At 54.5% G+C, this 57,671-nt stretch carries 50 protein-coding genes (2 of these 50 cut by a window edge); 17 read left to right on the top strand and 33 right to left on the bottom strand.

What is annotated here, in order from left to right:
* The 3 genes from CHU32_RS20545 to CHU32_RS20535 form a co-directional block, all read right to left on the bottom strand.
* Positions 1–38, bottom strand: the beginning of a protein-coding gene (locus tag CHU32_RS20545; RefSeq protein ID WP_103677729.1) for a DnaT-like ssDNA-binding domain-containing protein. Its footprint begins 715 nt before the window's first position; 38 of the gene's 753 nt are visible here — the first part of the coding sequence; it begins with the start codon at positions 36–38; the stop codon falls past the left edge of the window.
* A gap of 15 nt (positions 39–53) precedes the next feature.
* Entirely contained in the window at positions 54–254 is a 201-nt protein-coding gene (locus tag CHU32_RS20540) for a hypothetical protein (protein WP_103677728.1), read from the bottom strand.
* Positions 255–394: 140 nt separating this feature from the next.
* Complete coding sequence (locus tag CHU32_RS20535; RefSeq protein ID WP_103677727.1) at positions 395–625, bottom strand: hypothetical protein; 231 nt, start codon at positions 623–625, stop codon at positions 395–397.
* A gap of 154 nt (positions 626–779) precedes the next feature.
* On the opposite strand from CHU32_RS20535, the gene CHU32_RS20530 reads away from it, so the two are divergent.
* The 11 genes from CHU32_RS20530 (at position 780) to CHU32_RS20485 (ending at position 6,843) form a co-directional block, all read left to right on the top strand.
* A complete protein-coding gene (locus tag CHU32_RS20530) occupies positions 780–1,364 on the top strand; it encodes a helix-turn-helix domain-containing protein (RefSeq protein ID WP_103677726.1) in 585 nt (194 codons plus the stop codon).
* A 152-nt stretch (positions 1,365–1,516) separates the two neighbouring features.
* Complete coding sequence (locus tag CHU32_RS28300; RefSeq protein WP_176691692.1) at positions 1,517–1,666, top strand: hypothetical protein; 150 nt, start codon at positions 1,517–1,519, stop codon at positions 1,664–1,666.
* A gap of 154 nt (positions 1,667–1,820) precedes the next feature.
* Entirely contained in the window at positions 1,821–2,780 is a 960-nt protein-coding gene (locus tag CHU32_RS20525; RefSeq protein ID WP_103677725.1) for a hypothetical protein, read from the top strand.
* Between the two features lie 7 nt (positions 2,781–2,787).
* On the top strand, positions 2,788–3,090 hold the full coding sequence (locus tag CHU32_RS20520) for a hypothetical protein (protein ID WP_103677724.1): 303 nt from the start codon (positions 2,788–2,790) through the stop codon (positions 3,088–3,090).
* Positions 3,087–3,908: a PD-(D/E)XK nuclease-like domain-containing protein gene (locus CHU32_RS20515; RefSeq protein WP_103677723.1), complete on the top strand. Its 822-nt coding sequence runs from the start codon at positions 3,087–3,089 to the stop codon at positions 3,906–3,908. The genes CHU32_RS20520 and CHU32_RS20515 overlap by 4 nt, the downstream gene beginning before the upstream one ends.
* Complete coding sequence (locus CHU32_RS20510) at positions 3,905–4,786, top strand: RecT family recombinase (protein WP_103677722.1); 882 nt, start codon at positions 3,905–3,907, stop codon at positions 4,784–4,786. The genes CHU32_RS20515 and CHU32_RS20510 overlap by 4 nt, the downstream gene beginning before the upstream one ends.
* A 47-nt stretch (positions 4,787–4,833) precedes the next feature.
* Positions 4,834–5,082, top strand: coding sequence for a helix-turn-helix transcriptional regulator (locus tag CHU32_RS20505; protein WP_103677721.1), 249 nt, complete (start codon positions 4,834–4,836; stop codon positions 5,080–5,082).
* 109 nt (positions 5,083–5,191) lie between these two features.
* Entirely contained in the window at positions 5,192–5,491 is a 300-nt protein-coding gene (locus CHU32_RS20500; RefSeq protein WP_103677720.1) for a PerC family transcriptional regulator, read from the top strand.
* Positions 5,484–5,642 carry a DUF1317 family protein gene (locus CHU32_RS20495; RefSeq protein WP_103677719.1) on the top strand — a complete coding sequence of 53 codons (159 nt, stop codon included), beginning with the start codon at positions 5,484–5,486 and terminating at the stop codon, positions 5,640–5,642. The genes CHU32_RS20500 and CHU32_RS20495 overlap by 8 nt, the downstream gene beginning before the upstream one ends.
* Positions 5,639–6,250 carry a hypothetical protein gene (locus tag CHU32_RS20490; protein WP_103677718.1) on the top strand — a complete coding sequence of 204 codons (612 nt, stop codon included), beginning with the start codon at positions 5,639–5,641 and terminating at the stop codon, positions 6,248–6,250. Before CHU32_RS20495 ends, CHU32_RS20490 begins: the two co-directional genes overlap by 4 nt.
* Positions 6,247–6,843 (top strand): MT-A70 family methyltransferase, encoded by a 597-nt coding sequence (locus CHU32_RS20485; RefSeq protein WP_103677717.1) that lies wholly within the window; start codon positions 6,247–6,249, stop codon positions 6,841–6,843. Before CHU32_RS20490 ends, CHU32_RS20485 begins: the two co-directional genes overlap by 4 nt.
* Before the next feature lie 177 nt (positions 6,844–7,020).
* On the opposite strand, the gene CHU32_RS20480 is transcribed toward CHU32_RS20485, so the two are convergent.
* From CHU32_RS20480 to guaB, 3 genes are all read right to left on the bottom strand, one after another.
* Positions 7,021–8,271 carry a tyrosine-type recombinase/integrase gene (locus CHU32_RS20480; RefSeq protein ID WP_103677736.1) on the bottom strand — a complete coding sequence of 417 codons (1,251 nt, stop codon included), beginning with the start codon at positions 8,269–8,271 and terminating at the stop codon, positions 7,021–7,023.
* Positions 8,272–8,463: 192 nt separating this feature from the next.
* Positions 8,464–10,041 (bottom strand): glutamine-hydrolyzing GMP synthase, encoded by a 1,578-nt coding sequence (gene guaA / locus CHU32_RS20475; protein ID WP_103677716.1) that lies wholly within the window; start codon positions 10,039–10,041, stop codon positions 8,464–8,466.
* A 68-nt stretch (positions 10,042–10,109) separates the two neighbouring features.
* A complete protein-coding gene (guaB, locus tag CHU32_RS20470; protein ID WP_103677715.1) occupies positions 10,110–11,576 on the bottom strand; it encodes an IMP dehydrogenase in 1,467 nt (488 codons plus the stop codon).
* A 159-nt stretch (positions 11,577–11,735) separates the two neighbouring features.
* Here guaB and xseA point away from each other — a divergent pair, with 159 nt between their 5' ends.
* Positions 11,736–13,100 carry an exodeoxyribonuclease VII large subunit gene (gene xseA, locus CHU32_RS20465; RefSeq protein ID WP_103677714.1) on the top strand — a complete coding sequence of 455 codons (1,365 nt, stop codon included), beginning with the start codon at positions 11,736–11,738 and terminating at the stop codon, positions 13,098–13,100.
* A gap of 89 nt (positions 13,101–13,189) precedes the next feature.
* On the opposite strand, the gene CHU32_RS20460 is transcribed toward xseA, so the two are convergent.
* From CHU32_RS20460 to CHU32_RS20375, 18 genes are all read right to left on the bottom strand, one after another.
* A complete protein-coding gene (locus CHU32_RS20460; protein ID WP_103677713.1) occupies positions 13,190–19,696 on the bottom strand; it encodes an adhesion domain-containing protein in 6,507 nt (2,168 codons plus the stop codon).
* A gap of 112 nt (positions 19,697–19,808) precedes the next feature.
* Positions 19,809–20,807, bottom strand: a complete 999-nt coding sequence (locus CHU32_RS20455; RefSeq protein WP_103750923.1) for a SinI family autotransporter-associated protein — start codon at positions 20,805–20,807, stop codon at positions 19,809–19,811.
* Between the two features lie 57 nt (positions 20,808–20,864).
* Positions 20,865–23,051 carry an intimin-like inverse autotransporter SinH gene (sinH, locus tag CHU32_RS20450; RefSeq protein ID WP_103677711.1) on the bottom strand — a complete coding sequence of 729 codons (2,187 nt, stop codon included), beginning with the start codon at positions 23,049–23,051 and terminating at the stop codon, positions 20,865–20,867.
* Positions 23,052–23,293: 242 nt separating this feature from the next.
* Positions 23,294–23,509: a zinc ribbon domain-containing protein gene (locus CHU32_RS20445; protein WP_103677710.1), complete on the bottom strand. Its 216-nt coding sequence runs from the start codon at positions 23,507–23,509 to the stop codon at positions 23,294–23,296.
* A gap of 60 nt (positions 23,510–23,569) precedes the next feature.
* Entirely contained in the window at positions 23,570–25,048 is a 1,479-nt protein-coding gene (der, locus tag CHU32_RS20440) for a ribosome biogenesis GTPase Der (protein WP_103677709.1), read from the bottom strand.
* 117 nt (positions 25,049–25,165) lie between these two features.
* Positions 25,166–26,344: an outer membrane protein assembly factor BamB gene (gene bamB / locus CHU32_RS20435; RefSeq protein ID WP_103677708.1), complete on the bottom strand. Its 1,179-nt coding sequence runs from the start codon at positions 26,342–26,344 to the stop codon at positions 25,166–25,168.
* A gap of 10 nt (positions 26,345–26,354) precedes the next feature.
* Complete coding sequence (locus tag CHU32_RS20430; RefSeq protein ID WP_103677707.1) at positions 26,355–26,975, bottom strand: YfgM family protein; 621 nt, start codon at positions 26,973–26,975, stop codon at positions 26,355–26,357.
* A 13-nt stretch (positions 26,976–26,988) separates the two neighbouring features.
* Positions 26,989–28,278 (bottom strand): histidine--tRNA ligase, encoded by a 1,290-nt coding sequence (gene hisS / locus CHU32_RS20425; protein WP_103677706.1) that lies wholly within the window; start codon positions 28,276–28,278, stop codon positions 26,989–26,991.
* A 108-nt stretch (positions 28,279–28,386) separates the two neighbouring features.
* The gene (gene ispG, locus CHU32_RS20420) at positions 28,387–29,505 is read right to left on the bottom strand and encodes a flavodoxin-dependent (E)-4-hydroxy-3-methylbut-2-enyl-diphosphate synthase (RefSeq protein WP_103677705.1); all 1,119 of its coding nucleotides are present in this window, start codon (positions 29,503–29,505) and stop codon (positions 28,387–28,389) included.
* A 26-nt stretch (positions 29,506–29,531) separates the two neighbouring features.
* On the bottom strand, positions 29,532–30,542 hold the full coding sequence (rodZ, locus tag CHU32_RS20415) for a cytoskeleton protein RodZ (RefSeq protein ID WP_103677704.1): 1,011 nt from the start codon (positions 30,540–30,542) through the stop codon (positions 29,532–29,534).
* Between the two features lie 278 nt (positions 30,543–30,820).
* On the bottom strand, positions 30,821–31,987 hold the full coding sequence (gene rlmN / locus CHU32_RS20410) for a dual-specificity RNA methyltransferase RlmN (RefSeq protein ID WP_103677703.1): 1,167 nt from the start codon (positions 31,985–31,987) through the stop codon (positions 30,821–30,823).
* A 152-nt stretch (positions 31,988–32,139) separates the two neighbouring features.
* Complete coding sequence (ndk, locus tag CHU32_RS20405; RefSeq protein ID WP_103677702.1) at positions 32,140–32,571, bottom strand: nucleoside-diphosphate kinase; 432 nt, start codon at positions 32,569–32,571, stop codon at positions 32,140–32,142.
* Between the two features lie 122 nt (positions 32,572–32,693).
* Positions 32,694–33,572: a 4Fe-4S dicluster domain-containing protein gene (locus CHU32_RS20400; RefSeq protein ID WP_133159274.1), complete on the bottom strand. Its 879-nt coding sequence runs from the start codon at positions 33,570–33,572 to the stop codon at positions 32,694–32,696.
* 2 nt (positions 33,573–33,574) lie between these two features.
* Positions 33,575–34,375: a dimethyl sulfoxide reductase anchor subunit family protein gene (locus CHU32_RS20395; RefSeq protein WP_103677701.1), complete on the bottom strand. Its 801-nt coding sequence runs from the start codon at positions 34,373–34,375 to the stop codon at positions 33,575–33,577.
* The gene (locus CHU32_RS20390; RefSeq protein ID WP_103677700.1) at positions 34,368–34,997 is read right to left on the bottom strand and encodes a DMSO/selenate family reductase complex B subunit; all 630 of its coding nucleotides are present in this window, start codon (positions 34,995–34,997) and stop codon (positions 34,368–34,370) included. Before CHU32_RS20390 ends, CHU32_RS20395 begins: the two co-directional genes overlap by 8 nt.
* On the bottom strand, positions 34,994–37,375 hold the full coding sequence (locus CHU32_RS20385; RefSeq protein ID WP_103677699.1) for a DMSO/selenate family reductase complex A subunit: 2,382 nt from the start codon (positions 37,373–37,375) through the stop codon (positions 34,994–34,996). The genes CHU32_RS20390 and CHU32_RS20385 overlap by 4 nt, the downstream gene beginning before the upstream one ends.
* A gap of 203 nt (positions 37,376–37,578) precedes the next feature.
* On the bottom strand, positions 37,579–39,903 hold the full coding sequence (pbpC, locus tag CHU32_RS20380; RefSeq protein WP_103677698.1) for a peptidoglycan glycosyltransferase PbpC: 2,325 nt from the start codon (positions 39,901–39,903) through the stop codon (positions 37,579–37,581).
* 1 nt (position 39,904) lies between these two features.
* A complete protein-coding gene (locus CHU32_RS20375; RefSeq protein ID WP_103677697.1) occupies positions 39,905–44,866 on the bottom strand; it encodes an alpha-2-macroglobulin family protein in 4,962 nt (1,653 codons plus the stop codon).
* A gap of 277 nt (positions 44,867–45,143) precedes the next feature.
* Between CHU32_RS20375 and CHU32_RS20370 the strand changes: the two genes are divergently transcribed.
* The 5 genes from CHU32_RS20370 (at position 45,144) to CHU32_RS20350 (ending at position 50,509) form a co-directional block, all read left to right on the top strand.
* Positions 45,144–46,688 carry a PTS transporter subunit EIIC gene (locus CHU32_RS20370; RefSeq protein ID WP_103677696.1) on the top strand — a complete coding sequence of 515 codons (1,545 nt, stop codon included), beginning with the start codon at positions 45,144–45,146 and terminating at the stop codon, positions 46,686–46,688.
* Between the two features lie 11 nt (positions 46,689–46,699).
* Positions 46,700–48,064, top strand: coding sequence for a 6-phospho-alpha-glucosidase (locus CHU32_RS20365; protein ID WP_103677695.1), 1,365 nt, complete (start codon positions 46,700–46,702; stop codon positions 48,062–48,064).
* Positions 48,065–48,140: 76 nt separating this feature from the next.
* Positions 48,141–48,986 carry a 3-mercaptopyruvate sulfurtransferase gene (gene sseA / locus CHU32_RS20360; protein WP_103677694.1) on the top strand — a complete coding sequence of 282 codons (846 nt, stop codon included), beginning with the start codon at positions 48,141–48,143 and terminating at the stop codon, positions 48,984–48,986.
* On the top strand, positions 48,986–49,759 hold the full coding sequence (locus CHU32_RS20355; RefSeq protein ID WP_103677693.1) for a MurR/RpiR family transcriptional regulator: 774 nt from the start codon (positions 48,986–48,988) through the stop codon (positions 49,757–49,759). The genes sseA and CHU32_RS20355 overlap by 1 nt, the downstream gene beginning before the upstream one ends.
* 87 nt (positions 49,760–49,846) lie before the next feature.
* A complete protein-coding gene (locus CHU32_RS20350; RefSeq protein WP_425444903.1) occupies positions 49,847–50,509 on the top strand; it encodes a DUF5066 family protein in 663 nt (220 codons plus the stop codon).
* A 521-nt stretch (positions 50,510–51,030) separates the two neighbouring features.
* On the opposite strand, the gene sseB is transcribed toward CHU32_RS20350, so the two are convergent.
* The 9 genes from sseB to iscS all read right to left on the bottom strand — a co-directional run.
* Complete coding sequence (gene sseB / locus CHU32_RS20345; RefSeq protein WP_103677692.1) at positions 51,031–51,807, bottom strand: enhanced serine sensitivity protein SseB; 777 nt, start codon at positions 51,805–51,807, stop codon at positions 51,031–51,033.
* Between the two features lie 110 nt (positions 51,808–51,917).
* Positions 51,918–53,207 carry an aminopeptidase PepB gene (pepB, locus tag CHU32_RS20340; RefSeq protein WP_103677691.1) on the bottom strand — a complete coding sequence of 430 codons (1,290 nt, stop codon included), beginning with the start codon at positions 53,205–53,207 and terminating at the stop codon, positions 51,918–51,920.
* Positions 53,208–53,269: 62 nt separating this feature from the next.
* Positions 53,270–53,470 carry a Fe-S cluster assembly protein IscX gene (iscX, locus tag CHU32_RS20335; RefSeq protein WP_103677690.1) on the bottom strand — a complete coding sequence of 67 codons (201 nt, stop codon included), beginning with the start codon at positions 53,468–53,470 and terminating at the stop codon, positions 53,270–53,272.
* Position 53,471: 1 nt separating this feature from the next.
* On the bottom strand, positions 53,472–53,807 hold the full coding sequence (fdx, locus tag CHU32_RS20330) for an ISC system 2Fe-2S type ferredoxin (RefSeq protein ID WP_103677689.1): 336 nt from the start codon (positions 53,805–53,807) through the stop codon (positions 53,472–53,474).
* 1 nt (position 53,808) lies between these two features.
* Positions 53,809–55,659, bottom strand: coding sequence for a Fe-S protein assembly chaperone HscA (gene hscA, locus CHU32_RS20325; protein WP_103677688.1), 1,851 nt, complete (start codon positions 55,657–55,659; stop codon positions 53,809–53,811).
* 14 nt (positions 55,660–55,673) lie between these two features.
* On the bottom strand, positions 55,674–56,189 hold the full coding sequence (hscB, locus tag CHU32_RS20320) for a co-chaperone HscB (protein ID WP_103677687.1): 516 nt from the start codon (positions 56,187–56,189) through the stop codon (positions 55,674–55,676).
* A 76-nt stretch (positions 56,190–56,265) separates the two neighbouring features.
* On the bottom strand, positions 56,266–56,589 hold the full coding sequence (gene iscA / locus CHU32_RS20315) for an iron-sulfur cluster assembly protein IscA (RefSeq protein WP_103677686.1): 324 nt from the start codon (positions 56,587–56,589) through the stop codon (positions 56,266–56,268).
* A gap of 11 nt (positions 56,590–56,600) precedes the next feature.
* A complete protein-coding gene (gene iscU / locus CHU32_RS20310; protein WP_103677685.1) occupies positions 56,601–56,987 on the bottom strand; it encodes a Fe-S cluster assembly scaffold IscU in 387 nt (128 codons plus the stop codon).
* A 27-nt stretch (positions 56,988–57,014) separates the two neighbouring features.
* Positions 57,015–57,671, bottom strand: the 3' portion of a protein-coding gene (gene iscS / locus CHU32_RS20305; protein WP_103677684.1) for a cysteine desulfurase. The gene runs 558 nt beyond the window's last position; 657 of the gene's 1,215 nt are visible here — the last part of the coding sequence; its start codon lies beyond the right edge, outside the window — the gene reads right to left on this strand; the stop codon is at positions 57,015–57,017.

Raw genomic sequence — 57,671 nt, 5'->3', positions numbered from 1 at the left:
TTTGTCTTCCAGGCCCACTCTGTCGCGTGTCTGCTCATGATTAATACCTGCTGTTAGCTGGACTGTTGCAGGCTGGCTTCGGCCATAAGCTGCTTAATCTCCGCCTTAATGCGACGGTTCGTTTCCATAGTACATTCGACGCAGTGGCCGTTATAAACCCAGCGCTCGCTGTCGTGTCCGCGTTTACATGGCTTTCCGGTGTAGTAGCGCTTAAGGCCAGCTTTAGCTGCACTTATGCGTGTGATGATTTCCATTATCAGTCCTACGTATTCAGGTTTAGGTTACGATTATTTTCAACCAGTAGAGAAAAAGGATCAACCATATATGGATAAAAATTACCTGAGAGGTAGCAATAGATATGAAAAGACCGCCAGGCGGCGGTCAGATGGGGAGATTATCGGTAAAAGAAGGTGGCGATTTCTGACTTTGTTCTGACCCACTGACGAATACGGCACGCTCTGAAAAGCCCTTCCATCAGGCGCTTGCCGGGGATTTTACGCCGTCCAATCAGGTGAGTTCGGATATAATGGCTTGTCGTTCCTGCGTCTTCAGCGAAGGATTCCCGCTCCGCCGGTGGAAGGTCAAGCCAGTGCTTTTTGAAATCAAAAGGTACGATATCGGTCATAACTATTGCCTGATATTTATTTCAGATAACAAATATTCACCGATAAGGTAACAAAAATCAAGGATTGTTACCTGAGAGGTGCATTTACCCGAGAGGTAACATCGGTTCTAATTGAGAACACAAATGATTCATATATGAGAAATTTTTACAGACAATGAAGAGTATCCACGAAATCCGGCGGCAAAATTTAAACGACCTCATCGATCGTGATTTCGACGGTGTGCAGACTCGCCTTGCGGAAAGAATGGATACACAGGCCAACCTGGTTAACCGCTGGGCTCTCGGAAAAAAAATAATCGGTGACCAGGTGTCCCGAAAAATAGAAGTCGCCTCAAACAAGCCACGCAACTGGCTGGACATCGACCATACTCTGCATCACGTTGATTTCGATCCGGATGTCCCCAGCGACATCGGAAAACTTGCAGCTGCAAATCTCGAAAGCTGGATGAAAGATAGCCGACACCTTTCATCGCAGGGAAAACTGCATAATGTCTCCGGGATATCCCAGGCCACCATAAACCGGATGCTGAAAAACGAAGTCAGTGTGTCCATCTCCACCCTGGAGACAATCGCCGCTGCGTTCGGGCGCCGGGGCTATGAGTTGCTTATCCATCCTCACGACCCGGCCACCATAAATTACGACCGTTCCCGCTATGCATCGTTACCTGCCAGCGAAAAAGATAAGATCGAAAGCTATATAAATTTTGTCATCTCGCAGAACGGAAAGAATCAGCAATAAACCCCATATAAACAATAACAAAGCCGCCATTGAGCGGCTTTTTTTATGCCTTAATAGTTACCCCACAGGTAATTATCTTTAATCATATCTATTGACATCAAACCACATACGGATGATTATTACCTCAACGGTAACAAGCCGAGGTAAACATTATGCGGTGGGAAAAAATCGACGAGTGGTACTGCGTCACCATCTGCGGGCTGATGAGCTGGAAGTTCAGGGATCTCCGCGAGGGAATCCGCTGGGCGCTGGTAATGAAAGAAGCCCGTGACTTTGAAGCAACGTGGGCGGCGCAGAAATGAATGTGATGTTCAGAGGTAAGCACTACACGGTCAGCAAGCTGGCGAGCGGGTACGGATGGCGGTTCGTATCAGTCAATAACAAGCGTGACGGTTTCACCATGAATCACTCGCAAATGGTGAATGCAGGTTTCGCGGACATTATCAGGGTGAAGGTATGAGCGAATTATCAGTTATCGAAATCAGTGAAGAGCAGGCACCAGCGCTTTACCGCGCCAACGGCCTGGATTCTTTTCTCGAGCAGATCCGCAAGCAGGTGAATGAAGTTCCGGATCTGACCACCGCAAAGGGACGCGCACGTATTGCCTCTCTGTCAGCACAGGTTTCACGCAGCAAAACTGCGATCGAGAAACCGGGCCGCGATTACCTTCGCCGCCTCAAAGAATCCGTAAAACCTGCGGAAGCTGAAATTAAACGTTTCGTTGATGCCTGTGACGCTTTGCGTGATGAAGTTCGCCGTCCGCTCACTGAATGGGAAGCCGAACAGGAGCGCCTTAAGGCTGAAGAAGCGATGAACGCTATGCACACCGAAGCCGTGGAAATGAACGAAAAGTTCGATCAGGAGTGTGCAGCTAAGTTCGAAGCTGATCACGAATTGGCCCTGCTAATGAACAAGGATTTTGACCGTGACGCCGCAGAGGCAAAGGCGGAAGCCGAAAGAAAGAAAATTGAGTATGAGGAAGAACTCAAGCGTCTTCCAGCGGCAGCCGCTTTAAGAGATGCCGAAGAGCGGGCACGACGTGAGCGCGAAGAGGCCGCGCACCGTGAGTCAGTTTTAAAGGCCCAGGCAGAGCAAGCTGAGCGTGACCGTATTGAAGCGGAAGAACGCTCAGCGCGTGAAAAAAAAGAAGCGGCAGAAAAGGCAGAACATGAAAAGCAGGAGGCAATTGAAGCCGAGCGTCGCCGCAATGAAGAAGCAGAAGCAGCCCGCCAGCAGGAAGCAAAACGCGTGGCTGATGAAGATGCTCTCCGGGCCGCCGATATCGAGCACCGTCGGGCCATTAACGCGTCAGCGGTATCTGCACTTATCGATCAGGGCATACCTACCGACTGGGCGAAAGCATGCGTCATCGCTATCGCTCGCGGCAAAGTTCCGGCCACAGAAATCAAGTACTGAGGTGATCATGAAAATCCAGCAGCAGATGAAACTGAAGAAACTGATGGGCTGTTTTGAGCGTGATTACCAGTTGTCTGAGCAACTTTACACGCGGCACGTTGAGCTGATCGACGCCGCCGGCAAGTCCGGCATGGAATCGTCCTTTGAACGTTCATTACTGAGCGCCGGTGTTCGCCCTGAAATTCTGGCTACAGCCATGGAAAGCGCTGAGTTTGAAGAAACGATGACCGCCATGGTCAGCGCTCTTACCGGCATCATCGGGCGCTGGGATATGGCCGACAGGCTGGACAGCGAAAGGAATGCAGCATGAAACCAGGAATTTATTTCGACATCAGCAACGCTGACTACCACGCCGGTGACGGCGTGAGTAAGTCGCAGCTGGATATGCTGGCGAAAACGCCAGCACTCCTGAAGTGGGTGAAAGACGCTCCGGAAGACGAAGACAAAAAGTCTGCGCTGAATATGGGATCGGCGCTTCACTGCCTTCTTCTTGAGCCTGAAGAGTTCGACAAGCGTTTTATCGTCGCACCCGAGTTTAACCGACGCACTACCGCGGGAAAGCAGGATGAAGCCGCTTTCCTGAAAGATGTAACTGGCATGGGTATGACTGTTATGTCATCTGAAGAAGGCCGAAATCTTCAGCTGATGAGATCCAGTGCCATGGCGCACCCTGCGGCGCGCTGGATGCTGGAGCAGGAAGGCTATTGCGAAGCATCGCACTACTGGATTGATCCGGAAACAGGAGAGTTGTGCCGAATCCGACCTGACAAACGCCTGAAGCAGCATCCGGTGATCGTCGACGTGAAGAAGGTGTCCGACATGGAACGATTCTCGCGCCACATCGAAGAATTTCGTTACCACGTTCAGGACGCGATGTACCGCGAAGGTGCCCAGCAGACGACAGGAGAGCCGCACGGATTTTTCTTCCTGGCTGTCAGCGAGTCGATTGATTGTGGCCGCTACCCGGTCCGCGTGTTTGAGCTGGATGCTCAGGACATCGACACCGGTCACGCGCTGTTTCGTCGCGACCTTAACACATTCCATAACTGCCGCGTCCAGGACGACTGGGGCGGAGTAGAGATCATCAAACGCCCTGAATGGGCACGCAAACAGGATATGTACTTATGAGCAACGATATCACCATTAATGCACAGCCCGGCGTAACCGTTGGTACTGCGGCGGCAATATTCAGCCCTGAAGGTCTCAATCAACTTGTGCGTTTTGCCGACCTGATGTCACAAAGCAAAGCGACCGTCCCGGCTCACCTTGCAGGCAAACCATCAGACTGTCTGGCTGTAACGATGCAGGCGGCGCAGTGGGGCATGAATCCTTTTGCAGTGGCTCAGAAGACGCATGTGGTTAACGGCGCACTGGGCTACGAGGCTCAACTGGTCAATGCAGTTGTGTCGTCGTCAAACCTGCTTGAGACACGTCTTAATTATCAGTGGGACGGCGACTGGTCGAAAGTCAGCGGCAAAGACGATAAATCATCGTCACTTACCGTCACCGTGTGGGCAACGCTTAAAGGTGAAAGCCAACCAAGATCATTAACCATCAGCATGGCGCAGGCAGGTGTGCGCAACTCACCGCTTTGGGGGCAGGATCCGAAGCAACAACTGGCCTACCTGTGCGTTAAACGCTGGGCACGACTTCACGCCCCTGATGTTCTTCTCGGTGTCTATACACCCGACGAACTGGAAGAAACGCGCCCACGCGTTGAGCGTGACATCACCCCGGAAACTCACAGCGCATCAGGTATGAATAGCCTGATCAACGCCAAATCAGAACCGCAAAAAACAGAACGCCAGCAGCCGAAAGATGAACGCGGCCCGGCTGAAATCCTGTCGGCGTTTTCCGAAGCTGCAATGGGCGCTGCGTCAGTTGAGGAGCTGGACAAGGCGTACAAATACACCGGAAAAAAACTGGCGAATGAACCGGAAATGCTGGAAGCCGCAACCGAAGTTTACAACATCCGCCGTCAGGAACTCGAAGACGTCCCGATGTAAACACCACCGTGGCGCAGTACGCGCCACACCTGAACAAGAGAGGATTTATGAAAGGTGCATTTGGCAAAAAAGAACTGCTGGCGGTGGTGCCTCTGTCGTGGAGCACTATCGATCGCATGGAGCGTAACGGTGAATTCCCGCAGCGCTTCTGGATCACCGACCGCCGCTGCGCGTGGAACTCCGAAGAGGTCGAGCGCTGGCTCGATGAACGCCAGGCCCGCAGCCCGGTGGAGTACGCCGGAAAAAAGCCGCCAGTTGATCAGCGTGTTTACCGCCCGGTCAGTAATGCAGCATGACGGCGCTGATCAGGCACTGGGTGAAATGGTCAGGATGGTACTGGTTCCTGACCGCAGTCGCCGCCTGGCTGTGGTTGCTGGCGGTAATTTTAATTGAGGGCTGGATAGGATGAAGCGCCTTACGAAACTCCAGAAGTATCACCTCGACTATGTTTCGCAGCGGCAGGTATCAAAGCATGTTGCCGTTACACCGGCGGCGGTAGAGATCGAAAAGCGAGCCATTGCACGGGAACAGATAGGCCATTTCCGTATTGCGGCCGCGCTGTGGCTTAAATGCATGGATGTTGCCGCCGGTGAAGTTGAGCGCGCCCGAATCGCGGTGCGCCGGGATCAGTGCATCGGCAGAAGTAATCACCTGCGTCGCGGAGAATACAGCGGGATCGGATGCCGTGGGGTGGTTTATGAATAGCCCCTACGACAAAATCCGCGTCGGCAGCGTGACGCTTAACTATTCATTCCCTTTGCGCGGATGGGTCACCCCATCCGGAAAGGTTATCCGCAATCCTCTGACGGCGCAGCGCGTCGCTGAAGAGCTTAACAGCAAGAAGGTGGCGTCATGAAAAATGAAGCAGAAAAAATCGTGATGATGGATAGCGATGAAGCTGCCAGCATCCAAACAATAACTGGCTGGGTTGACCGTGGCGGGCGTTTTTGGGGTGATGATGAGAGCATGGCGCGTTGGTGTGGGGCTACTCATCGTAAATGCAAAAACAAGCCAGACGAGCACCCCATTCATAGCACTCATGGCTACTGCGAAGAATGCCACCGTGAAAGCCGTCAGGCTAAATTCTCAAAAATGGATCGCGCTGTCTGGACAGGTGAGCCATTAGTCATCTTCGACGGCGACACATATTTTTTTGATATTGATTCACTGGCTGATTATTGCTGGGAAAATTCAGTCTTACCAAGCGAACTGAAGCTGATGATCTGCGAGCCTAACTATCCTCCATATTTCGACGTGGAGCAGCATTGCGAAGAAATTATTCCTGATGGCGGTGATTGCTACTCTCTTTCCCAGGCGGTGCTAGATGCTGCCGACGCACTTAACAAGGCGATCAAAGAAAGCGAACCCGTATCGTGGGGCCAGAGCAACCTTGTGGCGATTGTATCTGACGATATTCTGGACGATGAGCAGAAGGAAGAAATCATGGAGGGGCGTAAAGCATGACCGGAAAATACACCCTTATCTATTCTGACCCTCCCTGGTCTTATCGCGACAAAGCCGCCGACGGCGAGCGCGGGGCCGGGTTCAAATATCCGGTGATGGGCGTGCAGGATATCTGCCGCCTGCCGGTGTGGGATCTGGCCGCAGAAAACTGCCTGCTGGCTATGTGGTGGGTGCCGACGCAGCCGTTAGAGGCGCTGAAGGTTGTCGAGGCGTGGGGCTTCCGCCTGATGACTATGAAGGGTTTCACCTGGAATAAGTGCGGTAGCCGTCAGGCCGATAAGCTGGTTATGGGTATGGGTCACATGACCAGAGCCAATAGCGAAGACTGCCTCTTTGCGGTGCGCGGGAAGTTACCTGAGCGCATGGACGCGGGGATCATTCAGTCGTTCACCGCGCCGAGGCTGGAGCATTCACGCAAGCCGAATATCGTGCGAGAAAAACTGGTGCAGTTGCTGGGCGACGTTCCGAGAATCGAGTTATTCGCCAGGCAATCATCCCACGGTTTCGATGTGTGGGGGAATCAGTGCGAATCACCGGCGGTGCAGTTGCTTCCCGGCTGCGCTGTTCCCGTTGAAAAGGTTGCAGCAGCATGACCCGCGCGGACATTGAACGCTACGAACGGGAGAGTGTGCAACGGGCGCTGGCCAATCACCGTAGCCAGAATGATCATGATGTCGTCCAGCGCATACTTAATGGCATAGCCAGAAGACGTAATCATGCATCAGCCAGAACGCGCGAACAAGTCAGAAACAAATAGCCGCGCCCGGCGGCTATTTACCCTCCATCCACTTCTCAAACCTCGACGGAGAGAACGGCACAAGATCGTTGTGCTCCCCGGTAATCCAGGCATCAACCATATCGGCCCACTGCTGTAACATATAGGCGCGCTGTCTGGAATACTCCGCTTTGTTGTACACGGCACGGACGCCCTTCTGCTCATGCGCCTGCGCTTTCTCTATCCAGTCGGAGGGGTAATCTGCCTCATGCAGCAGCGTGCTTGCCGTGCGCCGCAGATCGTGCACAGTGAATCCCTGAATTTTCTCGCTATCTTTGTTTATGTCCTCCACCGTCCTGTTTATCAGGGAGTTAAGAGCGGCGTTAGATAATGGCTTCCGGAAGTTATAGCGACCAGGTACCAGGTATTCACTGCCACCAGCGCACATCTGCAATCCCACCAGCAGATCCTGCGCCTGCTTCGGCAGGTATATCACATGCGCGCGCCCAGCCTTCATCCGGTCAGCGGGGATCGTCCATGTCCACTTCTTGAAATCGATCTCTCCCCATGTTGCTGAGATAAATTCGTTTTTGCGCACCAGCGTCAGCAGCACCAGTTTAATAGCCATCTTCATAGCTCCCATCGCACCGACGTCTTCCAGCGCGCGGAAGAATATGCCGATCTCCTCAGGAGAAAGCGTTCGCTCTCGCGGTTTGAACATGGCAATGGAAGAAGGCTTGATGTCGGCAGCCGGATTAAACAGCCCATGCCCGCGGTCATTGGCGTGCCGGTATACGCTACTGATTATCTCCCTGACCTGAATTGCGGTCGCCCTGCCGCCACGTTCAACAATACGATCACAAAGGTCGCGCACCACTCTGGTGGTTATCTCAGTCATCATTTTGTTGCCAAGTGCAGGCAGAATGTCCCGGTCTATAACCGCCTGCTTCATGGCGCGGGTACTTTCTGCCAGCGTAACTCGTTTCATGTATGCGTCGGTATATACCGCAAATGTTTCTGCGCCGGCGAGCTGTTTTATACCGTCACGCTTCGCCGCAGCTGGCGACTGGCCTGACTTCAGCAGCTTTTTAGCGGCAATAAGTTCTTCTCGCGCTTCCGCCAGGCTGATACCGTCACGCCCGTACTGACCAATCACCAGCGTTTCCCGGCGTCCATTTATGCGGTAGTCGTAGCGGAACGAGACACTGCCTGAGGTGAGCACGGCAACATACAGCCCGTCTCGATCAGTTACTTTGTATAGTTTGCCCTGAGGTTTGATATTTTTTAGTTTCGTATCGGTAAGCACATTACACCCGTGGAACATCGGTAATTTTCACGGTACGACAATATACCTTTAAGGTAATACCGTCACGCATACCGACAGAAAATATGGTGTAAGGTGAATAGATGTGAGTAGGTATAAACAAAAACCCTCCGTAAAAACAGAGGGTTAATGTTGATTTTGAATAGTTATGATTTGCTATAATCTAGCCGTAAATCATTCCCACTCAATGGTTGCAGGCGGTTTACCGCTGATGTCATAGACCACGCGCGAGATGCCGTTCACTTCATTGATAATCCGGTTGGAAACGCGGCCCAGAAAATCATACGGCAGATGTGCCCAGTGCGCGGTCATGAAGTCGATGGTTTCGACCGCACGCAGTGAGACAACCCAGTCGTACTTACGGCCATCGCCCATCACACCAACAGAGCGCACCGGCAGGAATACGGTAAACGCCTGGCTGACTTTGTTATACAGATCCGCTTTGTGCAGTTCTTCGATGAAGATAGCATCTGCCCGACGCAGCAGGTCGCAGTACTCTTTCTTCACTTCGCCCAGCACGCGAACGCCGAGGCCCGGCCCCGGGAACGGATGACGGTACAGCATGTCATACGGCAGACCCAGCTCCAGGCCAATTTTGCGCACTTCATCTTTGAACAGTTCACGCAGCGGTTCCACCAGCCCCATTTTCATCTCTTTCGGCAGGCCGCCCACGTTGTGGTGAGATTTGATGACGTGTGCTTTACCGGTGGCGGAAGCCGCAGACTCGATAACGTCAGGGTAGATAGTTCCCTGCGCCAGCCACTTCACGTCTTCCAGCTTCAGCGCTTCTTCGTCGAACACTTCCACGAAGACGCGGCCGATGATTTTGCGTTTGGCTTCCGGATCGTTCTCGCCCGCCAGCGCGTCGAGGAAACGCTTCTCACCTTCAACGTGAACGATGTTCAGGCCGAAATGGTCACCGAACATGTCCATCACCTGCTGCGCTTCATTCAGACGCAGCAAACCGTTGTCGACGAACACACAGGTCAGGTTTTTGCCAATCGCGCGGTGCAACAGCATCGCAGTAACGGAGGAGTCTACGCCGCCGGACAGGCCGAGGATGACGTTATCGTCGCCAACTTGCTGACGAATACGCTCTACCGCATCATCAATGATTTTAGCCGGCGTCCACAGCGCTTCACACTGGCAGATGTCGATGACAAAACGCTCCAGCATGCGCATACCCTGGCGGGTGTGGGTCACTTCCGGGTGAAACTGCACGCCGTAGAAGCGTTTTTCTTCGTTAGCCATAATGGCAAACGGACAGGTTTCGGTGCTGGCGACGGTCACAAAATCAGACGGGATCGCAGTCACTTTGTCGCCGTGGCTCATCCACACGTCCAGCAGCGGTTTGCCATCTGCGGTCAGGGAATCTTCGATACCGCGAACCAGCGCGCTGTCAGTCAGCACTTCTACCTGCGCATAGCCAAACTCGCGTTCACTTGAGCCTTCAACGTGACCACCGAGTTGCATCGCCATGGTCTGCATTCCGTAGCAAACGCCAAATACCGGCACACCCGCGTCGAACACGTACTGCGGCGCGCGCGGGCTGTTGTCTTCAGTGGTGCTTTCCGGGCCGCCGGAGAGAATAATTCCGCTGGGATTGAAGTCGCGGATTTGTGCTTCTGTGACATCCCACGCCCACAGCTCACAATAAACGCCCAGTTCACGCACGCGACGTGCGACCAGTTGAGTGTACTGCGAACCAAAATCCAGAATGAGAATGCGATGTTTATGAATGTTTTCCGTCATTGACGCTAATTCCGAGGCAAATGAAACAGGATAAATAAATCGCCCGACATCAAGTCGGGCGAAGAAAATCAGGAGCCCATACGATAGTTCGGGGATTCCTTGGTGATCGTCACGTCATGCACGTGGCTTTCCTGAATGCCCGCACCGCTGATACGTACGAATTCTGCTTTAGTACGCAGCAGGTCGATAGTACCACAGCCAGTCAGACCCATACAGGAACGCAGGCCGCCCATCTGCTGATGAATGATCTCTTTCAGGCGGCCTTTATAGGCAACGCGGCCCTCAATACCTTCCGGCACGAGTTTGTCAGCGGCGTTGTCAGTCTGGAAATAGCGGTCGGAAGAGCCTTTTGACATTGCACCGAGCGAGCCCATGCCACGATAGGATTTGTAGGAGCGCCCCTGATACAGTTCGATCTCACCCGGCGATTCTTCCGTCCCTGCCAGCATTGACCCCACCATAACCGCGCTTGCACCTGCCGCAATGGCTTTGGCAATATCGCCCGAGAAACGGATACCACCATCGGCGATCACCGGAATGCCCAGACCTTCCAGCGCTTCAACCGCGTCAGAGACGGCGGTGATTTGCGGCACGCCCACACCCGTCACAATGCGCGTAGTACAAATGGAGCCAGGACCAATACCGACTTTAACCGCGCTGCAACCGGCTTGCGCCAGTGCACGAGCGCCTGCGCCGGTCGCCACGTTACCGCCGATGATCTGCAGGTCCGGGTATTTAGCGCGGGTTTCACGAATACGCTGCAGCACCCCCTCAGAGTGACCGTGAGAGGAGTCAATCAGCAGTACGTCAACGCCAGCGGCAACCAGTGCATCAACGCGCTCTTCATTGCCCGCACCCGCGCCAACCGCAGCGCCTACGCGCAGACGGCCTTGCTCATCTTTACAGGCATTCGGTTTACGTTCTGCTTTCTGGAAATCTTTAACCGTGATCATGCCGAGCAGATGAAAGCTCTCGTCAACCACCAATGCTTTTTCGACGCGTTTTTCATGCATTTTAGCGAAAACCACTTCACGCGCCTCGCCTTCACGTACCGTTACCAGACGTTCTTTCGGCGTCATATAGACACTGACCGGCTGGCTTAAATCGGTGACAAAACGCACGTCGCGACCGGTAATAATACCCACCAGTTCATTGTCTTCGGTGACCACCGGATAGCCTGCAAAACCGTTAAGCTCGGTCAGTTCTTTCACTTCACGCAGCGTGGTGGTTGGCAGGACAGTTTGCGGGTCGGTAACAACGCCGGATTCGTGTTTCTTCACGCGACGCACTTCTTCCGCCTGACGCTCGATGGACATATTTTTATGGATAAAGCCAATGCCACCTTCCTGCGCCAGCGCAATTGCCAGCCGTGCTTCGGTAACAGTGTCCATCGCCGCAGACAGCATAGGAATGTTCAGGCGAATGGTTTTCGTCAACTGGGTGCTGAGATCGGCAGTATTCGGTAAGACAGTAGAGTGAGCGGGAACGAGGAGGACGTCGTCAAACGTCAGGGCTTCTTTAGCGATACGTAGCATGGGCAATATCTCTGACCTGGGTGGTTAAATATTGCCGTGGCATTATACAGAGCGTAACCGATTGCTTCTACATTTTTTTGCGAAAAATGCTTGCGATCCCGGGCAGGCGGGTTACTATCGATTGAATAACCTGCTGATTTAAAATTTGATCTCGCTCACATGTTATCCTCTCAGACCACCTCAATTTTTACCGTAAGCCGCCTGAATCAGACGGTTCGTTTGCTGCTTGAGCAGGAAATGGGGCAAGTATGGATCAGCGGTGAAATCTCGAATTTCACTCAGCCGTCCTCGGGTCACTGGTATTTTACGCTCAAAGATGACACCGCCCAGGTACGCTGCGCAATGTTTCGCAACAGCAACCGCCGGGTGACGTTCCGCCCACAACACGGGCAGCAGGTACTGGTACGCGCCAACATTACGCTGTACGAACCGCGCGGTGATTACCAGATAATTGTTGAGAGTATGCAGCCTGCGGGTGAAGGGCTGTTACAGCAGAAGTATGAACAGCTAAAAGCAAAGCTTCAGGCAGAAGGACTGTTCGATCAGCAATTTAAACAGCCGCTCCCCTCACCGGCCCACTGCGTTGGGGTCATTACCTCGAAAACCGGGGCGGCGCTGCACGATATTCTCCACGTACTGAAGCGCCGTGACCCGTCGCTGCCGGTGGTTATCTACCCGACGGCGGTACAGGGCGACGATGCGCCGGGGCAGATTGTGCGCGCCATTGAACTGGCGAATGCGCGTAAGGAGTGCGACGTATTAATCGTCGGGCGCGGCGGCGGCTCGCTGGAAGATTTGTGGAGTTTTAATGATGAACGCGTCGCGCGGGCGATTTTTGCCAGCACGATCCCGGTGGTTAGCGCCGTCGGCCATGAAACCGACGTCACTATTGCTGATTTTGTCGGCGACCTGCGGGCACCTACGCCGTCGGCGGCGGCAGAAATTGTCAGCCGCAATCAGCTTGAACTGCTGCGTCAAATTCAGCATGGTCAGCAGCGTCTGGAGATGGCGATGGACTACTATCTCGCCAACCGTACTCGTCGGTTTACCCAGCTTCATCATCGCCTGCAACAGCAGCATCCGCAGCTGCGTCTGGCCCGTCAGCAGACCGTGCTGGAGCGACTGCGCCAGCGCATGAGTTTTGCGCTGGAAAACCAGATGAAACAAGCTAATCACCGCCAGCAGCGCATGCTACAGCGTCTGAACCAGCAAAATCCGCAGCCACGCATCCACCGGGCGCAAACCCACCTTCAGCAACTGGAATATCGCTTAGCCGGGCTGATGCGCGCGCGCCTGAGCGCCACACGCGAACGTTTTGGCAACGCCGCCACGCATCTGGACGCGGTCAGCCCGCTCGCCACGCTGGCGCGAGGATATAGCGTCACCAGCGCGCCGGACGGCAAAGTGCTGAAGAAGGTGAAGCAGGTTAAAACCGGCGAGACCCTTACCACCCGCCTGAACGACGGGTGGATTGAGAGCGAAGTGAAAGCCATTACGCCAGTCAGGAAAACGCGCTCGCGGTAAGCCGATTACTACGCACACAGCCTTTCCACAATGTCCAGCCGCAATGCCTCCTTCGAGCCGGATAAGCCCTCTTATCCGGCCCTTCCCCCTCAGCGCAAACACGCCTGCCGGTAGAGCGCCGTTTGCGAACTGGCGGTGTGTTTCGTGCCATCAAGCAGATAAATTGCCTGCGCGAAATGCGTAGCGGGATCGGGATCTGACGCTAACCAGTACGCACTCACGCCCGAATTCCCTTCTTTAACAGGCCAGCCATAGTTCGTGAATAACCCGCCGTCTTTTTTATCGTCATCGTCGTACAGGTCTTGCAGCGCGCTGTACGTCGGCTGTTTTTCGCCATCGCATCCGCTCGCCCCAGGCATCAAGAGTTGCTCCTGATTGACGGATGACCAAAGCTCATTGACCATCGGATAGCCAGTGTTATTATTGCCCGACACTTCTGCCGCCAGCAGCGGGCGGCGGAAAACGATGCCGCCGCTGGTGGTTACCGTTTCAGCCATATGGCCCCACATACTGGCTTTGTCGGTGTCCGGGCTGGTCAGGACAGTATAGATAACATCCACCTCACCGCCCTCAAACGTTGTTTTATCGGCCGGCGAAGCCTGTAGCTTCGTTTTCAGGCCAGTGCTCCCATCCTGATTAACGGTATAGTGAACCTGACCATCAGCCCCCGTTATACCCCACCAGAAAGACTTCATCACCCAGGATAATGACACGCCCTCCGATTGCACCACCATGCCACTTTGGCTGGAGAGGGTATTCTCCCTGTTGTCTCTCTGCGTCGATGTATAACGATACAGTTGCACAACGGTACCCGGTAATGGCGTACCGGCGTCGTCGGTTACGGTCGCCGTCACTGCGATGGACTCCTTGACTTTCGCCCTCGCAGCATCATATTGCGCATCCCAGTGATCATCAGCAGCCTGCCTCACGACCAGCGACCGGGGCGTTGCCAGACAAAGTTGCATTGTGGTGACGAGGGTGTTGGTCGTTCTGGGTTGAATGGTGCCGTCTTCCAGGTTGACGTACTGATAGTAAGTAGAGGTGCTACTAACGACAGGCTTGCCATCGGGTATCGTGAGATCGCCCGCTGCCCATACAAAATTCAGCGGCAGGCCAAAAGCGGTGGCAATCTCGCCACCTGGATAATCGTTATACAACGTTTTTAACTGACTGGCCGTCGGCATCCCTAAAGCATCGCATGGCGAGTTATCTTCTTTAACACGGGAATACCTATCCCACGTATACCACTCCTCGTTAACGACGCTTCGCCCTGTGGTATTCGAGGTTGAGCTCAGTTCACTACGCAGTAGCGGGCGCTTAAACACCACACCATCGCTATTGGTGAAGGTTTCCGGCATATGGCCCCACATCTTGGCCTTTGGCGTGTCCGGGCTGGTGATGACCGTAAAGATCGCGGTTTTACTGTCTTTGACTGACGGGCTTCGGCCGTCCATCACCTTAGCGTTAATGACCGTACTGAGCCCTGCGCTGGCATCCTGAGAAACCGTGAAGGTGAGCATCCCCTGGTCGTCCGTGTAGACATTCACAGAGTCAGCTGTCGTTGCCATCACGAAGGTGGGCTGTGCAGATGGCGAGAAGTTGCTTAGCGTAATATCGTCGCTATCAGCAACAGAGCTTGAGGGGGTATACGAACCACCGGTGCGCCTCATTGACGGATCGCGGCTTAGTTTAACCAGCACATTTTTCATCGGCTGGCCGGCGGTATCTTTCACCTGTACGGTGGCGGCGATGGTTTCGCCTTTCTTCACCTTCGCGATGCCGGTGGCTTCATCCTGGCCGGTCAACGTCAGCGTCAGGCTGCCCGCCGCAATGCGCGGTTTAGTCAGGCAAAGCTGTACATAAAGTTCAGCTGAACTCGTTGCACTCTTCCAGTAGTTGTTTTTTATATTGACGTACTGCCAGGAGAAGCTGCTGCCCGATAACATTTTATCCCCCGCCCACCAGCTAGCTGAGGTGGGCCAACCGAGATCGGGCACGATAGCTTGATTTGGATGAGCGTCATACAGCGACTCAAGATCTGCTCTCGCCGGCATTTGTAGCGTTGGGCAGGCACCGGCATCGGCGTCAAGGCCGCTACGTTTCAGCCTGTACCAGTTTTCATTTGATTCGCTATACAGGGGAGTATTCTCACTCTGCGCCGAAGCCAGTTCAGTGTAAAGCAGCGGGCGCTTAAACACTGTGCCGTTGTTGGCGGTGGCGGTTTCCGGCATATGGCCCCACATCCTGGCCTTGTCGCTGTCCGGGCTGGTGATCACGGTGAAAATGGCCTCCAGCGGTTCGGAAGCAAGCGTCTCCTGACCCACCATCGTTGCCTTCAGCGTGGTTTTGATACCGGGACTATCTGGCTCGCCCAGGGTTAACGTCTGCGTACCGTCAGCCCCCGTCGAGCTGACAACCTGCGCATTGGCGTAAGTCCCCAGCTCGATTGGCGATGTCTGGCCCGCCGACGCCACGTACATCATTTTCGCTCCCCCCCATGACGATGACGGGTAGCTTTCGTCGCGCGCCGTATCGGAAACGCGCGTCAGTGCAAACCCGGTGTAGGGCATCGGTGCGCCTGCGGCATCCCTGAGGGTGACCACCACCTTCGCTGCCTCGTCGCGTTTCACCTTCACCGTCTGCCCGCCGATATCAGCGGCCTGGAGGGTGATCAGCGCCCCCAGCGGTGCCGCTGACGAGGCGCAGACCTGATACTGCATGTTGTTTGCACTGCCATTCGACGCCGTGCTCAGCCCGCCATCGTCCAGATCGACGATATACAGGCTGTTTGCAGTCGGGGCGACAGCTGGCGGGAGGGAACCTGTCCAGTAAGAGCGGTTTACCGGCCAGCCATGAACGTCTTTGATCATTCGGCCTGGATATGCGTCATACAGCGAGGTCAGATCGTCCCTGGACGGATAATACCCTTGCGCGCAGTTATTCGGGTTCTGTTTAGGTGCATGCGGGCCATAAAACCTCGCCCAGATTTCGTTATCTTCCGTGGTCGAAGAGGTATTCTCCTTTTGACTCAGCTCATCCAGCAGCCGCGGCCGCTGGATGACCCGGCCATTCCCGGCGGTCAGCGATTCCGTCATGTGGCCCCACATGTTAGCGACGCTGACATCCGGGCTGGTGGCCACGGTAAAGATGGTGTCAATCGAGGCGGATGGAATGGTGGCGTTATGGTAGATTGCCGCAATAATCGCCGTGCGGGTGCCGAGGGCGTCCGGGCGGGTGACGTTGATAATTTTGCTGCCGTCGCTTCCCGTAATGTCGCCGATTTGGCTCGCCGTATCGTTTAGCGATTCGCCGTCAATGATCACCGGCGAGGTTATCGCATCGCCAGAGCCTGCCTGGAACTCTTCATTCTGGCGGTTATAGCCATTGCCGCGGCTCAGCACGAAAGGCGCGGAGGGCAGCGGGTTACCGGCGGCGTCTTTCACCGTGACTTTTAGCTGTAGCGTGTCGCCCTTTTTCACCTTCACCGCATGTACGCCGCCGTTGTCATACCATAGCGAGGTGTCTACCGGCTCAATGGTGATGGAGGCGGCGGCCGGGTTGTCGCGGTCAAGGCAACTGACGTAATCGGAACCATCCTCCCCGGCGGAACCGGTTTTTTCTTCACCGCTGCCCAGGTTGATCTGCTTCCAGTTGTTGGCGTTGGCGAAACTGGATGACCAGTAGGCTTTGGCCACGGGCCAGCCTTGCGCGCTGTTAATCGCGCCGCCGCTGTAAGCGCCGTAGAGCGCTTGCAGTTGATCGATACGCGGCAGACGGTTAGCCGCGCAGCCGCCCGCGCCGGGGTTACCGTCCGCATCAGCTTGCAAAACGCGCACCCAGATTTCGTTAGCTTCTTTATAGGTTCGGTCGTGGGCGCCAACTTCCTCGGCCAGTTTCGGGCGTTCAAAGGTCATGCCATCGACGGTGAGCGTGTCCGGCATATGGCCCCACATTTTGGCTTTCGGCGAGTCCGGGCTGGTGGGGACGGTAAAGGTGACGCTGCGATTTGCAGGCGTAGAGACCATCGAGTTTTGCGGGGCCACATCGAACAGGGTTTTTAGCCCAACGCCCCGCGGCTGGGTTATCATCACTTCCGCGTTGCCGTTGGCGTCCGTAATGCCTTCATACGTAAGCGTGGTATTAATGCCATACTCTGCGCCGTCAATGGTCAGCACACCACCCGACGGGTCGTCAAAACCGGTACTGCCGCCGTCACGATTGATAATGTTGGTGATCTTCACGGTAAAGCGCACGCCAGGAAGCGGAACGTCAGTGATAATATTGGTCGACTTGACGTTCATTTTGATTTTCTCACCCACTTTCGCCACCGCGCCCAGTATGGTGGGGTCATCAAAAAAGTAGGCGTCAATGTGAGAGACCACCTCATTGGCGGAACAGCTCAGGTAGTTGGGTTCGCTGGTGAAGCTGCCGTCCGCGCCGGTTTCCAGGTTAACGTTTTTCGTTTGTGCGTCGATGACATCCGCCGTCAGGTAGCTGTGGCTGCCGGTCGGCCAGCCTTTTTCGGTTTCCATCGTGTTGCCGGAATGGGTGCTGTAGAGCGCGTTCAGCGACAGCTGCGACGGCACCTGCCCGGTGCCGCACTGGGCAAGCCCGGCGTCCAGCGAGTTGAAGGTGGCCCAGGTTTCGCGGTTTTCAATGGTTGAGCCGGTTTCACTGCTGGCCTCTGACGCCAGCATCGGGCGTTTAAATAGCTGCCCCGCCGCCATAACGCTGCCGTCCATATGCCCCCACATGCGGGCGCCTTCTACATCCGGCTGCGGGCTGGTGGGCACGGTAAACACCACGTTGGCGGTCGCCTCTACGTCGCTGGCGACCACGCGCAGCGGGGTTAACACGCCCGCGCCGTCCGGTTGCTTGAGGGTGATCACCATGCGGCCATTTTCCCCGGTGACGCCCGTATAGTGGCCGGGTACGCCTGCGCCCGCTAAGTTCGCAGAGACCACGTTATCGCGCCAGGCAAAGGCGGAATTTTCTGCATAAGCCTCGGAACGGGTCTGCCCCTGGTGGTTCTTCTCTTCATCCATATACAGGTCGAACGCGTAAAAAGGCAGGCGTTCGCCGGTGACGCTGTCGGTGAGGATAATGGTCATCGTGATCTCTTCGCCTACCTGCGCAATCGCCGCATTGTGGGCCTCATCCATTCCCGACAGAACGAGTTGTATCGCAGGCGTGACCACGGGCATGGCTTTATCAACGCAGCTGACAATCACGTTTTCATTATCACGTATGCTGACAATGTTATCGTCACGCATGTTGTAGCCAAAATGATAAAACGGCGCTGGCGCTACCGTAGACGAGCGGTAGTAACCGGTACCGGACACCGGCCAGCCGATGGTGGGCACCAGGTCGCCACGGGCGGTTTTTAGCGCTTTAAGCTGGTTGACATCCGGCATAATATCGCAGTAGCTGTCTGCGCTGTCCCACTGAAAGCGCGCCCAGGTTTCGTTATTGGAGTTGATCGACCCTTCTGAATCCGGCGCTTCCGCTTTTAATGCCGGGCGAGTAAAGGTGTAGGTTTCGCCAGAAATCTCTGCCGTTGAGGTTTCCGCCATATGGCCCCACATGTTGGCTTCCGGCACGTCCGGGCTGGTCAGGGTGGTAAAAATAACCGGGATTTCCGCTTTCAGCGCAGGGAAGTTGGCTGAGCTAACCTGAAACACGGTTTTAACGCCTGGCCCCTGATCCTGAGTGACGGTAACCGTCGCTTCGCCGCGTCCATCGCTGGTGCCGTGGAATTCCGTCGTCGTGGTGGTCAGCTCGGTATCGCCAACGTGTACCGGTTTGCTGTTGTTCACCGCGCCCTGACGGTTTTGCGCGTCTTTGCGGGTGATGATAAACGGAGAGTTAGGAAACGCATTCCCGTCGCAGCCGCGGGTGACGATATGCAGCGTAATCGGCTCGCCCGCTTTGACCTTGACCGCGCCGAGCGTTTCATCAAAATTATCGGCGGTGACGGCGATGGGATCGCCCACCGCCGGGGCGATATTAATGGCGATTTTTTGCTCCAGCAGCGGCACGGGATTGGTGCTGGGTACGCCGGTGGCGGTAAGCAGGTAGAGCGCGGGCGGGGTCTCTTGCGCCTCGGTGTCAACCTGCGACCAGACAACGAGCTGACGCCCGGCCATATTCTGCGCGCAGAAGGTCTGGTTAGGCACTGGCTGCGGGTTGAGCGGCTCGTCCGGCGTGGCGGCGTCGGCCCAGATCAAACTGGCAGAGGGTTCACCACCTTCCCAGCGAAACGGCGGGACGGCCAGAGCATCACCTTCGATATCAGCCGGGTTAATCGGCTGCATCGCGGCTGGGGTGTCGTCGGCGCTGAAATCACGCGGCATTGCGCTAAATTGCACGGTATATGGCGCGTTAGCGAGGTCTAACCGCGTGCTGCCCTGATAAACGGGGACTGCCGCGCCGTCGGCGGTGGGAGGGGTGCCGTTGATGATGCCGGTTGTTGATTCCGGTTCCTGCCAGGTGCCACTTTCAAGCGCGGCCTGTACGGGCGCGGCAAGGCTCCCGAACATCAGCAACAATGTCAGTAAAAAGCAAAAAATGTTGTTGATCTGCCAGTTCCTGTTCATGAACGATAGTCACCCGTTTTTGTTCCAATCTTTCAACACACTTTGCTTAGTCGTGAACTAGGCAAAATGCGCGGAAATGCCATTCCCCGCAGGGAATGGCATGGCGTTAATGTTATTTGCGCTGGTAGTCGACAGACAGACCAAAGCCCTGAACACCGTTGGTGCCCACGGTAACGCCGTTTTCGGCGCCTTCGAATTCGGTTTTCGCCTGGGCGTTGGTAACCGGAATAACAAGGTCGTTGTTGTCGTATTTCGAGTTGACAATACCCGCAGAACCCTGACCGGTTGCAATGCCGCTGGTGCCGGTGAATCTCCAACGGTAGTTGTAGTTGTCGGTGACGTTTTCATCGCCGCCATCGTAGGTGTTGTCACCATCAAGGTCTTTCCACAGCAATACCTGATAAGTGGTGTTGGTCTTGAGGTTGGCGGTCGAACCCAACAGGTTGGTGCTTTGACCTTCTTCATGGATAACAACATGTACGTTTTCATCCACAACCGGACCTTCCGGGATATCATCGTCGTCAGCGCCGCCGCCAGCGTTGGTGGAAAGGTCTTTCAGAAGAACAGGGTCCGTGAAGGCAGGATCACCCGTTGTGGTTTTTGACTGGATTCTGACGCCGATATAACGGTCGGCGTCCTCGTCCTGGATGGTATAGGTATCGCTACCTACGGTGCCGATCGGTTTCGGATCGCCGCCGTTCTGGTCACTAAAGCTCACCCACTGAACCGTTTTTTTGGTTTCGATATTGTCGGTATCAATATCAAGTTCAGTATCGCCAAGCGCCCAGCTGATGGTGATTTTATCGCCAACGTGGAACTGTTTCTCTCCCGGTGTGGTAGCGGTACGTGCACCACGATCAATCGCCACCGTCACATGGTCTTTATTCGTATCCGACGCGCTGCCATCGCCTACGGGCTGGTCAGCACGGGTGAACCAGGGCGGCGTCCCCTTAATCGTGCCAGTACTCTCAGTCGCACTCTGCCAGTTACCTTGTTTTAGATTACCTCGTGACCCCTCGCCGGCCGCCATTGCCGATGGGATCGCGCAATAACCTGCTACCGCTAACGCCAGTGCGACCTTACTCAGCCGCTGCTTGATAGTTGACTTCATTAAGACACTCCTTTTCTTCAAAATTCAGCGACTGGCCGGTCAGCCATTACGCCGACGCTATTTTTTGCTGTACACCACGCGGATGCCGTAGCCCTGTACGCCATCTTCTTCATGGGCCGCAAACAGTTGTGCTGCTTCACGGTTAGTTTTTGGCAGCACTAAATCTTTATTACTCGTTTTGGGTTCCGCCCCGGTGTGACCGTTCACGCTCTGCCCGGTGAATTCCCACTGATAGTCGTACAGCGCCATCTCGTCCTCGGAAAGCTGCTCCGACATCTGGAACACGCCGTCCTTGTTTTTGTCGCGCCACAGTACAAAACGGTAGATGTTATTGACCACAGGGTGCTTGTCTTCTTTGCCTATCAGATTGATGGGGCTGGACGCTTTGGCCTGATAGATGATGGCGTTAAGATCGTCAATATCGTCCCCGGTAAAGATGACATCAACAAAGTTACTGTCGCCGTAGGCGTCCTCTTTCGCCTTCCAGCGGAAAGTGCCGGGTAACGTACTGGAAAGCGTGACCGTCCCGGCTTCTTTATCGCGTTTGGCGATAAACACGCAGGGGGTTTCCGTGGTGCAGGGCTTCTCGGCCAGCGTCACTTTTTTGTCATTGCTGTCATAAAGCACTGGCGTCATGGCCTCGTCCACCAGTTCCTTACCGTTACGGTCGGTGGTGTCGCCAAAGGCGTCGGTCAACAATATATCCATTACCACGCCATCCTCGCCGTCTGCCAGGGCAGTGGCTTCGTGGCTGTGATCGGTGCGATCGGTATCGGCGATGTTGTCCACCACCAGCTCAATTTTGCGCCCCTGTTTGACGATAATTTCGACAATACCAGAGTTCTGCTTGTTGCCCTTTTCATCTTCCAGCGTCAGGCGCACGCGCCAGGTGTTAAGCGCCTCACGTTCGGCGTCGGTGCTGGCGTTAACCCAGGCTGGGAGGGTGAGATTCCAGCGGTTATTGTTGCCCTCAGTGAGCGCATTCGCTTTTACCACTGGCATCACCAGCGTGCGGCTGGCATTGTTTTTCGCCTGCCACGAGGCGGTCACGATTTTGTAGTGGTGGTTAATGAGGGCGTTGACCGTCCATTCGCACTTCTCGAGCCCTACGCCCTTCTCCGGCTTATCCTCAACCACGCACTCCGGGTGAGTGTTAGCCTCAGAGGCTTTCAGCCACAGCGTCACGTCCAGCGGATCTTTCTCGCGGTATTCAAGGACGATAAAGTTATTACGATCGACAAAATCGGTACGGCTGCCCATCAACGAGTGCTGGATTTTGACGTTTTCCGGATCGAGCTGCGCCGCCAGCGGCGTGCCGAACTGATAGGTCATGGTGGCGTTGACGCTGAAATCGTTGCTGTCACCCGTTCCGGCTTTGTAATCGGTGCTGACGGTAACTAATGGCACAGGGGTATAGGTTAGCCCCAGCGTCACCGCATGAGGATCTTCTTGCAGATTATCGGTGCCGAACAGCGCAACTTCGTCGCCGTAATATTGTTCATATATCAGCTTGCCGCCGACTTGCGGATAAAACGGCAGCCACGCTTCGGCGCGCACGTCCCAGCCGCGCGCCGGACGCTCTTCGTAGAAATCAAAGTCTTCGGAGTCTTTCCAGTCGGAAAGCGGGTGATAGTAGTTGCCGGAAAAGCGCAGGAAATCGGTCCACGCTTCGGTTCCCAGGCCTAAACGACGGTGGCCGCGGGTAAAGTCATAATCATAGAAAACGTTGCCGCCGAGCAGCCAGTCGCCAACGTTTTGCCGCAGGCCGACGCCGAAGTTGCCAATGGTGCGATCTTCTTTGCGCTGTGCGGAGATCTGGCTGAATATCAGCGTGCTTTGGTTGTCATACCAGGGAACAAAATAGTCCAGCGAACTGCCGTCCAGATCGCCGCCCTCGCCCACCGAGAGGCTGGAGCGCACTTTGCCATAGGGCGACATCAGCCCTTCGATATAGGATTGGGTTGAAGAGGTGATTTGGTTTTGCAGATAGCTGCGCGCCTGCGATTCCAGCGCCTCCGGCGTCAGGTTTTCAAAGCCCTGAGTGGCAGAATTGATGATGTAATCCGCACCTTGCTGCTTGATTGATTTGCCCTCCTTCTCTTGTTCTTCTTTTTGGGCAGAATCGCTGGCCAGGTCTGGTAACGTGGATTCGGATTTATTTTTGTCAGTTTCAGATGCGCGACTATCCTCTCCGGCGTGGGCGACGCCAGATATTAATATTAAAAAGAATAATAAACGCACCATGCACACGCTAATGTCCCTGTGTTAGCGATTAAACATCCACAGCAACATTTTATTCAAACACCGGATAAAATAAAAAATAAACAGCCTAAATAAATTCCGAAAAATATACTGACACAATTAATATCTTAAGTTAAATGTATATATAATAATTATTATATTGGCAATCTTAATTTATTATAAATATTAATAAAAATCCAATTTATATCGATTAAATAATATTATTACTTATTTAAATAAGTTCATCAGATAATAACAAACTCAACGCGCTTTTTAGAAATCAGCCCATGCCCGTGCTGGCAAAAATAATCAATCGCGCCACAAGCTTTCAATACCTGCAGAGGCTGCTGACAGTCAGGACAACGTGCTTGCAGGAAAAAATCTTTGCCACAGGTAATACAGTGCGCATGGTCACCGAAACCTTCCAGCGGGGTCTGGCAATGAGGGCATATGAGCTGCATTTTCTCTCCTTCACAGTCCTGCGGGTAAAACCCTCTCCAGTGCAGAGAGGGCGATATCGGTTACTTACTTTTTTTGATGTGCTTAATCAGGCGCTTGCGCTTACGGAGCTGATTGGGCGTCAGGGTATTGCGTTTGTTGGCAAACGGGTTTTCCCCTTCTTTAAACTGAATACGGATCGGCGTACCCATGACATCCAGCGACTTACGGAAGTAGTTCATCAGGTAACGCTTGTAGGAATCCGGCAGGTCTTTCACCTGATTACCATGGATCACCACAATCGGCGGGTTGTAGCCACCAGCATGGGCATATTTCAGCTTCACGCGTCGCCCGCGCACCAGCGGCGGCTGATGATCTTCAGAGGCCATCGTCATAATACGGGTCAGCATTGCGGTGCTAACGCGACGTGTTGAACTGTCGTAAGCTTCCCGGATGGACTCAAACAAATTCCCTACCCCGCTACCGTGCAGCGCAGAGATAAAGTGCACGCGGGCAAAATCGATAAAGCCCAGACGATAGTCCAGTGTCTCTTTCACCTGCTCTCTGATTTCCTGGCTCAGGCCGTCCCACTTGTTGACGACAATCACCAGTGAGCGCCCACTATTAAGGATAAAGCCCAGCAGCGAGAGGTCCTGATCGGAAATGCCTTCACGGGCATCAATGACCAGCAGACATACGTTGGCATCTTCAATCGCCTGTAGCGTTTTAATCACCGAGAATTTTTCAACGGTATCGGTGATTTTGCCGCGCTTACGCACCCCGGCGGTGTCAATAAGCACATATTCGCGTTCATCGCGTTCCATCGGGATATAAATACTGTCGCGGGTGGTGCCGGGCATGTCATAGACCACCACGCGCTCTTCACCGAGAATACGGTTAGTGAGCGTAGACTTACCTACGTTCGGGCGACCCACAATCGCAATTTTAATCGGCAGATCCTGCGGGTTGAAGTCATCTTCTTCCTCTTCAACGTCGGTACCGTTTTGTTCCGCTTCAAATTGCTTCCAGTATTCAGCCTCTTCATCAATCTCTTCAGGCGGATTGACCTCATCGACAAACGGCAGCAATACGTGTTCAAGCAGGCTGACAACGCCACGGCCATGCGACGCCGCAATAGGATGGATCTCACCTAAGCCGAGCGACCAGAAGTCCGCCACGGCCTGATCCGGGTCAATGCCGTCGGTTTTGTTCGCCACGAGGAATGTCGGTTTTTCACGCGAACGCAAATGCTTAGCGATGCCTTCGTCAGCCGGCATCAGACCCGCGCGGGCATCAACCATAAACAGCACCACGTCAGCTTCTTCAATTGCCAGCAGAGATTGCTCGGCCATCCGGGTTTCAACGCCCTCTTCCGTGCCGTCAATACCGCCGGTATCAATGCAGATAAACTCACGCCCCTCTACTTCGGCACGACCGTACTTACGGTCACGCGTCAGCCCGGGGAAATCCGCCACCAGCGCATCACGAGTACGCGTAAGACGGTTAAATAGCGTGGATTTTCCGACGTTAGGGCGTCCGACAAGCGCGACCACAGGTATCATGTTTAAAGCCTCTTTTACTCAAATTCATTCAAAAATAGCGCGGAATATCGCTATTTCTATAAACAGCAAACGGCCCCTGTGATAACAGGAGCCGTTGATTTCATATTACGCGACAGATTAACGCGTAATGGCGTACAGCGTACCGTCTTTCGCCTGGATAAGCAGTTTGCCATCCGCAACGACAGGCTCAGTCAGGAAACCCGAACCGTCCAGTTTTTGCTGGGCGACAAAATGGCCGTCATCAGGATTAATCCAGTGCAGATAACCTTCGCTATCACCAACCACGATAGAACCATTATACAGTGCCGGAGCCGTCAGGTTACGATGCAGCAGATCGCTCTGCGTCCATTGAGTCACACCACCGTCGGTCGTCAGCGCCAACAGACGATCGGTCTGATCGACGATGTAAATATGACCGCCGTCAACGATGAAATCATTGACTGAACCCAGTTCACGTTTCCACATGATCTGCCCGCTACGCAAATCCAGGGCGGTGAGATTACCGTTATAGGCCAGCGCGTAAATAACGCCATCCACGACAATCGGCGTGGTATCGACATCACTCAGACGGTCGATCTCGGTCGGGCCGGTGGCCTGCGAGATGCGCTGCTGCCAGATCATCTGGCCCTGTTGCATCAGTACAGCACTCACGCGACCGTTATCACCGCCAACAATCGCCGCACCAAATGCGGTAACAGGGGCGGACTCGCCACGCAGCGACAGCGCCGGCATGTCGAGGTTAACGGTCCATTTAATCACACCACTGGCCTGATCTAACGCCTGAAGCTGACCGTTGCTGGTATGAATGAGGACCATGCCATCGCTCACCACCGGGCGCGACAGTGCTTCACCTGCGACCTGTGTCTGCCATGCGACACCACCATCACTGGTGTTCAGCGCATAAACCTGGGCTTTTTCACTGCCAACATAGACGTGACCGCCGTCAACCGTTACACCACCAGACAGTAGCGCCGGAGAGGAAGACATCCAGCCTTGCTTCTCTGCCAGACTAACGCTCCAGATTTCTTTTCCATCATCGGCATTTACCGCTTTAACGGTACCACGCCGATCGGCCGCATATACTACACCATCAGCGAAGGCCGGATGGAGATTCGAATAAAACTCGCCGATCCCGCTTCCCACAGAGGTATCCCATACCGTGGTCGGCGTGAACTGGTTTTCAACCTGCGGCAACGGAGACATTTTAACCACGTCTTCTTCGCCGTTAAACAGTGAACAGCCACTTAACAACGCGACAGAAAGCACGCCAGGCAGAAGTAATTTACGCAATTGCATCGGGTCCCTCTCAGATGGACAAATTATTCATTTTCATGCGCATCATTTCACTCAGCGCAGGCGAAGAGTCGCTTTTCACACCCGCTTCCCATGCAGCGTGTGCGCCCTTTTTATCACCTTTGCTTAGCAAGATTTCACCACGCAAATCGGCGACAATAGCCGTCCACCCCTCACCCTTAATATTCTCCAGCGTTTTCAGCGCGGCATCCGCTTGCTTTTGCTGAAGCTGTACGCGGGCAAGGCGCATACTGATGACGGACTGTAAATTTTCATCCGATGCGTCAGCCAGCCCCTGCTGTAACTGCTTACCGGCTTTATCAAGTTCGTTCTTATCAACGTACTGCTGCGCCAGTTCAAGGGCCGTAAAAGCACCGTAGACATTTTTGTTTTCCGCTGCGAATTTCTCAGCGGCGGCCAGCGTTTCCGGCTTGTCTGCCCGCAGTGCAGAAACGGTATTGTCATAGGTAAGTGAAGAGGTTCTTGAAACCTCGACCTGATGACCGGTCCAGTAACGCCAGCCTACCAGCGCACCAATACCTAAAATCACCCCAACGGCCAGCGCTTTGCCGTTTTCAGAGAAGAAGCGTTTGAGCGCCTCAACCTGTTCGTTTTCGTTCTCGTAGATTTCCACGCAGTCCTACTCCTTAGCCCAGTAAAGTGCGCAAATGCGCGGCAACACTATCCTGCACTACTGCCGTTTGCTCACCAGAGCGCAAATCCTTCACTACAACGGTATGGTTAGCGACTTCCGATTCACCCAGTACCAGTGCAACGCGGGCACCCCATTTATCGGCGCGGGCAAACTGTTTTTTAAAGTTGCCGCCACCATGGTTGGTCATGAGCTTCACGCCAGGTATTTCGCTACGCAGACGCTCAGCCAGGTTCAATGCCGCCGCCTGCGTTTGCGCGCCTGACGCTACCAGATATATATCGACAACAGGATCGGCAGTAAATTCCGGATTAACCGCCTGAACGAGTAAAACAAGTCGTTCCAGCCCCATAGCAAAGCCAACTGCCGGGGTTGCACGGCCGCCCAATTGTTCAACAAGGCCATCATAGCGCCCACCGGCGCATACCGTTCCCTGCGCGCCAAGGCTGTTGGTGACCCATTCAAAAACCGTGCGGTTGTAATAGTCCAGACCACGCACCAGGCGCTGGTTAATAGTATAAGGAATGCCTACAGCCTCAAGCAGTTTGCATAACTCGGTAAAGTGCTCACGGGACTCTTCATCCAGATAATCCGCCAGCTCAGGGGCGTCATTCAATAATGCCTGGACCTGCTGATTTTTAGAATCCAGCACGCGCAGCGGGTTAGAATACATGCGGCGCTTACAGTCTTCGTCCAGCTTTTCTTTATGCTGTTCGAGAAATGCCACTAAGGCTTCACGGTATTTCGCACGTGCGTCAAGGGAGCCAATCGAATTCAGTTCGAGATGAACGTGTTCAGCAATCCCCAGTTCACGCCACCAGCGCGCAGTGAGCATGATAAGCTCAGCGTCAATATCCGGCCCCTGCAGACCGAAGACCTCAAGCCCCATCTGGTGGAATTGACGATAGCGCCCTTTTTGCGGACGCTCATGGCGGAACATCGGGCCGATGTACCACAGGCGCTGTTCCTGATTATGCAGCAGTCCATGTTCGATACCAGCACGAACGCAGCCTGCCGTACCTTCAGGACGCATGGTTAATGAGGTAACTTCTTCAGCGTCGCGCTCGCGATCGTTGAAGGTATACATCTCTTTTTCCACAACGTCGGTGACTTCACCAATAGCACGCTTGAACAGCGGTGTTTGCTCAAGAACAGGCGTTCGAATCTCACGATATCCATAGGATTCGACGACGCCTTTGATGATCTTTTCGACGCGTTGCCATACTGCGGTATCTTCCGGCAAATAATCATTCATACCGCGTACAGACTGAATTTTCTTTGACACGTTTATTCTCTATTCTGAATATAAATATGAACCTAAAGCGCTTCTGCGAACAATGCGGGAGCAATACGGGTCCAATCATACACGGGAAGCGCCGCGCTTCCCATCACGTTATTTTTCAAGTTGCTGGACGTCAATGCGGCGCGCTTCATCCAGAATGCTGGCCTTGGCGCGAATACGGGCTTCAAGCTGACCGATCATATCGTCGTTATCCAGACGGTCTTTGCGCACGCCGTCTTCATACAGCCCGCTTTTTTTATTACCGCCAGTCACGCCAAGCGTGGAAACCAGTGCTTCCCCCGGGCCATTAACAACGCAACCAATGATCGAAACGTCCATCGGCGTAATGATATCTTCCAGACGCTGCTCCAGCGCGTTCACCGTGCCGATGACATCGAACTCCTGGCGCGAACAGGTCGGACAGGCGATGAAGTTGATCCCACGGGCGCGGATGCGCAATGATTTCAGGATATCAAATCCAACTTTGATCTCTTCTACCGGATCGGCGGCCAGCGAGACGCGCAGCGTGTCACCGATGCCTTCCGAGAGCAGCAGGCCCAGGCCAATCGCCGATTTCACTGCGCCACTGCGTGCGCCGCCGGCCTCGGTGATCCCCAGATGCAATGGCTGATCGATTTGCTTCGCCAGCAGGCGATAGGACTCAACGGCAAGAAATACATCAGAGGCTTTAACGCTGACTTTAAATTGATCGAAGTTGAGACGATCGAGATGATCAACATGGCGCATTGCAGACTCAAGCAGCGCCTGCGGTGTCGGCTCACCGTATTTTTCCTGAAGATCTTTTTCCAGCGAACCGGCATTGACGCCAATGCGAATCGGAATGTTTTTATCGCGAGCGCAATCAACCACGGTGCGAATACGCTCTTCGTTACCGATGTTGCCTGGGTTAATACGCAGGCAGTCAACGCCGTATTCCGCCACTTTAAGGGCGATGCGATAGTCAAAATGGATATCCGCAACCAGCGGAACATTGACCTGTTGTTTGATCAGTTTAAATGCTTCAGCCGCATCCATGGTGGGCACCGAGACACGAACAATGTCGGCCCCTACGCGCTCCAGCGCTCTGATCTGGTTTACCGTTGCCTCTACATCCGTCGTACGGGTATTGGTCATTGACTGAACAGCGATGGGAGCACCATCACCGATCGGCACATTCCCCACGTAAATCCGTTTTGACTTTCTACGCTGAATAGGGGCCTGGTTATGCATGAAAACTCTCCTGCGGTGCCCGTCTGTTACTGTGCTGCTGACTGGTCGGCATTGAGGGTCAGACGCGCAACCTGATTAGATCTTACAAAGCGGCTCAAATCGACCGGTTTTCCCTGGAACTGAATTTGAACGGCAGCCGGAGCACCAATTTTAAGCTTATAGGGCAGTTGACCGGTAAGGTTTAAGTGACCGCCGCTGCGCTGGGTACCGCTATAGATTTTCTTGCCGGTCGCGTCGGATACTTCCAGCCAACATTCGGCATTGAAGTCCATTACCAGCGCATTGCCGTCAACCGGTGCAGTGACACCCGCCTGGTCAGTTGGTAGCGGTGCCTGTGCAGGGGCGGCATCGACGTTCGCCTGAGAAGGTGAAACGACAGTATTTGCCTGCGCATTTTCTGCCGGGGCCGACGTAGCGGGAGCCGGCGTCGTGGCTGGCGCAGGCGTCGTTGGTGTTGTGGGTGCCGCAGAAGCGGTATCGGTGTTGTTCAGGGGAACCGCGTTGCTTTGTTCAGAATCTGGTGGGGTCCCGGTATCAATCGGGATGTTTTGATCGTGATTATCGCTGGCATTCAATTCAGCGGAAGATTGCGCTTCCATCGTATTGATTTCTTCCTGTTGCGCCTTATGGTTCTGCCACCACCACAAGCCAGTAAAGCTCAAAACAACAAAGAAAATAATCCAGGTGATAAAGCCCATCAGCCAGCCGCTACGTTTCTTGCGCTGTTTGCCAAGCGCAAAGGTCTGCATCGGGGCGACTTTTGCGGCTCTCACGGGAGCCTGCTTTTCCATCATCGGAAGCAGTTCTTCTTCCGGAATATGCACCAGACGTGCATAGGAGCGGATATAGCCACGCAGAAATGTTGAAGCCAGCTCGGCAGGAGCCTTATCTTCTTCAATATCGCGAACCGTGGAAACCTTCAGGCATAAGCGTTCTGCAACCGCTTGTTGGCTGAGTCCGAGTTGCTCACGGGCGTTGCGTAGTCGCACGCCGGTAGTTTGTGCTTCATGTTGGTCGTGGGTGGCTTCAGTATTCATTCGCTACAACTGCTGGTACGTGAAATTAAAATTCTGGTGCCGGCTAATGCCCGCACCGCGAAATATTTGCCTGGTCAACGACAGACAGTATAAGACTGTCAGGCTAACTATCACAGAGCAGCTTGAGCACTTGTTGCTAAGCTGTTGTTGTATCGCTACATACTGCCTTAAAGTTGGCAAAAACGCACCGTAATTATTATCTTCACGAGTGGGTTTTTCCCATCTATTCACCATCTCTATACACTACGCGCCATCCCCGACGCGTAGTGCTCAGATTTTCAGACCGCCTTAACGGCAATCGGTTCACCCTGCATCCGTTTACGCATTGTCCGCTTAGTACGGTCAATAACATCACCCGCCAGCTGTCCGCAGGCAGCATCAATATCGTCACCGCGCGTTTTACGTACAATGGTAGTAAATCCATAGCTCATCAATACCTTACAGAAGCGATCGATGCGACTATTAGAACTGCGGCCATACGGTGCGCCCGGGAACGGGTTCCATGGGATCAGGTTGATCTTACACGGCGTATCCTTGAGCAGTTCAGCTAATTCATGCGCGTGCTCAGTGCCATCATTGACGTGATCCAGCATGACATATTCAATCGTGACCCGGCCCTGGTTGGCATTGGATTTATCCAGATAGCGGCGCACGGCAGAAAGGAACGTCTCAATATTATACTTTTTGTTGATGGGCACAATTTCGTCGCGGATCAGATCGTTAGGCGCATGCAGAGAGATGGCCAGCGCAACGTCAATCATATCGCCCAGTTTATCCAGCGCGGGGACCACACCAGAAGTGGAAAGCGTCACGCGACGTTTAGAGAGACCAAAGCCGAAATCATCCAGCATGATTTCCATCGCAGGTACCACGTTGGTCAGGTTAAGCAGCGGCTCGCCCATGCCCATCATAACCACGTTAGTGATCGGACGCGTACCGGTCACTTTCGCTGCGCCGACAATTTTCGCCGCGCGCCACACCTGGCCGATAATTTCCGAAACGCGCAGGTTGCGGTTAAATCCTTGCTGAGCGGTGGAGCAGAATTTACACTCTAATGCGCAGCCAACCTGTGAAGAAACGCACAACGTGGCGCGATCGTCTTCCGGAATATAGACCGTTTCAACGCGCTGATCGCCCACGGCAATCGCCCATTTAATGGTGCCATCGGAAGAGCGCTGCTCTTCAACCACTTCCGGTGCGCGGATTTCCGCAACCTCTTTAAGCTTATTGCGCAGCACTTTGTTGATATCCGTCATCTCATCAAAGTTGTCGCTGCAATAGTGGTACATCCACTTCATCACCTGATCGGCACGGAAGGGTTTCTCGCCTAAGTTTTTAAAAAACTCGCGCATCTGCTGGCGGTTGAGATCCAGCAGGTTAATTTTTCCATCTTTATTGGCAACCGCCGGGATGGCGATCTCAGGCGTGACATTCAGTTCTGACATAATTTAATCCGGCCTCGTTATTACACGTTATGGCCCCTGGAGGGTTGAAAAAGAAACGCCCCGTCAAACGGGGGCGCTGCATTGTACAAATTATGCTGCACGGATGCCACGCCTGCGCGCGACATTCGTGAAATAAAATGTAAAGACGGGAATTAGCGGGTGCGCGGGCACACTTCGCCTTCGCCGAAGAAGTAGGCGATTTCGCGTTCGGCGGATTCTACAGAGTCAGAACCATGGGTGCCGTTTTCGGTCAGGCTGTCGGCGTAATCTGCACGCAGCGTACCTGCCAGCGCATTAGCCGGGTTGGTCGCGCCAAGGATTTCACGATGGCGGCGCACGGCGTCTTCACCTTCCAGCACGGTAACCACGATAGGACCGGAGGTCATAAAAGACACCAGGCCATCAAAGAAAGGTTTACCCTGATGCTCTGCATAGAAGCCACCTGCTTTTTCAGAGGTGAGATGCAGCATTTTGGTACCGACAATTTTCAGACCTGCTGTTTCAAAACGAGCAAAGATGCTGCCAATAACGTTTTTTGCCACCGCGTTCGGTTTAATGATGGAAAAAGTACGTTCAATAGCCATGATAACCTCTGTTTGTTGTTCTGCCGTTGCACATCGCGCGGCATCCAGGAGCGCGAATTATAATGAGCAACTGTAACGTTGCCTATGGATGAAGATAACATTTTTTTAAAATAAAATGAGTTTTAGCAACAAGTGCTGCGCATACCGTGCTGATGCTGGCGGCAAAGCGGGCATAACGAACTCTCGTTCTCCCAGGCCGCAAATGCGCGCTGACAGTTCGGGCATCGCACGGTAAACAGCGCCTGCTGGTTAATAAACGCTTCTTTCGGCCCCTCTTCAAGCGTCAACGCCTGCGACGGGCACACCGCAAGGCAGTTTTTGCAGGCCGTACAGCGTACAGACTCCGTCTCGAAAACGTGTTCCGTCAGGCGCAGCACGTTTTCCGGGCACACGCGTGTACAGGCTCCACAAAGCAGGCAACGCTGAGGATCTACCTTCACAACGGTTTCGCTGAACCGGGGGTAGAGCTGACGCAACAGACGCTTTCCTGTTGGAACACTGGCGCTGTGCACTATGTTATTCCCGGCGGGTAACAGCGCCCGTTTTGCGATGTTAATCTGTGGATCTACAGGCGGCTGCAAGCGCCAGACCGGCTCCTGATACTTAAGAAGTACCAGATTCAGGCGCGCCACGGCCAGTGCCCAGCCGGGTTGTTTGTCCGCGTCACAGGCGACAGCACGGATATGATAAAGACGATGCCAGACTAAAAGTTCCGCCGTATCGGGAGGATGAAGAGAAAGCGGCGCAACCAGCGTTTCCTGCCGATAATAACGTGACGGCGCATGAATGCCGTTAATCGCCCCGGCCGGACAGGCAAAAAGACAATTGCCACAGCGAAGGCATTGTTCACTGGTAAGCGTTATGCTCCCCTCCACCAGCGTCAGCGCCTGCATTGGGCAGACATCCACGCAGGCCCGGCAGGCGGAGTGGCGCAGAAGATGGTGTGAACAGGAGGCACCGATTGACGGTGCCTCCTGAGGTTGGGCAAGGAACAGGCGCACGGTTAACCAATGCTAAAGAAGATAAAGCGCAGAACCACTTCTGCGATTATCAATAGCCCACTCCCCAGAATCAGCGCGCCTTTCGCCTTTCGCAACCCGCCGATGGCAAAACAGAAAAGACCTGTAACACTGACAATCCAGCCGGCAATATACAGATTATGCAGCTGTTGTAGCCGCGCTACCGGCGCATGAGGAAGGGTGACAATTTGCTGGCCTGCCTCCATGATGGCGCTAAACCACAGCGGCTGAACCAGCAGTCGCGCCAGCACCATAATGGTCACCGCTGCGACCGCACATTTCGCCAGCTGCGGTAAACAGGCCCAGCGTCCTTTCAGCGCCATCAATGCGATCAATACCGAACCAACAATGACTGATGTTCCATAAAACAGGAACAGCGTATTGACATGCTGCCAGGTGATCACCGAGGTATGCATGTAAATCTGCCCCATACAATACACATCGATGACGCCAATCACCGCTGCCAGCATCAGCAGCAGGTTCGCACCCGGCTTACGGCAAATCATCAACAACCCGCTTAACCCCAGTGCGGCAAGGTAGAGAGAAGCAAATACAATCTCACGGCTAAGCCAGGAACTGGCAACATGGCGCAGCGCATTGAGCGCATTCAACGGGTAACCCATATGCAGCATTGAGGCCAGCAGCCCCATACAGGCCATCACAAAGGCGAGCACCACGCCGGATAACCCAGTTCCGGCTCGTGAGCGTAGCAACGCCAGCCATACTGTAACCCCAACCGAACTTTGCAACAGCAGGGTAAAGAGCAGTAACGGTAACTCATGCATGGCGATGCTCCTCTTTCTCTGCGCCCTGATGGGGTTTAATCACCAGATTTGGCTGGGTGATACTGGCTTGCGGCAATCCCTTCACGCTGTTGACGTTGCCATATTTCTCGCGCAGTTCGTCGATGGGGCCAAATTTAATGGCTCCCAGCGGACAGGTCGCCACGCAGACCGGCTGCTCACCTTTCGCCTGCAAATCGACGCAGAAATCGCATTTTGACATCTGTCCGGTTTGGCTATTAAGCTGCGGTGCGCCATAAGGACAGGACCAGGCGCAATAGCCGCATCCCACGCATTTGTCGGTATTCACGCGCACAATACCGTCACCAGGACGTTTGTGCATTGCGGTGGTAGGACAATTTTTTGTGCAGACAGGATCGGCACAATGATTACAAGAAATAGAAAGCGTGTAAGCAAACACGTTGTTCTGCACTCCGCCCTGCCCGGTGGGAATAAATCCTCCGCCGGTCACTTCATAGACGCGGCGAAAACGACGCCCTACTTCCAGGTTATTTTTATCTTTACAGGCGACCTGACAGGCTTTGCAGCCCGAGCAGCGTGAAGAATCAATAAAAAAGCCCAGCTGTTTATCGCTCACGGGCGGATAGTCTTTAAATTGGCTCATGCTTTGGCTACCTCCACGAGCATAGTTTGATGGGAGTTGCCTTTAGCCAGCGCCGTAATACGGGCCGAACTCAACACGTTGGCACAGCCGCCGCGATCGACGCCCTGCGCATCCGGTTGCCACCAGGCACCGGCCTGCATTGCCACCACGCCGGGAATAATGCGCGGCGTCACTTCCGCCGGAACAATACTTACCCCGCGATCGTTATGGATGCGCACTTCGTCACCCTGACGGATGCCGCGTTTTTCAGCATCCTGCGGATTGATCCACAGTTTTTGCGTCTGCACTTCCTGTAGCCAGGGATTCGCATACTGTGTGGAGTTAGCGCGGTTTTTGCCTTTCCAGGTAATCATTTGTAGTGGATATTTTTCACTGAGCGGATCTTCCGGGCCCTCGTGTGCAGGAACATAGTGTGACAGCGCCGGGATTTCCGGATGGTGCATGTCATACAGCCGCTGAGAGAAGATCTCGATCTTGCCGGACGGCGTCGGGAACGGATGATTTTCCGGGTCGCGAATATTGTCTTCAAAGGCGATATACGGCTCGCTTTTAAACAGATGCTGACGTGTTTTTTGCAGCGTGGCGAAATCCGGCAGATTTTCATCCGGCATTGCCAGACGGGTCTGCTCCCAGATATGTTCGATCCAGGCTTTCTCGTCACGGCCCTGGCTGAATTCTTTTTCGATACCCAGTTTTGCAGCCACCTCGCGCAGCCACTGGTAGTCAGAGCGACGCTCAAACTCTGGCTCGATCAGTTTTTCCGACAGTACCAGGTAGCTGCCAGTCCCCCAGGTTTCACCAATATTCCAGCGCTCCATAAAGCTGGTTTCTGGCAGCAGCAAATCGGCATATTTGGCACTTGGCGTCATGAATAAATCACTCGCCACGATGAACTCAATTTTGGATTCATCTTCCAGCAGACGCGCAGCCTGGCGCAGATCCGGGTTCTGGTTAGTGAGGTAATTACCGGCCAGCGAAAACAGCAGGCGAATATTGCTTTCCAGCTTTTCAGCCCCTTTTAACCCGTCCTGCGGTGTCACCTTAGAGGCATCATCTGCGGCCTGCATCCAGTTCATCACCGAGATTTGCGCTTTAACCGGGTTATCCGGCATTTCTGGCCCAACGCAGAATTTACGGTTAGCGCAGCCGCCATAGCCCGCTGCCCAGCCGCCCTTGATGCCGACGTTTCCGGTGATTGTTGCCAGTAGTGTTGAACCTCGCGCGGTACGTTCGCCGCAGTTGTGACGCTGCGGTCCCCAGCCCTGGATAAGCGCAGCAGGTTTTGTGTTAGCGTAATCACGTGCCAACTGACGAATTGTTTGCGCCGGAACGTGGGTAATACGCTCGGCCCATTCAGGCGTTTTACGCACCCCGTCTTTCGCACCGGTCAAATACGCCACCAGCGATTCGTTTTCCGGCACGCCTGCCGGCATAGAATCTTCGTCAAAACCCAGCGTATGACGACGGATAAACGCCTCATCATGCAATTTCTCGGTAATGATGACGTACATCATCGCATCCATCAGCGCATTGTCGGTGGTCGGCAGCAGTGGTATCCATTGATCGGCCAGCGAAGAGACGGTATCGGAATAGCGCGGGTCAACAATAATAAAACGCGTGCCGTTCTGCTTCATTTGCTGGAAGAAATGGTTGGTATGGCCAAAGATGGTTTCCGTCGGGTTATGTCCCCAAAGGATCACCAGTTTGGTGTCAAGCAGCGTGTCCAGCGAGTTTCCGCTGGCAGCAATACCATAAGTATACGGGGTGGCGGCGGCCGTATTTCCCATGCTGACAGAGTGATAACTCGCCAGATAACCGCCCGTCATGTTCAGCAATCGCTGTGCCATTGCATTGCCTGAAAAAGTCCCTCCCGAGGTGGCGGTGCCAACGTGCATATAGCGCGATGCCGGACCGTACTTCGCGGTGATACTTTTTAGCTTGTCAGCGATTAGCGTCGTGGCCTCGTCCCAGGAGATACGTTCAAACTTTCCTTCCCCACGTTTGCCCACGCGTTTCATCGGATATTTCAGACGATCCGGATGGTAGACGAACTTGCGATAGCCGCGACCGCGCACGCAGGCACGCATAACCGGCATTTGTGGGTCGAGCGCATCGTCAGGACGCGTAGAAATGCGGGTAACAACGCCGTCCTGAACGTGTGCCCGAATATCGCATTTGCCGCCGCAGTCAAAGGTACTACAGGTGTGAACTACACGTTCAGTGCCTTTTTCTTGCGCCACGGGCTCAACAGACTCACTGGCCGCATGGCCAGGTGTGGTGAAAAAAGGCAAAGCAACCAGTGCTGAACTGGCCTGAAGAAAATGCCGACGTGAAAGTTGAGGTGATAACGTCCCCGGCGGGCTGTTTTTTGTACTCATTATGCTTCATCCGTAAATGAAAGCAATTTTGCTGCGTTTAGGGCGATCGGCCATTGACGCTTATCAAATAACTATAAAGTATTAATTTATAAGCAACTTAAACGAAATAATTCTTATTTATTCAGGCTCCATCATTATTACGCCGGCGAAAAACAATGCCTGTCGGCGCTGCGTTAAAAACAGGTCCAGCGCGCTGCCTGTTTTTAACGCAGTTCAAAGCTGACCGTTGCGACCTGCCCTGCATCATCCATCGCCACAAGCTGGTAGCTCTGCGCTTTTTCAAGTTGCAGCGTAATGGCGCTTCCTGCCTCACTCAACGCCTCTCCGTTTAAAAACCACCATCTGCGCCCCTCTCCTCCTGTCGTCTGAACGGGCAGCGAAACGCTGGCCAGGCCTGGCAAATGGCGAATGACCGCGCCTTCGCGAACACCGGAAAGCACCAGTGGCAGGACGTTTTGCTGCTGCCTCGGCGGACAACTGTCGGAGGCTGGCGGAAGACGTGCGGTGCGGCGCTCCGCTGCCGCCAGCCAGGGCTCCAGAGGCAGCGGCCAGACCTGGAGTTCTTTTTCCACCGCATCCGGGCAGTCTGCCGCTACCCGCTGTCCTGCCGCATTCAGCCAGACCGGGAAACGAATCCCACGAATACCTTCCTGGCCCGGTAATAGCAGCGTCGGCGGCTGGCTATCGTCCAGTAGCCAGGTAGCAAGACGCCGGCGGCAGTTAGTGTCCCCGACAGGCAATGACTGCCCCCCGGGCCAACAGATAGTGCCGGCACTGACCGACGAGGGTCGCGGATCAACCGGCACACGCTCGCCTGACATCACTGGCCGCGACTGGAGAATATTATTAACCTGATTGAGCAATGGGACCGCGCTGGCAAAGCCAAACTGTCCGGCCACTGGCGTCCCGTCCGGACGTCCGGTCCAGATACCGATGGTATACCGGGCATTTAAGCCAATTGCCCAGGCATCGCGGTAGCCGTAGCTGGTACCGGTTTTCCACGCCAGCGGGGCGACACGCGGCAGGGAACCATCCGGTAGCGGTTGTTCTTCCCCCCCAAGAATGCGACGAATGATCCATGCCGCCCCCGGTGACAGCAGCGGCCGTTCGATCAGCGGATCGTCCGGCAATACACGCAGACGCCCCGCTTTACCATGACGGGCAAAGGCACTGTATGCGGCAGTAATATCTTCAAGCCTTGCCCCGGCACCACCGAGGATCAGTGCCAGGTTAGGCTGGGCATTCGCAGGCAGGATCAACGGTAATCCGGCATTACGCAGACGAGCAGCAAACTGTTTTGGGCCGTAGGCTTCCAGCACTTGTACCGCCGGAAGGTTAAGGGAGCGGACCAGGGCGTCACTCATGCTCACCGGACCGTGAAAGCCGCTATCGAAGTTACCGGGACGGTAATCGCCTGTTCGACGCGGTACATCCTGAAGCAGTGATGCGGGATGGATCAATCCTTCATCCATCGCCATTGCGTAAACAAAAGGTTTCAGCACCGATCCTGGCGATCGAATGGCTGCCACCATATCCACATGGCCAAAGCGACTGTCATCATTTATATCTGCCGATCCAACCCAACTGCGCACTTTCATATTGGTATGATCGACGACGATCATCGCCAGTGAACTGCGCGGCGGCAGCCGTGATTTCCAGTTCAGCGCCAGCTCTTCCATCTGCCGCTGTAGCGTGGCATCAAGGGTCGTGACGATTTTGTCCTGCTGGCTTCTGGCCAGTACCCGGCGCGAAAACAGCGGGGCCAGTTGTGGCATCTGCCGGGGGAACAGCCAGACTGGTTCCTGCTGCGCCTCTTTTACCCTCTCTGCGGGCCAGACGCCCTGCGTCAGCATACGCTCCAGCACTTTGTCCCGTGCCGCCTGCGCACGCTCCGGCCAGCGATCGGGTCGCAGACGGCTGGGCGCCTGGGGAAGTACGGCTAATAGCGCCGCTTCAGAATAGCTAAGCTGCGCCGGCGCTTTTCCAAGGTAGGCCCAACTGGCCGCGCCAACACCCTGAAGCGTGCCGCCAAACGGCGCACGGTTCAGGTAGAGCGTCAGAATATCGCGTTTGGAAAGATGCCACTCCAGTTGCAGAGCACGCCAGACCTGGCGGATCTTGCCGCCGAAAGTGCGCGGATGCGGATCGAGTAAACGAGCCACCTGCATAGTAAGCGTGCTACCACCGGAAACGATTTGACCAGAAGTAAGATCCTGCCAGGCGGCACGGGCAATCGACAGCGGGTTGATGCCTGGATGTTTCCAGAACCAGCGATCTTCGTATTGCAACAGCGCCTCGATATAACGCGGCGAGACGTCTTCGGGGGTGACAGGATAGCGCCAGATCCCCTCGGCATCGGCAAAGCGCCACAGAGGCGTGCCGTCTTCCGCCACAACCACACGTGCAGGCGTAACTTCTTTTAGCGGTAGCGGCCACAGACGATCGGCAGCAATAACCGCCAGCCACAGCAGCAACAGAAAACCCGCCAGCCAGCGCCAGCGGGTTTTTAGTTTATGCAATACCCACATATTACGGTGTAACGATCAACGGTCCACCTGCCGTTCCGGTGGCACGCCACTGCGGAACATACATGGATTCCACCTGGGGTGCCGGGATCTGATAGGTACCTGGGGTTACCGCACGTGCCAGATAGACCAGCGTTACCGGCTGCCCTTCATTTACCGCCACGGCTGCGACAAAGCGATCGTCACGGAATTCAACATGCTGGATATCAGCCTGCTGCATTTGCGTGACCAGCGCCTGCACTTCGGTCGCATTGTCTTCGAGGCTGGCGCTACTGTTCGCCAGGTTCTGGTTTTCCAGTTCCAGACCCGCAGGCAGTAAATCGACTACCAGCGCATCCGGCACGTTCTGACTGGCCGTGACTTCAAGCTGGACGAGTACCAGATCGCCACTGCGCAGCGCGTTAAGCGACTTTGTCTGCCCTTTGGTGTCGTAGATGTGGCGCTCAATATGCAGAACATTGCCTGAAGGTGCTGGTGCATATTCCGGATAGCCAGTGCTGTCCAGACGCAGCCACAGCGGCTGGCTACCGGTGTTGGTGACCTGAAGAGCGGCCAGTTGATCGGCAGTCACATTTTTCACCTGCGCTTTATCCGCACTGAATGGCTGCGCGTCAAGCGAGGTCTGTGCCTGCCAGGTCCCCGGCAGATCCTGCAACCCGCGGGCAGCGAGAAACAGGGCGTTGGTTTCCTGTGTTGACAGCCAGCGTTGACCAAATGCCTCTTGGGACAGCGCCGTCAGCAGACGGTTTTGCTGATCCGGCAACAGATTATTTTCTTTCAACAGCGTCAGCATCATGGCGTCATCACGCAGTACGCTACCGTAATCTGCCACCCAGACATGATTATCGGTACGCGGCGTTTTCATCGCCAGTTGAAGCGCCTGCTCACTGCGCGGCGCATCGCCCATAGACTTCAGCGCAATGCTAAGCTGCAACAGCGGCAGGCCGGAAGTCGCCTGGGCATGACGCTCCCAGATTTCACGCAGTGCACCCAGCGGGGCTTTCTGCTGACGCGCCAGTACCAGTGCAGCATAAGCCTGCGCAGCAAAGCGGCTCGCCTGAGCATTATCGCTATAGCGGATGGTCATCAGACCCGGCTCCTGAAGATAGCGCAGCAGGCGGTTATTGCCTTTGCTCATCGCCTCGGCCGGAACGCTGTAACCCTGCTCGCTGGCGCGCACCAGGAAATCCATGACATAGGCCGTAAGCCAGTACTCTTCCTGGCCGTCTTTACCCCACAGCGCAAAACCACCGTCCTGACGCTGCATTTGCAGCAGGCGCGAAATGCCCAGATCAATCGCGGCACGACGCTGTTCATCGCTGTCACCTTTAATACCCAGCGTTTTCAACTGCGCCGCACTGGTGTAAAGCGACGGGAAGAGCCCGCTGGTCGTTTGCTCAAGGCAGCCGTAAGGATAGGCTTTTAGTTCACGAATATAACGCGCCAGATTAAGTGGCGGCTTACCACTTAGCAACAGTTGCCCTTGCAAGGTGGCAGGCGAGAAGTTTTGTAACTCACCCTCTGGTATCTGCCAGCTTTCACCGGCCTGAAGTACCGTCCCCAGATTAACCGTTTGTGCCGGAAACGCCGGGCGAACGCCAAGCTTCCACTGTTTTTGCACGGGTGGCAGGTTTTCACCCGGCAGGTTAACCCCACTAATGGTGGCATCAATTTCGCCATCACCATAACCGTCTTGCGCACTGACCGGTACAAATAGCGTAACACGTACCCCCGGCGCAATTTTCAACGGCTCCGGCTGTGAACCCTCCAGTGTTAACAGACCGCTGGTTTTAAGCGCGACGTTGAGCGTTTGCGGTTTATCAGTCAGGTTAGTGACATCCAGCGTCAAACGGGACGCATCACCACTGGCAATAAAGCGCGGCATATTCAGCTCGGCAATCACTGGCGCAGCAACCACCACTTTATCTTCACTGCTGCCAAAATCTTCTGCCGTCCACGCCTGCGCCATTACGCGCAGTTCACCGTTAAAATCGCCAATTGGCAGCGTAACAGTACCTTCGCCTTTGTCATCCAGCACTACCGGCTGCGCCTGCTGAGCGATGATATTAACGTGATTGACCGGCGGCTTACCGCCCCGGTTCAGTTCATCGCCATCACCACCAAACCGCAGGCTGGCGAGGCGTCCCTGGCCTTCAATCACCTGGCCGTAGATATCGTAAATATCTGCGCCATAGCGTTTCTGACCAAAGAACGCTTTCCACGGGTCGGGCGTTACATAGTCGGTAATATTCAGTACGCCGCTATCTACAGCAGAAAGCAGGACGTTGACCTGTTTCGGCAATTCGCCCTCTTTCACGCTCGCTTTCACTTTCACCGTCAGCGGCTGGTTAGGCCGCATTTTATCCGGGCTGTCCAGCGCAATGTTAAGTCGACGATTTTCATCGCCCATCGGCAAATGCAAAATGCCGACGGCACGTTTTGGCGTCGCCGAGCGGGATTTATCACCAGGGCGCACCACCAGCGTGCTCAGATAGAGATCGTGACGATTCCAGCTTTTGTCGATGGGAATTGAAAGGTCCATACCCTGCGCAGGAACATCAATTTCCTGCCACCACAAGGGACCTTCGCTGGATTCCACCATAGCGTAACCTTTCCCGGCGGCGGGTGCTGCAACGTGCAGTTTAAGCGTATCGCCCGGTCGGTAAAAAGATTTATCCAGTTTCATAGTAACGCGATCCGGACGCACAGCACCGGTACCATCGCTGTTATCCTGCCAGCTATAGCCCGCCCAGAAACGCACACTGCTGATCGTTTCGTTCGGCGCTTTTACTTCGAGACGATATGAACCCCATTCAACCGGGAAGCTCACTTTTCCGGTCGCGTCGGCTGCCAGATCCAGCGACTGCTCGCCTTCTACCAGATCTTTTTGATCGAATTGTGATTCCCAGCCTTCGCTCTCGGACCAGTTCCAGTAATAGTCTCGACGCTCGTGGATCAGGCGGACCTGCAATCCGGAGACCGCTTTTTTCTGCCCCTGCGCATTTGCATAGACGATGTCAAAGGCTGCATTACTGTTCTCTTCCACCACTGGCTGATTGACGGTGGCGTCGGTACGGTAGTCATACACCGCTTTGCTGGCAAACTGTGGCCGGATGCCTGGTAAGGTATCCGCAGGCCAGATAGCCTGCTCAGCTCGGCGCGTCACCGGCCGACCGCCGGATTCCAGCAGGCTGGCCTGCAGCAATACTTGCAACGGCGAATGCGCTTCTTGCCACTGGCTGTCGGTGGTTACCTGTCCGCGGCCTTTTGCATCCAGCTTCAGGTTAACTTCATCCAGCGTGCGGGAGAGGTTATCTTCGCTGACATCGCCAAACTGGAAGCCGGGCAGCGCGTCAACGGCCTCACGCAACGGGCGCAGGAACAGTTTGCCCTGGAGGGCGTTGTTCGCCGCCGGTGCGCCATACAGATAATAGCCAACCACATCAAAATTGACGCTGTCCGCCGGGGCCAGCGGCGTTTTTTGCGCGGTTAAATTAAGCGCCATCCGCTCGGGCATAAAATCTTCAACGTTGAAATCCCATAGCCGCGGCTGGTTATCCCCGGTATTGGCGCGAATATGCCACATCCCAGTTGTCGCCGTGCTTTCCAGCGGGTAGTTAAAGCGATAGAGACCATTTTCCGCTTTGCTTACCACCGTGCGGATCACTTGTCCGTCAGGCTTGATCACCTCCAGCTTGACCGGCTGGTCGGCCAGTGCTTTACCGTCGCTGTCGCGCAGTAAACCGTTGAGGATCACCGTTTCGCCAGGGCGATAGAGATCGCGCGGGCCAAACATGAAAAATTGTTTGCTGTACCCTGGATCGCCCGCGATTTTGAACTCGGCCAGATCCAGCGCCGGAAGATTGAGATCCAGCAGCGTAGTCTGACCGTCTTTACGCGCCAGCAGCAACGCGCCGGCTTTTTCACTTTCGAGCGTGGTGCGACCATGGCTGTCGCTGGTTGCCTGCGCCAGCGTCTGACCTTTTTCATTGAGCAGCATGACGTCAACGCCGGACTGCAACGCGCCGTTTTCCAGACTTTGGGTGAAGACTTCCAGCCGATTGTGGTAGCGGTGAGTGGAAAGGCCAATATCACTCAGCGTAAACAGGGTGGCGGCATTGCTGTAGCTATAATGTCCGGCCTGATTCATCACCGCAATGTACACGCCCGCCTGCTGCAACGGTTTGATGTCGCCAAGCGGCAGCATCAGTTTTTCCTGGGTATTTTTAGCCGGATTAAGGTCAAAACGACCGGTATACACCAGGTCGGCCATTTTCAGCAGTTCATCCGATTCCCAGTTAGACAGCGAACTGCGGTATTCCCACTGGCTGACGAATGCGGCCAGCGACTCCGGCTTCACGCGAAAGAAGTTAACGTCAATGTTATTCACATTCAGCGCCATCACCGGCAGGCCTTCAACGACTTTACCCGGCAGCAGCGAGCCACGGCTGGCAAATCCAACGGACGGCTGGATATTGCGCGTCGTGATCGCTTTTTCAAAGGATTTACCGAACGTCGCTTTATTCAGGGCCGTGACACCGCTATCAACAGTGAGCACCAGGTTACGGTTTGGCTCAAGATGGCGTAAACGCAGCTCTTTAAGATTAGGAGCCAGTTCCCACGCGCCATCGACCTTGCCCTCTTTTTTATCGACGAGGTGCACGGTATGGGAGAAGTCCTGCTCAGGATCGAGCGGAATTGAGAAAGTAAGTACTAATGTTGCCGCGCCTTCAAGCTGAACCTCTGAGGCATCAAGCAGATTGAGCGCCTTGCCCTGGCTTTGCGCCGCCAGTTTTTTTAACTGTGCATCATCAGGCTTTGCCGGTGGCGTTTTCGCCTGCGTCGCCGTTGAGGGGGACGCCGCTGCCGGAGCCGCTGCCTGAGTTTTATTGTTGTCATCGCATCCAGCAAGGCTGAAGGCGGCCACCAGCGTAAGGGTTAGTGCCGTCAGGCGAAACTGTTTCATGGTTAAATCCCTGGCCAAAAGCCGTCAATCACGGTTGGTAATATTATGCGCAACTTTCACGAATACAAAAGTCCGAATAATGGTTGTTGAATCTCGATCGCACGTTATTTTTCGTTATTGCATGATGTTACATCACTCACACTATCGAAAGTAACATGTTACATAAGACGTTATTTGTTTTTAAAACAGTCAGATAGATGGATTCTATGCAGTCGTCACTGCTAGGTTATCAGCATTGACGCCATCTTGTGCGCGGTTCATTAACAGAGGGAAGAGTATGAAACGAGCCGTAAACGCCTTACAAAATTTTGGAAAATCATTGTATGGCCCGGTACTTATTTTACCTATCGTCGGATTATTTATCGCGTTTGGTAATGTGCTGGGTAACGGCAATCTTGCCGAGTACCTGCCCTTTCTCGGCTATCCGTTAATCCAGAGCATTGGCCAGCTTATTGCAAAATCCGCCGTCTCGGTACTGGTCAATCTGGCACTGGTATTTGCTGTAGGTATTCCCATTGGCCTGGCCGCGAGGGATAAAGGCTATGCTGCGCTGATTGGCCTGGTGACGTTTGTGGTGTTTATCAACGCCATGAACGTGACGTTACAGCTCCAGGGTGCGCTGGCTCCCGTCGAACAGATGCGCGCGGCCGGGCAAAGCATGGTGTTGGGAGTGCAGGTGCTGGAGATGGGCGTTTTCGCTGGCATCCTGACGGGTGCACTTTCCGGCTATCTGTATAACCGCTATTCCGGCGTACAGTTTTCCGGGGCGATGGCCATTTATTCCGGACACTGTTTTGTCGCCATTATTATGCTGCCGGTATCAATTATTCTGGGCGTAGTGATGAGCGAAATCTGGCCTTTCGCCCAGCACGGCATCAGTACGCTGGCCCTGTTAATTAAAAGCTCTGGCGCTTTTGGCGTCGCCATTTACGGCTTTCTGGAGCGCATTTTAGTCCCCACCGGTCTGCATCATCTGGTCTATACCCCATTTTTATATACTGAGCTGGGTGGCACTTCAGACGTCTGCGGCACGGTTTATCAGGGCGCACGTAATATCTACTTCGCAGAAATGGCCTGCCCGGAAGTTAAACAGCTAAGCAGCACCGTAGTCTGGGATGCACGTGGTATCAGTAAAATGTTTGGCTTACCTGCCGCCGCGCTGGCGATGTATGTCACGGCCAAACCAGAACGTAAGGCGGCAGCGAAAGCGATCCTGATCCCCGCCGCGCTGACCTCAATGCTGGTGGGCGTGACGGAACCCATCGAATTTTCATTCCTGTTTGTCGCCCCAATGCTGTTTATCGTCCACGCCGTACTGACCGGCATTGGCATGATGCTGTTTTATCTGCTCGACGTTCATGCCATCGGCGCGAATGGCATTATCGATTTCGTGCTCTACAACCTGCCGCTCGGTACGGAGAAGTCCAACTGGCCGATGTATATCGTGGTCGGGCTTATCATGTCCGTCCTCTATTTTGTCGTTTTCCGCTTCTTAATTCGTCACTTCGATATGAAAACGCCGGGGCGTGAAGACGACGATCAGGAAACACGCTTGTATAGCAAACAAGAATATCAGACCAAAGGTCAGAATGATGGTCTCGGTGAAGCGATTATCGCCGGGCTGGGCGGACGCGAGAACATTGACGTCGTCGACAACTGTTATACCCGCCTGCGCGTCACGGTCAAAGATGTGACCACTATTGACGAGCCGCGACTGAAAGCAACCGGTGCGAAAGGCGTTATCAAACAAGGTAATAACGTTCAGGTAGTCTACGGGCTGCATGTGAAAAAAATGCGTGAGGCCGTTGAGTCGGTACTCTGAAGGAGGCAATAATGAGTAAACCCCCATTTATTTTATCCATCGCGGGCGGCGGCAGTACCTATACGCCCGGCATTGTCAAAAGTCTGATGATGCGGCTGGAGGATTTCCCGCTGGCTGAAATTCGCCTCTACGATATTGATGAATCACGGCAAAATACCATTGCGCCCGTAGTGGAAAAGGTCATTCGCGATCACAGCCAGTCGATAAAATTTACCGTCACCGGCGATCCCGAAACAGCTTTTAGCGGCGCGCACTTTGTTTTTGCGCAAATGCGTGTCGGTCAGTACAAAATGCGCGAACAGGATGAAAAAATTCCGCTTAAACATGGTGTTGTCGGCCAGGAAACCTGTGGTCCTGGCGGTCTGGCTTACGGCCTGCGGACGATTCTGCCAATGGTTGAGCTGATCGACATGGCGGAACGCTACGCGGATAAAAAAGCATGGATTGTGAACTATTCTAATCCGGCTGCGATTGTCGCTGAAGGGGTGCGTCGTCTGCGACCCAACGCGCGGGTGCTGAATATTTGCGATATGCCGGTGGCAGCAATGCGCAATATGGGGGCGATCCTCGGCGTGGATCGGCATAAATTACAGGTCGATTATTTTGGCCTCAACCATTTTGGCTGGTTTACCCGGGTACTGGTCGATGGTGAAGATCGCCTGCCGGAGTTGCGCCGTCATATCGCCCGCTTTGGGCTTCTGACTGAGGATGCGGCGCAGACCGATCCGCAGCATGCCGATCCATCGTGGGTGAAAACCTGGCGCAATATTAAACCGATTATGGATCACTTTCCGGAGTATCTGCCCAATCCCTATCTGCAATATTATTTAATGCCCAATGACATTGTTGCACATCAGGACCCGAATTATACCCGCGCTAACGAAGTGATGAACGGACGCGAGAAAAAGCTGTTCGCCGCCGCCGAAGAGTATAAGCGCAGCGGCATTCTGCCGGATGCGTTTCACGTTGGCGTCCACGGAGCGTTTATTGTTGACGTTGCCTGCTCGCTGGCCTTTGATCTGCGTCAGCGGCATTTAGTTATTGTGGAGAACAAAGGCGCAATAGCCAATCTGCCTTACGATGCAATGGTCGAAGTGCCTGCATATATCACCAGCGAAGGACCGGAACCGGTCAGAATGGGCGCGGTACCGTTGTTCCATCAAACACTGCTCATGCAGCAACTCGCCTCAGAACAGTTGCTGGTGGAAGCGACCATTGAAGGAAGCTACGAGAAGGCACTTCAGGCCTTTACGCTGAACCGCACGGTTCCCACCATGCAGCATGCCAAAGCGATCCTTGACGACATGATCGCCGCTAACCGCGATTACTGGCCACAGCTACAACAAGCCTGGCAAAATGGGGAGGCGATCAAATAATTTCACCGTGGGCTTGCTTGTCGGCGTGAGAAAAAACACCGACAATTCAGTGATGATGAATAACACGGAGGCAAGCATGTCCACTTCATTTTTTGTCGCGGCCGACTGGCTGACTGAACACGCTGCAGATCCCGAGATCCAGATTATCGACGCACGAATGGCTCCCCCGGGCGTTACCGATCGTGACGTGGTAGAAGAGTATCGCGCCGGGCACATCCCCGGCGCGATTTCATTTGATATTGAAGCGCTTTCCGATCATAACAGCCCTCTCCCCCATATGATGCCGCGCCCGGAAGCGTTTGCGGTTGCCATGCGTGAGCTTGGCGTCAATAAAGATAAGCATCTGGTGGTTTACGACGACGGTAATCTGTTCTCCGCCCCACGCGCGTGGTGGATGCTGCGCACGTTCGGTGCTCAGCATGTCTCGATTCTGGCCGGCGGTCTGGTCGGCTGGCTGCGCGACGGCCTGCCGCTGGAATCTGGCGTTTCGAATCAGGGGGAAGGAGAATTTGAAGTTGAGTTTGATAGCGAAGCAGTGAAACGCCTGACCGATGTCATGCTGGTCAGCCATGAAAAGTCGGCGCAACTGGTTGATGCGCGACCTGCGCCGCGCTTTAACGCCCAGGCAGATGAACCCCGCCCCGGTCTGCACCGCGGTCATATTCCTGGTGCGCTGAATGTTCCGTGGAATGATTTGGTGGTCAATGGCGAAATGAAAACCACCGATGAGCTGAGCGAAATATTTTCCCGCCAGGGTGTTGATCTCAAAAAACCCATTATCGCCAGTTGTGGTTCGGGTGTGACTGCTGCCGTGGTTGTACTGGCTCTCGCCACCCTGGGCGTTAATGACGTAAAACTTTATGATGGCTCCTGGAGCGAATGGGGTGCACGCGACGACCTGCCGATTGAACCTGTTTCATAATGGATAACCGGCTTGCTCCTCTTCTTTCGCGCGGGGAGCTACTTACCCGCGCGGAATTCCGTGTGCTTGCGCATCTGACGGAGCACCCTCTGCTGGTCGGTCATGTCACCGTACGGGAGCTGGCAAAACAAACGTATGTGTCTACCGCCACCATCGTGCGGCTGTGCCAGAAGCTGGGATTTAGCGGCTATAGCGAGTTTATCTGGCACTGTAAGCAGCTTTTATCTGATACGCCGCACATTAGCGCGCAGTCTCCAGATACCGCAGATAACCTGCCAGAGCTATTTGCCCATTTCATCGCTAACTATCAGCAGACATTTCACTGGATTAGCAGAGAGAAACGTCAGCGCTTCACGGCCCTGCTGCGCGACAAAGAAAGCTTTTTTCTCTACGGCGCAGGGTTTTCTTATCTTTTCGCGGAATACCTGACCAAGAAATTACAGGTGCTGGGCAAAGCGGCGTTTATTTCCGGCCCCGGCGACAGCCGCAATATCTTTCTCAGCAATGCGGCACGCTATCAGGTATTTATTGCCGTCTCGCGCAGCGGCGAAACCGAGCAGGTGCTGGATAAGGCGCGAATCGCCAAAAATGTCGGCATGACGGTAGTCGCCTTTACCCGCGCCTCTGCTAACAGCCTCGCGGAACTGGCCGACCTGCATTTTGCGCTGTATGACGACGCGGTGCATTTTGCGGCTGAGGCGGCGGGGATCACCTCATTTGAATCTAATCTGGTGCTGCTGATTGATTTACTGTTGCTGGAGGCGACAGAATAATTTTTGCGTTCTAAATATATTCTTAATGATTTCCCTGACGGGTGGCTTTTTATTATCGACGGAATAGATTATGACAGTATCCTTAAAATAAATGCCGGACAGAAAACGGAATATTCACTAAATGATTTAATGGAACTCATTAAACGCGCTAACCGTAATAAAATACTGCATCCGATGCCCTCTGAAGAGGTGAATCGTCTACGAGTACGCAAGTATCGCGATCCGCAGAATGAGGAGACAACCGAGCTACCCGAAAGCCTGAAAGCGTTGTTGGCCTACGATTGTAACCTGACCAACACTCGTGGTCAGAACGTTTTCGCTGATGTCCTTGATCGCATCGATGAGCACGGCGTCATCCATTCCGATACGCCGGATATTGACGCGTATTATGGCAATTATATGGATCAGGGCGGCAAATCAATGGAGGAACTGGCACCTATCTGGGAAAACGACCCCCGGCTGCCAGCCTTAATTCGTATCATCCATCCTGGCGATCAGCGCATTTTTCTTTACGTTACTGAACGAGATGATGTCGGCGAATACCCAGTGGCCCGTATCGAACGCTTCGAGTTTTGGATGGCGGAATCTTCCCTGATTGAATATTTGTACAGGATTTTTACCGATGATGAGGATTCCAAACCTGAGTGGGAAGCACGTAAGAAGGCCAATGAAAAACGCGATAAAACCCTGCTGGGCATGAAATCACTCCATGACGACCTGTACGCCAAACTGAAAGAATTTGACGACTGAACGTTTTACTCTGACTGAATGCGTGGTCGCGATTAATCACCGCCATAAAAAAACCGCCTGTGCAGGCGGTTTTTTTAATGCTGGTCCGGTTCGCGGCCTTTCCAGCGGGCTGTGTTGCCAAAGCAACGCAGGCACGTCTCAGTCCCTTAATACTCGTTAGTGGCATCGTTAAAGTCAAGCATTTTTCATACGGTAACCACACTCAAACCAGGGTATTATCTGATCGGCCCTTTCCGCCGCCTCGCAAGCGGGCACTGGCTTCGGGAAAGGATGTTCCATGGCCGTAAGCGCAGGCACGTCTCAGTGCTTGCTATCACGCCATTATCGCCAGTGGTGCTGTCGTGATGCGGTCTTTGCATGGACCGCACAATGAAACGATACCTGTGTATCGCGCTTATTGTTTCCGGCACGCTGTTTGCGCACCTTAGCGAAGACGGAAATCTTTCCACCGACGCGAATCGTGTAGCGCTCAACGTCACGGGCAGGTAAGCGTGGATGCCGCCCTACGGGGCGGCTTTCCATTAAATGATCCGGTTCTGCTTAAAATCACGCAGGAAACTGCCCCAGCGCTTTTCGTAGAACGGCGTGATATGCGCCAGCATAAAATGGCTGATCCCTTTCTCGCCTTCCGTGACCTGACACAAATCGACAGGTTCGTCACCAGGCAAGGTATCGCTCGCCACGCTGCCTGCGGCGTGAATAATTTCTTCGATATCCCCTTCGGCTTCAATACCAATCAGCAGGTTAGACGGCTGGTCAGCCCCTTCTTTGATGGAACACAAAAACGCACGCTTCACCGTTTTCAGGGTCTTAAACAGCGCGGTCAGGGAGTCAATCATCTGCGCGGGCGGCTCTGCCACTTCAGACAATAAAAGCGACGTTCCGCCTTCCAGTACCTGCTGCGTGCTGAGCGGATTACCCTCTTCTGCAATCAAATGACTGATTTCGCGCGGCGTAAATTCTTTGCCAGTAGGTAGTTTGGCATTCAGGAACAGCGTTTCGCCGAGGGTCATTTCAAAAAGCGTACGCACCGGCATGACCACAAATGCCTGTTCCTCTGTCACGGCCTGCTGTAACGCCTGCAGGGAGGAGAAAAATGGCACTACTGAGGTGCCATCGTCTTTTTCCCAGTGCTGGAGATCCACGGCGCTGTCGGCCATCACCGCTTCACCTTCGGCAGCCGTTCCCGGCACCCAGACGGTCGATTCCAGCAGCGTGCGGAAGAAGGCCGGACGATGCGCCGGTTCGGTCGCCGCCTGTTCCAGCAGGGTTTCTAATTCGTTTTTGGTGTCAGACATAAGCTCGCTACGTCAAAATGCCGGGTGGCGTTTCGCTTACCCGGCCAGTGGTTCACAGGAGAGTTAACACACGCCATAACGGTCGATATGGCGTGTTACCCGCCACACGATTACTCAGCGGTCAACAAATTCGCAAGCGTGCGTACCCCAAGGCCAGTGGCCCCGGCAGCCCACTGTTCAACCGCCCCTTTGCGGTAGGTTGCAGAGCAGTCTATATGCAACCAGCCCTGCCGGTAGTTTTCTACAAAGTGGGACAGAAACCCCGCTGCGGTGCTTGCACCTGCCGGATACGCGGCGCTACCGGTGTTGTTCAGCTCGGCAAAGTTAGAAGGTAACTGGTGACGATGGAACTCGGCTAACGGCAGACGCCAGAATGGCTCGTTCTCTGCCTGCGCGCTGGTTAATAAACGGTGTGCCAGCGCATCGTCAAAGCTAAACAGTGCATGATAATCATTGCCCAGTGCGGTCTTGGCGGCCCCGGTGAGGGTTGCCGCGTCGATCAGCAGTTCAGGCTTCTGGGCTGAAGCGTCGATCAGGCCGTCTGCCAGCACCAGCCGGCCTTCGGCATCGGTGTTCATCACTTCAACCGTTTTGCCATTGCGGTAATGAATAATGTCGCCCAGCTTGAAGGCATTGCCACTAACCATATTGTCGGCACAGCACAGGTACAGTTTTACGCGCTTGTTAAGGCCGCGCTGAATGGCGAATGCCAGCGCGCCGGTGACCAGCGCCGCGCCGCCCATATCAGACTTCATGGAGTCCATAAACGCGCTTTGTTTGAGACTGTAGCCGCCGGTATCAAAGGTGATGCCTTTACCCACCAGGCAGGCATAAACCGGGGCATTTTTATCGCCGGTCGGGTTATAGTCGAGGGCTAACAAAACCGGCTGACGATCGGAACCGCGTCCCACGGTATGCAGGCCAAGGTAGTTCTGCTCGCGCAGATCTTCACCCTTAGTAATACGATAAGAAACCTGCTCGCCCGCCACGCCAGACAGCAGGTCTACCGCGCGCTGCGCCAGTTGCTCAGGACCCACTTCTTCAGCAGGCGCATTAATAATATCGCGCACCCAGTCGATGATTTTCAGGCGGCTATCCAGCTCTTTCTGTTCTGCCTCGTCCAGTGACGCCCACTCAACCTTACGGCTGCCTTTTGGTCCTTTATAGCCCTGCCAGAATGCCCAGCTACGGTCGGCGTCCCAGCCTTCGCCGGCCAGCTGGACGTGTTTAATGCCCAGGCCGTCGATTTTACGCGCCGCGCGCTGGATCAGCGCTAAATCTTCTTTACCATTCAGGTGCAGGGAAATGCCGTCGTTGTTAATGCTGTAAGCGGCTTTCTCACCCCAGCGCGCATCGGCAGGCTGGGTGGAAAGCGTAATTTTCATGGCGTCGGTTGTCATCGTATTATCCTTTTTTATTAGCCCATGTATGCAAAAGGGCCGCCCGAAGGCAGCCCGACAACTTATTCTGCTTCATCTAACCAGACTAGCAGAATCGCCTCCAGAATTTTTTCATTGGATGCGTTTGGATCGTCGTCAAACTCGTCCAGCTCGCAGATCCACTGATGCAGATCGGTAAAACGCACGGTTTTTGGATCAAGATCCGGGCGGCTGTCGTATAGCGCCTCGCCGATTTCACGGCTATCGGTCCACTTCAGTCCCATCTTAATGCTCCCGCGCGTGGTTAATGGTGTAGCGAGGGATCTCAACCACCAGATCTTCGTCGGTGACGCGCGCCTGACAGCCTAAACGGCTTTCCGGCTCCAGACCCCAGGCTTTATCCAGCATGTCGTCTTCGTCTTCCGTGCTCTCTGCCAGGGAGTCAAAACCCTCACGCACGATGCAGTGACAGGTAGTGCAGGCACACGATTTTTCACAGGCGTGTTCGACTTCAATACCGTTACGCAGGGCAACGTCAAGAATCGTTTCGCCGATCTCAGCTTCCAGAACTGCGCCATCCGGACAGAGATCCTGATGAGGCAGAAAAACAATCTTTGGCATATTAAACCTCGTCCACGGAGTGGCCTTTCAACGCGCTACGGACAGACTGGTCCATGCGGCGAGCGGCGAACTCCTGGGTTTGCTTATCAACATTTTTAATGGCTTGTTCTATTGCGTCAGCGTCATTGCTTTCAGCAGCCACACGCAGATGCGCGGCGGCCTCGTCAATCATCTGACGTTCTGCGGCGCTGAGCAGCGCGGCATCGGCAGCGAGCGCACCGGTCAAACTCTCCAGTACGCGCGCGGCTTCGACTTTTTGCTCCGCCAGCATACGCGCCTGAACATCCTGGGCGGCGTAGCTCATGGAGTCGTGGATCATGCTGGCAATTTCAGCATCTGACAATCCATAGGACGGTTTCACCTGGATCGACGCTTCCACGCCGGTGGATTTTTCCATCGCCGTCACGCTCAGCAGGCCGTCGGCATCCACCTGGAAGGTCACGCGAATATGCGCCCCGCCCGCAGGCAGCGCCGGAATACCGCGCAGCGCAAAGCGTGCCAGCGAGCGGCAATCTTGTACCAGCTCGCGCTCACCCTGCATAACGTGAATAGACATCGCAGTCTGACCGTCTTTAAAAGTGGTGAATTCCTGCGCGCGGGCCACCGGGATGGTGGTATTGCGCGGGATCACTTTTTCGACCAGGCCACCCATGGTTTCCAGCCCCAGCGACAGCGGGATCACGTCCAGCAGCAGCATTTCGCTGTCCGGCTTATTCCCCACCAGAATATCCGCCTGGATCGCCGCGCCGATGGCAACCACTTTATCCGGGTCGATGGCGGTCAGCGGCGTACGGCCAAAGAACTCCCCTACCCGCTCACGCACAAGCGGCACGCGGGTAGAGCCGCCCACCATCACCACTTCCAGCACGTCATTAGCCTCGACGCCGGCGTCTTTCAGTGCGCGGCGGCAGGAGAGTAGCGTGCGTTTGACCAGCGTGGCGATCAGGTCGTTAAACTGCGCGCGGGTCACATCACCCTGCCAGCCTGCCACCTCAACGTGCACTGTATCCGCATCGCTGAGGGCAATTTTGGCGGCAATGGCAGCGTCGAGAAGCTGGCGCTGCAAACGGTCATCGCTGCGGTCATTCAGGTTCGCCTGCTCGCGGAGCCAGTCCGCCAGCAGGTGATCGAAATCATCGCCGCCGAGCGCTGAATCACCGCCGGTCGCCAGCACTTCAAATACGCCACGGCTTAAGCGCAGGATGGAAATATCAAACGTACCGCCGCCAAGGTCATAAACCGCAATCACACCTTCTTTACCGGAATCCAGACCGTAGGCAATCGCGGCGGCGGTCGGCTCATTGAGCAGACGCAGAACGTGAAGCCCCGCCAGACGCGCGGCGTCTTTGGTGCCCTGCCGCTGCGCATCGTCGAAATAGGCCGGAACGGTGATCACCACGCCATCCAGCTCTCCTGCCAGCGCTTCACTGGCGCGGGCGCTCAGGGCGCTGAGGATATCGGCAGAGATGCGAATGGGATTGAGCACGCCCGCAGGCGTTGCGATCATCGGCAGTCCGTTTTCACTTGCCTGAAGCTGATACGGCAGATGTGGATAACGGGAAACGATATCGGCAAGCGATCGGCCCATCATGCGTTTGACGGAGCTGACGGTATTTGCCGGGTCCTGCGCTGCCTGATCGCGCGCCTCATAACCCACAACATGCCCCTGCGCCTGGTAATGCACCACGGACGGCAGTAAATGGCGGCCCTGATGATCGGGGAGCGTTTCCGCCTGGCCGCTGCGCACGGTAGCGACCAGCGAGTTGGTGGTACCTAAGTCAATGCCCGCCGCCAGACGACGCTGGTGCGGCGCGGCGCTCAGACCCGGCTCACTAATTTGTAATAAAGCCATAATTGCTTCCGAAATTAAAAATCGAGCAGCTTTTCTTCGAGTTGTTCTGCTGAGTGTTGCAGTTTATCGAGAAAACGCAGTTTACGCACGGTGTCCGCCGCCGTCTCCCACGCTTCGCGATCGAGTTGTTCCACCATGTGCTGATGACGCTCGTCAATCATCTGCTTCACGCGCTTCATAAAGTCTGCAAGGCGCGTTTCATCTTTCGCCTGCTCAATTTCATCCAGCGCTTCACGGAGCTCAAGCTGCTCCATCAGAAAAGCAGTGTCGCGTACGGTATGCTGCTCGCTGGCGAGATCAAAACCGTGCAACGAGAGCAGATACTCAGCGCGCATCAGCGGATGGCGCAGCGTTTGCCAGGCCTGATTAATCGTTGCCGATTTCTGCACCGCCGCCAGTTGCTCTGCCGACGTGCCGCTGGCAAATTTATCAGGATGAAACTGACGTTGCAGATCCTGAAAGCGCGCGCTCAGCGCCTGGATATCGACCGGATAGCGGGCGGGTAAACCAAAAAGAGTGAAATAATCCATAACAATCTTAGGGTTAGCCTGTTAAAACAAACCCCACGCGCAGGATGCTGCGGTGGGGTTCCTTGGTGACACGCGGTTAAACGTTGAAGCTTTCGCCGCAGCCGCACTCGTCTTTCACGTTCGGGTTGGTGAATTTAAACCCTTCGTTGAGACCTTCTTTCACGAAGTCGAGTTGCGTCCCGTCGAGAAATTGCAGGCTCTTGCCGTCGACCACAACTTTCACGCCTTTGTCTTCGAAGACGGTATCTTCTGCCGCCGGTTCGTCAACAAATTCCAGTACATAGGCCATCCCGGAACAGCCGGAGGTTCTCACTCCCAGACGCAGGCCGAACCCTTTACCACGGTTGGACAGGAACGTATTTACTCGCGCGGCAGCACTGTCGCTTAGGGTAATCGACATAGAAACCTCTGTTATTTCACTTCACGTTTACTTTTGTAGTCCGCAATAGCTGCTTTGATGGCGTCTTCTGCCAGAATAGAGCAGTGAATTTTCACCGGCGGCAGTTCAAGCTCATCTGCAATGTCGGTGTTTTTGATTGCCTGCGCTTCGTCGAGAGATTTACCTTTCACCCACTCAGTGACCAGCGAGCTGGAAGCGATAGCCGAACCGCAGCCGTAGGTCTTGAAGCGCGCGTCTTCAATGATACCGTCATTGTTCACTTTGATCTGTAACTTCATTACGTCGCCACAGGCCGGTGCGCCGACCATGCCGCTGCCAACGTTCTCGTCGCTGTTGTCGAAAGAGCCAACGTTGCGCGGGTTCTCGTAATGATCAATAACTTTTTCGCTGTATGCCATGATAGTTTTCCTCTGGTCCTGAACCGATTAGTGATGTGCCCATTCGATGCTGTTGATATCCACGCCCTGTTTGAACATTTCCCACAGCGGAGAAAGGTCACGCAGACGGCCAATGGAGTTACGAACCAGTTCGATGGTGTAATCAATCTCTTCTTCGGTAGTAAAACGACCTAAAGAGAAACGGATGGAGCTGTGCGCCAGCTCATCATTCATGCCCAGCGCGCGCAGCACGTAGGATGGCTCCAGACTTGCAGACGTACAGGCAGACCCTGAAGAAACCGCCAGGTCTTTCAGCGCCATAATCAGCGACTCGCCTTCAACATAGTTAAAGCTGACGTTAAGGATGTTCGGCGCGCCCTGTTCGAGATCGCCGTTCAGGTACACTTCTTCCATGTCCTTCACGCCGTCCCACAGACGGTTACGCAGACCGCGCAGGCGCGCCATCTCGCTTTCCATCTCTTCTTTCGCGATACGGTAAGCTTCGCCCATGCCGACGATCTGGTGGACAGGCAGCGTACCGGAACGCATACCGCGCTCATGACCGCCACCGTGCATTTGCGCTTCAATACGAATACGCGGTTTACGACGTACATACAGTGCGCCAATACCTTTCGGGCCATAGATTTTGTGGCCGGAGAACGACATCAGGTCGACTTTAAGCTGGCTCAGATCGATAGGCAGTTT

The sequence above is a fragment of the Superficieibacter electus genome, assembly GCF_002915575.1.
GTDB lineage: Bacteria > Pseudomonadota > Gammaproteobacteria > Enterobacterales > Enterobacteriaceae > Superficieibacter > Superficieibacter electus.
This window is presented reverse-complemented; position numbering and strand designations above follow the sequence as displayed.

What these genes read in the sequence shown, in the direction of transcription:
- CHU32_RS20455 (WP_103750923.1), bottom strand. Translation starts at nt 20,807, where the DNA reads ATGAAGTCAACTATCAAGCAGCGGCTGAGTAAGGTCGCACTGGCGTTA.
- CHU32_RS28300 (WP_176691692.1), top strand. Translation starts at nt 1,517, where the DNA reads ATGCGGTGGGAAAAAATCGACGAGTGGTACTGCGTCACCATCTGCGGG.
- sseB (WP_103677692.1), bottom strand. Translation starts at nt 51,807, where the DNA reads ATGTCTGACACCAAAAACGAATTAGAAACCCTGCTGGAACAGGCGGCG.
- CHU32_RS20510 (WP_103677722.1), top strand. Translation starts at nt 3,905, where the DNA reads ATGAGCAACGATATCACCATTAATGCACAGCCCGGCGTAACCGTTGGT.
- fdx (WP_103677689.1), bottom strand. Translation starts at nt 53,807, where the DNA reads ATGCCAAAGATTGTTTTTCTGCCTCATCAGGATCTCTGTCCGGATGGC.
- pbpC (WP_103677698.1), bottom strand. Translation starts at nt 39,903, where the DNA reads ATGTGGGTATTGCATAAACTAAAAACCCGCTGGCGCTGGCTGGCGGGT.
- guaA (WP_103677716.1), bottom strand. Translation starts at nt 10,041, where the DNA reads ATGACGGAAAACATTCATAAACATCGCATTCTCATTCTGGATTTTGGT.
- ispG (WP_103677705.1), bottom strand. Translation starts at nt 29,505, where the DNA reads ATGCATAACCAGGCCCCTATTCAGCGTAGAAAGTCAAAACGGATTTAC.
- CHU32_RS20365 (WP_103677695.1), top strand. Translation starts at nt 46,700, where the DNA reads ATGAGTAAACCCCCATTTATTTTATCCATCGCGGGCGGCGGCAGTACC.
- CHU32_RS20525 (WP_103677725.1), top strand. Translation starts at nt 1,821, where the DNA reads ATGAGCGAATTATCAGTTATCGAAATCAGTGAAGAGCAGGCACCAGCG.
- rlmN (WP_103677703.1), bottom strand. Translation starts at nt 31,987, where the DNA reads ATGTCAGAACTGAATGTCACGCCTGAGATCGCCATCCCGGCGGTTGCC.
- CHU32_RS20490 (WP_103677718.1), top strand. Translation starts at nt 5,639, where the DNA reads ATGAAAAATGAAGCAGAAAAAATCGTGATGATGGATAGCGATGAAGCT.
- ndk (WP_103677702.1), bottom strand. Translation starts at nt 32,571, where the DNA reads ATGGCTATTGAACGTACTTTTTCCATCATTAAACCGAACGCGGTGGCA.
- CHU32_RS20445 (WP_103677710.1), bottom strand. Translation starts at nt 23,509, where the DNA reads ATGCAGCTCATATGCCCTCATTGCCAGACCCCGCTGGAAGGTTTCGGT.
- CHU32_RS20500 (WP_103677720.1), top strand. Translation starts at nt 5,192, where the DNA reads ATGAAGCGCCTTACGAAACTCCAGAAGTATCACCTCGACTATGTTTCG.
- CHU32_RS20535 (WP_103677727.1), bottom strand. Translation starts at nt 625, where the DNA reads ATGACCGATATCGTACCTTTTGATTTCAAAAAGCACTGGCTTGACCTT.
- rodZ (WP_103677704.1), bottom strand. Translation starts at nt 30,542, where the DNA reads ATGAATACTGAAGCCACCCACGACCAACATGAAGCACAAACTACCGGC.
- CHU32_RS20505 (WP_103677721.1), top strand. Translation starts at nt 4,834, where the DNA reads ATGAAAGGTGCATTTGGCAAAAAAGAACTGCTGGCGGTGGTGCCTCTG.
- CHU32_RS20515 (WP_103677723.1), top strand. Translation starts at nt 3,087, where the DNA reads ATGAAACCAGGAATTTATTTCGACATCAGCAACGCTGACTACCACGCC.
- bamB (WP_103677708.1), bottom strand. Translation starts at nt 26,344, where the DNA reads ATGCAATTGCGTAAATTACTTCTGCCTGGCGTGCTTTCTGTCGCGTTG.
- sseA (WP_103677694.1), top strand. Translation starts at nt 48,141, where the DNA reads ATGTCCACTTCATTTTTTGTCGCGGCCGACTGGCTGACTGAACACGCT.
- CHU32_RS20530 (WP_103677726.1), top strand. Translation starts at nt 780, where the DNA reads ATGAAGAGTATCCACGAAATCCGGCGGCAAAATTTAAACGACCTCATC.
- xseA (WP_103677714.1), top strand. Translation starts at nt 11,736, where the DNA reads ATGTTATCCTCTCAGACCACCTCAATTTTTACCGTAAGCCGCCTGAAT.
- CHU32_RS20390 (WP_103677700.1), bottom strand. Translation starts at nt 34,997, where the DNA reads ATGAGCCAATTTAAAGACTATCCGCCCGTGAGCGATAAACAGCTGGGC.
- CHU32_RS20375 (WP_103677697.1), bottom strand. Translation starts at nt 44,866, where the DNA reads ATGAAACAGTTTCGCCTGACGGCACTAACCCTTACGCTGGTGGCCGCC.
- hscA (WP_103677688.1), bottom strand. Translation starts at nt 55,659, where the DNA reads ATGGCTTTATTACAAATTAGTGAGCCGGGTCTGAGCGCCGCGCCGCAC.
- CHU32_RS20385 (WP_103677699.1), bottom strand. Translation starts at nt 37,375, where the DNA reads ATGAGTACAAAAAACAGCCCGCCGGGGACGTTATCACCTCAACTTTCA.
- CHU32_RS20460 (WP_103677713.1), bottom strand. Translation starts at nt 19,696, where the DNA reads ATGAACAGGAACTGGCAGATCAACAACATTTTTTGCTTTTTACTGACA.
- CHU32_RS20370 (WP_103677696.1), top strand. Translation starts at nt 45,144, where the DNA reads ATGAAACGAGCCGTAAACGCCTTACAAAATTTTGGAAAATCATTGTAT.
- CHU32_RS20395 (WP_103677701.1), bottom strand. Translation starts at nt 34,375, where the DNA reads ATGCATGAGTTACCGTTACTGCTCTTTACCCTGCTGTTGCAAAGTTCG.
- CHU32_RS20520 (WP_103677724.1), top strand. Translation starts at nt 2,788, where the DNA reads ATGAAAATCCAGCAGCAGATGAAACTGAAGAAACTGATGGGCTGTTTT.
- pepB (WP_103677691.1), bottom strand. Translation starts at nt 53,207, where the DNA reads ATGACAACCGACGCCATGAAAATTACGCTTTCCACCCAGCCTGCCGAT.
- CHU32_RS20540 (WP_103677728.1), bottom strand. Translation starts at nt 254, where the DNA reads ATGGAAATCATCACACGCATAAGTGCAGCTAAAGCTGGCCTTAAGCGC.
- sinH (WP_103677711.1), bottom strand. Translation starts at nt 23,051, where the DNA reads ATGGTGCGTTTATTATTCTTTTTAATATTAATATCTGGCGTCGCCCAC.
- iscX (WP_103677690.1), bottom strand. Translation starts at nt 53,470, where the DNA reads ATGGGACTGAAGTGGACCGATAGCCGTGAAATCGGCGAGGCGCTATAC.
- hscB (WP_103677687.1), bottom strand. Translation starts at nt 56,189, where the DNA reads ATGGATTATTTCACTCTTTTTGGTTTACCCGCCCGCTATCCGGTCGAT.
- CHU32_RS20485 (WP_103677717.1), top strand. Translation starts at nt 6,247, where the DNA reads ATGACCGGAAAATACACCCTTATCTATTCTGACCCTCCCTGGTCTTAT.
- CHU32_RS20495 (WP_103677719.1), top strand. Translation starts at nt 5,484, where the DNA reads ATGAATAGCCCCTACGACAAAATCCGCGTCGGCAGCGTGACGCTTAAC.
- guaB (WP_103677715.1), bottom strand. Translation starts at nt 11,576, where the DNA reads ATGCTACGTATCGCTAAAGAAGCCCTGACGTTTGACGACGTCCTCCTC.
- iscU (WP_103677685.1), bottom strand. Translation starts at nt 56,987, where the DNA reads ATGGCATACAGCGAAAAAGTTATTGATCATTACGAGAACCCGCGCAAC.
- iscA (WP_103677686.1), bottom strand. Translation starts at nt 56,589, where the DNA reads ATGTCGATTACCCTAAGCGACAGTGCTGCCGCGCGAGTAAATACGTTC.
- der (WP_103677709.1), bottom strand. Translation starts at nt 25,048, where the DNA reads ATGATACCTGTGGTCGCGCTTGTCGGACGCCCTAACGTCGGAAAATCC.
- CHU32_RS20355 (WP_103677693.1), top strand. Translation starts at nt 48,986, where the DNA reads ATGGATAACCGGCTTGCTCCTCTTCTTTCGCGCGGGGAGCTACTTACC.